Raw genomic sequence first — 48621 nt, forward strand, 5'->3', positions numbered from 1 at the left:
CTACCTCTCATGAGGCGCTAGTAGTACCTCTTTGCTTATAGAAGTACTTTCCCCACAGAGCTCATGGGAGTGCTACACGGGCGCTAGCGAAGCAAGTAGTGGATAATATGTACCTTTGTGGGCTGTGCGCCCTCCTCGGTCGCTACAGAGATCCATCAGTACAATCCAATAGCTAAATAGAATACAACGATCTGCTCATGGCACAGCAAGAAGACCTCTTCAAGAAGGTAATCGCCCACTGTAAGGAATATGGTTTCGTCTTCCCTTCCTCCGAGATTTACGACGGTCTGGGAGCCGTATATGACTACGGCCAGCTGGGGAGCGAACTCAAGAACAACATCAAGCACTACTGGTGGGAGGCCATGACCCTCCTTGCTCCCAATGTCGTAGGGATCGACTCAGCTATCTTCATGCACCCCAAGATCTGGAAAGCCTCGGGCCATGTAGACGCTTTCAACGACCCCCTCATTGACAACAAGGATTCTAAGAAGCGCTATCGTGCCGATGTGCTCATCGAGGATCACCTAGCGAAGATAGAAGAGAAGATCAATAAGGAAGTAGCCAAGGCAGCGAAGAAGTTCGGTGAGAGCTTCGACGAGGGCCAGTTCCGCTTGACCAATGGCCGTGTCCTCGAGTACCAAGCTAAGTGGGATGAGGTGCACGCTCGCTTCTCCGAGGCGATGAACGCTTCGGATCTGGAGGGCTTGCGCCAGATCATCCTCGACTGCGAGATCGTCTGCCCCATCAGTGGCACACGCAACTGGACGGAGGTACGTCAGTTCAACCTGATGTTTGCCACCGAGATGGGTTCTACGGCCGAAGGCTCGATGAAGGTCTACCTGCGCCCCGAGACGGCCCAGGGGATCTTCGTTAACTTCCTCAACGTACAGAAAACGGGTCGTATGAAGGTGCCCTTTGGGATCGCACAGATCGGGAAGGCCTTCCGCAACGAGATCGTCGCCCGTCAGTTCATCTTCCGCATGCGCGAGTTCGAGCAGATGGAGATGCAGTTCTTCGTCCGTCCTGGCGAAGAGCTCAAGTGGTTCGAGTACTGGAAGGAGCTACGCCTGCGCTGGCACAAGGCCCTCGGTCTCGGCGACAAGAAGTATCGCTACCACGACCACGAGAAGCTGGCTCACTACGCCAATGCTGCTACCGACATCGAATTTGAGATGCCCTTTGGCTTCAAGGAGGTGGAAGGCATCCACAGCCGTACGGACTTCGACCTAAAGCGCCACGAGGAGTTCAGTGGCAAGAAGATGCAGTACTTCGATCCCGAACTCGGTGAGAGCTACGTGCCCTACGTCGTAGAGACGTCGATCGGGGTAGACCGTATGTTCCTCAGCCTCGTCTGTGGCTCCTTCGAGGAGGAAGCTCTGGAGGGAGGAGAGAAGCGCACGGTGCTTCGCCTGCCTGCTGCCCTTGCTCCCGTCAAGCTCGCCATCCTGCCTCTGGTGCGCAAGGACGGCCTTGATGACAAGGCTCGTGCTATCTACGACGAACTGAAGTTCGACTTCAACTGCCAGCTCGATGAGAAGGATTCCATCGGCAAGCGCTACCGCCGTCAGGATGCTATCGGTACGCCCTTCTGCGTGACGGTAGACCATCAGACGATGGAGGATGGCACCGTCACCCTGCGTCATCGTGACAGTATGGAGCAGGAGCGTGTAGCTATCGCAGAGCTCTCCCAGCGCCTCTACGAAGCGACCTCTATGAAGAGTCTCCTTCGCAAGATCTAACCCACCCTTACCCCCACCCGCCTCTATGACTAGCAAGACTTTACAGAGCCTCCTCCTAGGGAGCCTCGCCCTCGCGTCCCTCGTTGGTCTCTCCAGCTGCAATAGCACCATCGACGTAGACCAAGAGCGACGCAGTGAGAACGAAAGAGCCTTCCGTAGCTTCGCCGATAGTGCCTACATACGAGCTACTGTGCCCGGCATCGGAGGCAGTGGCTTCGTCTATATGAAGGTAGAGAAGGAAGGCGACAAAAGCATCGGTGTAGACTATACCGACGCCGTACAGCTCTTCCGTGACACCTACCGTACTACCGACTGGCTCAAGGACAAGCTCAAGGCTACCCGTCTGCGTCAGACCCTCGACATGAACGCTATCGAGCAGGAGCCTGTGGCGAACCTACCCGTAGGCCTGCAGATCGCTGTGCAAAACCTTCATCAAGGTGCTGAAGCCACCATCGTCATACCCTGGTATCTCAACAATACGACCAGTACCTCTGAGCGTACCGACAGCTATACTTCTCTCTACTATCGTGTCCGCCTAAAGAAGGTCATTAAGCCCTCTACCAAGTAGGACCTAATCAACACTGAATGCATATACTCCTTAGTAATGACGATGGCTTCCGAGCCGCAGGAATCCAAGAGCTTGCCACGGCGATGCTCTCCCTAGGCAAAGTCACTATCGTCGCTCCAGATGGACCACGGTCGGGTTTCTCTGGCGCTATCACCACGACCCAACCGCTACGCCTCAAGCACCGCCACAGCGACGGAGACCTCGAGATCTACAGCTGTGAAGGTACGCCTGTAGACTGCGTGAAGCTTGCTCTGAATACCCTCTTCCTCGAGAAGCGCCCTGACCTGATCATCTCGGGCATCAACCACGGGAGCAACGAGGGCATCTGTGTCAGCTATTCGGGCACGCTAGGCGCTGCTCGTGAGGGCTGTATCTATGGTATCCCTTCGCTGGCAGTATCGCTCGATGATACGGCGTGGAAGCCTGACTTCACCGCCAGTATCGCCTATACCCTGCGGGTGGTCGAACTGATGCAGCATACCCGCCTGCCCTGGCAGACGATGCTCTCGCTCAATGTACCTAAGACCGAACCACTGGGGCTGAAGGTCTGCCCGATGACTGTAGGTCGCTTCGTCGAAGAGTTCGTACACTCCGAGGATGGCAAGGGGAAGAAGATCCATTGGCTCACCGGTCGTCAGGACCCAGGACAAGACCCCTCGACGGGCGACTGGCACTACCTCAAGGAGGGCTGGGCTACGCTCACGCCCCTCCAGCTCGACTGCACGAACCATCGCTGGATCGAAGAGCTGACTACGCTGGCACAAGCACAGCACTAGACTATGCGCTACTTCTTAGTCGCAGGCGAAGCCTCTGGTGATCTGCACGCCTCAGCACTCATACGAGCGCTGAGGGAGCGCGATCCAGAGGCTTCGTTTGCCTTCATGGGTGGGGACAAGATGCAGGAGGCCTCCGGTGTCGCTCCCCTCGTACACTACCGAGAGGTAGCCTTCATGGGGGTGGTCAGCGTCCTGAAGAACCTCCGCAAGCTCACCCGTATCGGTCGTGAGGTCCAGCAAGCGATCCGTGCCTTCCAGCCCGACGTAGTCATCCCTGTCGACTACGCTGACTTCAACTTCCGCTTCATCCTACCCTTTGTCAAGCGGCAGCTGGGCATCCCCATCGTCTACTATATTCTCCCTAAGGTGTGGGCATGGCGCTCGAGTCGGGTAAAGACCCTTCGGCGCTACGTCGACCTGAGCCTCAGTATCCTCCCCTTCGAAGTAGGGTACTTCGAGGAGCGTGGCCTTAGGACGACCTATATAGGCAACCCTTGTGTCGACGCCCAGATAAGCTATCTAGAGGCTCATCCCGAGCCCGTCGGGCGGGAGCAGATGATCCTACTCGTCCCAGGGAGTCGACGCTCCGAACTCCAGCACAACCTCAGTGAGATGCTCCAGGCGACAGCACCGTACGCCTCCACCGGCTGGCAGGTCGTCATCGCTGGAGCACCTGGGCTCACCGAGGAGGATTACCGCCCCTACCTCCAGGATCACCCCGATACCCCGATCCTCTTCGGAGACACGTACGGACTGATGAGGCGAGCTCATGTAGCCCTCGTCACCTCCGGTACAGCTACCCTAGAGGCAGGACTCTGGGGTCTACCGATGATCGTCTGCTACCGCATAGGCGGGAAGCGTATTGCTCGGTGGGTCTTCGAGCGCTTCTTCCAAGTCGATTACTTCTCGCTGGTCAATCTCATCCTCGGTAAGGCTGCTGTGCCCGAACTACTAGCCGACCGAATGCATTCGGCTCAGATCCTCTCTACCCTCACCCACATCCTCCCCGAAGAGGCACTAGAGCGCAAGGCGATGCTTCATGACCTCGACGAACTCCAGAGCCTCATGGGTCGAGAGAAGAGTGCGCCCCGTGCGGCAGAGGCCATCCTCCACTTCCTCCGAGACTAGAGTGCTACTTGAGCTCGAGCTAAGAGCGTACTTGACCGTATAGATAAGGAGCAGTCTCCCCAGAATCGAGGCACTATCTAGGACCAGATACAGGACGCTGTACTCCTCGGCTTGGAGTACTCCTTAGAAGCAGATCGGGTACCCAAGGCTTCTAGCCTTAGAGCACCACTATCCCCCAACTACCAGCCCACATCGTGCTTGTCATGGTGTGGGCTGAGTCGCTCTCTAGCCTTAATAATAGGGGTGCATAGGTCGCTCTAGAGGGTGCATAGCCGTGGGATAACCTTGGGATAAATCCACTCCCCTATGAGAGGGGTCTTCCCCCCTCCCTAGGGGTACCCTTGGGGATGTAGATAAGTCACCCGCTTATCCCAACGGCATACACAGCTCCTCATCCCCTTTCGCTCCTTCGGTATCCCCCCGAGCTGTGGATGAAGGGCGGTAATTTCCTCCCAGCGCTGATACCAAGGGCAATCTCTCCTGTGTATCCTCTGTGGGTAGCCTACGGATAGCTTTAGGATAAGTACGTGTATTCCCCTCCCCCTCCCAAGCGTCACCCCCAGCGCTTACCCACGATTCCACAGCCTATATTAACAATAGGGTATATAGAGAGTATATATTCTTTCTCTCTTTTATACCCTTATATTAAGCTCGGGGGATAAGTCCCGGGACCGAGGGGAAGAGCCTCCTGGGAGATCTACTGCTGCCCTCACGGCTGATCCGTGAAAACTACTATCTTTGTTCCTAAGAAGAAACTATTTATCTCACAGTAGACACATCATCAACTAATGGAAAAACCCTATGTAATAGGTGTAGACCTCGGAGGCACCAACACCGTCTTCGGTGTAGTAGACGCCCGTGGTAACGTCGTCGTCAATGCTTCGATCAAGACAGGGACGCACATCGATATCGAGCTCTACCTTAACGATCTCGTCACCGGTATCAACATGCTCATCGAGCAGGTAGGTGGCAAGGACAAGATCCGTGGTATCGGTGTCGGAGCTCCTAATGGGAACTACTTCAACGGCTGCATCGAGTTCGCTCCTAACCTCCCTTGGAAGGGAAAGATCCCCTTGGCACAGATGCTCCAGGATCGTCTAGGCATCCCCGTAGCTCTGACCAATGATGCTAACGCTGCTGCCATCGGGGAGATGACCTATGGCGCTGCACGTGGGATGAAGGACTTCATCGTCATCACCCTCGGTACTGGTGTCGGTAGCGGTATCGTAGTCGGTGGACAGCTAGTCTACGGGCACGACGGCTTCGCTGGCGAGCTTGGGCACATGATCGTCCGACGCAACGGCCGTATGTGTGGCTGTGGTCGCCAGGGCTGTCTCGAGACCTATACCTCCGCCACAGGGGTAGCACGCACGGCACGTGAATACCTCACCATCCGCACCGACGAAAGCAAGCTTCGTGAGCTGGATATAGACACGATCACCTCTAAGGATGTCTTCGATGCAGCCAGCGTAGGTGATGCTCTTGCTCTGGAGATATTCGAATCGACGGGGGCTATCCTTGGTGAAGCTTGCGCCGACTTCGTCACCTTCTCTTCTCCTGAAGCGATCATCTTCTTCGGTGGCCTCACTAAGGCTGGGGACCTCCTGATGAATCCTATTCGTCACCACATGGAGAAGAACCTCCTGAAGATCTATCAAGGCAAGACCAAGCTCCTCGTCTCTCAGCTCAAGGAGAGCGATGCAGCAGTCCTAGGGGCTAGCGCCCTTGGCTGGGAAGCAAAGGAGATCTAAGCCTCCTATCCATCCCTACGAGATACCTATGAAGTAGAAGAGCTAGTCCCGACTAGCTCTTTTACTTTTACCCTCTTTCCTCACCCTCATCACCAGCCTAGCGGGAATCATATCCACTCCACAAGCTGGGTGATCTTCCTGCGCTTCAGGAGACGGTCACCACCGGCGTAAGCAATCGATGATCCTTCGTAGAAGCGAAGCACGCACCCACATCCTAGGCTAAGCATCCCCCTTACCTCTATGATCCAGCATCCGCTCTCGAGCTTCACCTTCTGCCCTCGCTGTGGGGCTTCGGGACTAGAGCATATCCATGGGCGTGCTATCCACTGCCCGAAGTGTGACCTCTCCTATTACCACAATGTAGCAGCAGCCGTCGCCTGCTTCATTCTCGACGAGGAAGGGCGACTGCTCACCGTGCGTCGCTCTAGAGAGCCTGCACGAGGCACGCTAGACCTCCCTGGAGGCTTCGTAGACCCCGAGGAAGGGGTAGAGTCCGCCGTAGTGAGAGAACTACGTGAGGAGACGGCTCTAGAGGCTAAGTCGGTGCGTATGCTCTTCTCCCTGCCTAATATCTACCCCTACTCGGGCATTGATGTCTATACGGCAGATATCTTCTATCGTGTAGAGGTGGCGAGCTTCGAGGGAGCTCAGGCCCTAGATGATGCAGGCGAGCTGGTCTTCCTCCGTCCTGAGGAGCTCCGAGCTGAGGACTTCGGTCTTCGCTCCATCCGTACGGCTATCGAGCGGGTGATCGCTGATCCTTCACTGCTAGAGGTTAAGTAGATGTTTCGGGTCGATTGGCACAGGCTCAAGGGCTATGCCCCACTCTGCTTCATCACGCTGGGGATCGTACTCTGGCGGGTGACGGCACCCTTTGCGGTGATCCTCCCCTGGATCATCTCGGCGATGCTCTTCTTCGCTGTGCTCAATATGCCCCTGAGAGCCGTGGCACCCCGACCGAAGCATCTTGTCCTGCTGGCGCTACATCTAGGACTCGGTGGAGGGCTGTACTTCCTCCTCGCGCTCTGGAATCCTCTGATCGCTACAAGCCTCTTTATGTGCTTCCTCGCTCCAGCAGCTACGGCAGCGGGGGCGATGACTAGCCTCATGGAGGGAGATACGGGCTTCGCTACGGGCTATACGATACTGACGCACGGGCTGATCTGTTTCCTCGCTCCCTTCCTCCTTCCCCTGCTGGATGATCACAGCCAGCTCCCCTTCTGGACGCTCTCGGGGCAGATAGCCCTTCTGGTGGCACGTATGGTCATCCTACCCATCACGCTCGCTTGGCTCGTGCGCTATCTGATGAAGCGTCGGGGGCGCACACCTGGGCCACATCGTACCCTGACCTACTGGCTCTGGCTCTCTTCGCTCATCTTCATTCTCGGGAAGGCCGTAGCCTTCGTTTCCGAAGAAGGGGGTGGTAATCCCCTACTCCTTGTAGCCTCGTTCGGTGTGGGCTTCCTTGCTTGCGCCCTACAGTTCACCCTAGGTCCTCCCCTCTCCCGATGGATAGGTGTCGAGGAGGTCGCCTGCAGGCAAGCTATGGGGCAGAAGAACACGGCCCTTACCCTCTGGCTCTGTATCTCCTTCATGCACCCCCTTGTAGCTCCTGGGATCGCTGGCTACATAGCGTGGCAGAACTTCTTCCTTACCTACTACATGAATCGCTACCTAAGGCAGTCGACTCGCTCCTAATTCACCTATTCCTTTACGATCATGAGACGTATCTTTCAGCTGCTCTGTGTGCTCCTACTCGTTCCCCTCGCTTTGTCGGCACAAAGCTCCCTCAGTGGAGACTGGGAGGGGAAGCTATCCCTCCCCATGGGGAAGCTACGACTGATCCTTCACCTTACCGAAGAAGCGGGGCGCTGGTCGGCTTCGCTGGATAGCCCCGACCAAGGTGCTTATGCCCTGCGTGCTGATGAGGTAGAGGTGCGGGGAGATAGCTTAACCCTAAGGCTTAGTTCCCTTCATCTTCGCTATACGGCGCTGAGGGACGGAGAGGATCAGCTGGTGGGCAACTTCGAGCAGGGCGGTATGAGCCTTCCCCTCTCGCTTCGACGGGTGGCGAAGACTGAAGACACTAAGTCCGCTCCCACCACATACACAGAGGAGGAACTGATGATCCCCGTATCGGACTCTTCCGTCATCCTCTCTGGTTCGCTTGCCCTTCCGAAGGAGGGTAAAGCCCCCTACCCTACGCTCATCCTCATCACGGGTAGTGGTCCGCAGGATCGGGATGAGACGGTCTTCGGGCACAAGCCCTTCCTAGACATCACACGGAGGCTCACGGAGGCGGGCTTTGCCGTCTTCCGCTACGACGACCGAGGTGTAGGTAAGAGCACGGGGATCTTCATGGCCTCGCATGTGCAGGACTTCGTACGGGATGCCGAGGCGGTGGTCAAGGCTATGAAGGAGCATAAGGCCGTGAATGCTCAGCGTATCTTCCTCCTAGGCCACAGCGAAGGGAGCTATATTGCCTCGAAGGTAGCTACCCAAGACCACTCGCTTGCTGGTATTGTCTCGCTCGCTGGTCCTGTCTTTGGTATGGATCGGATCCTCGCTGATCAGATGGATGCCCTCAGCCTACTGGGAGGCAAGAGTGACGAGGTACGTGCCACCCTACGTAAGGGTAATCTTGAGGTCTACGCCTTGATGAAGGATAAGCGCCTTTCGCTCGATGAAGTGAAGGCAAAGGCTGCTAAGGTCGTCGAGCGACTCCTCCCTGTCATGACTTCGGATACAACGATGTACGGCACGATACGCACGCAGATCATGGGGCAGTTCACGCCCTATCTGAGGGAACTTCTTCAGTTGGATATCGAGGGGACGTGGCGGGCCGTTAGCTGTCCCGTCATCGGGCTCTTCGGAGAGATGGATAAGCAGGTCTTACCCTCCAATGCTACGGAGCTCCTTCGCCTCCAGCCCAAGGCCAAGGTGAAGGTCTTCCCCAAGCTCAATCACCTCTTCCTCCCCTCGGCTACGGGTTCGCCGATGGAGTACCCTACCCTTCCTAAGGGCTTTGATCCTTCGGCCCTCGACTACCTAGCTACTACCCTCCGATCCCTCCTCTAAGTCGAAGGAAACACCTCCCCCATTCATACACCCCACGAACGACCCATCATGGGTCGTCAAGGTGACCCATTCATGCCTCCCTCCGGTGACCCATGAATGGGTCTCTTTTTACCCCCATGATTTGTCGGTCAGTAAAATGAAGTGTGACCCCTAGAAGCAGTGCCTTAGAAAGAGCAAGCCCCTAATGCTGATCAGCACTAGGGGCTTGCTCTTAATCTTCTTTAGAGGTAACAGAAGGATTGCGGAGGAGTGGTGTTGGGATACTTATCTGCTAGCCTTTTAGGAGTACGATAGGGATGGAATGCTTTTATCTCGATAGCGTGAGCGTGAGACCTCTCTGCGAAGTATGAAAGGAAGAAGTCTTCACTGATACCTGACTTTTCCTTGGTACGCTCCCAGAGAGCCTCAGGCGTATCAGTTAATAGTTCTCCTACCTCTATCTCTCCGACGATACGACAGACGGGGCTTGAGGCATAGACCACGATACGTTTGATGCCTGTGCGCTTGTATAGGACTCTGCGATACTCAAAGCACTTGGCTCCCGAAGCAATCTGCTCGACGAACTCTGGCTTAATCGATAATAAAACCTTTACTGACATTTCCTTTGCTAAGAATATACTTGAATTGTTCGTTTGCTAGAGGAAGGAAGCCCCAGCGTAGCTGTCCATCCATACCAGCTTCCTCTATTAGGCTTTTTCTAGTGACTCTCCCAGGGAGGGCACAATTATAAAGCATATGGATGACATAGAAGTTCTGCCTCCCAAAGAAGTGTGTCAGTTCCTCCTTAGAGAAGACGCTATAGGGATACACATCCTTGAGGAAGTCCTCACATGAGTGCCAATGACTTTTTTCAAGTACACTGGTTACGGTGCAGATGGAAGTCACTACGCTTCTGTAGTGGGCAGGAGCTTGCAGGTCACTCATACGATAGATGGCGAGGAGGTCACCTCTCTTCAAAGTTGTGACCTCTTTATTCCACGAGATATAGACCTTTCGTATGCTGTTCGTGTGTGAGCAGTCTTGAATGAGTTCTTTTGAGTGTGCCTGTTCGTTGTTCAATATCGAATCAGGGAATAGTCTTGTATGATACTCAGGCTTCACCGAAAGTAAGAATGCTCGTCTGTCTAAGCTAAAGCGTGGGTAATCAAGCTTGATATCTCCTCTAGAAGAGTTCATCATCTTGATGAGCACGACTTCATCATTCTTCCGTCCGTACATCTGAAAGCCATAGGCCTCTAGGAGTTGAATAAGCTGTTTGTGCTTGGGGAAGGTAGTTAGATAGATCTTCTCAAAACGATATGAAAGAGCTTGGTCAAATATGATCTTCAGAGCACGCTCACCCAGCTTTGTTTGGTGAGCTTCTATCTTAAGTGTCCCCACTTTGAGTAGACGGCAAGGTGCAATCGGAGGCTCGACATCATCGATGAGCTGATTAATCTCGCTTTTGATGAAGATGAAAGCTTGTAGTCTTTGGTCTCTATATAGGACGAAAGCTTGTCTGCCCTCGTCAGCTTTGCGCCTATACCAAGCATCAAAACCATCATAGTCCTGACGCAAGCTATCGAAGAAATGATCGTCTAGATCAATTTCCTTTAAAAGCTTGTATTGAAATTGTGTCTTCATTTGTACCGTTTACTACTCAACAAAGCTACTAAATTTAGTTCATCAGTCGGATAAATTAGCCTCTTATTCAGGGATGTAGTTGCCTCCCTACTCCAGTCTATGGAGGAGTGTACCTCTGTCGAAGAAGGCGCATAGATAGTAGGGCGACCGTCAGCATCTCTGCGGTCGCCCTTAGAGAGATCTTCGTAGTGATCCTGCTGGGACTTTGGAATGGGGCTTAGGAGATCTGGCTCCAGTTAGGGCGCTCGTAGTAGATCTCTTGGAGGCGATGCCTTAGGAGGGAATTCTTGGGAAGGCTTAGTTCGGGGTCTTCGGTGAGGATGCTCTCGGCGAGCTCTCGGGTGTACTGGACCATCGCTCCATCAAGGGCGGGATTGGCAATGCGTAGACTCAGCTGCTGGCCACTCTGACGGGTACCATCGATCTCCCCAAATCCCCGGAGGCGCATATCCTCCTCGGCGATCTCAAAGCCATCATTGGTCTCGACCATGATAGCGATACGTCGCTTGGCTTCTTCGCCGAGCTCATTGCCCGTGACTAGGATACAATAGCTCTGGCTGGCACCACGACCTACACGGCCACGGAGCTGATGGAGCTGAGAGAGCCCGAAGCGATTAGCCCCTTCGATGACCATGACGGAGGCATTCGGCACATTGACACCTACCTCGATCACTGTCGTAGCTAGCAGAAGCTGGGCTTCACCCGAACTGAAACTTCGCATCGCCTCATCCTTCTCCTCGGGCTTCATCTTGCCATGCACATGGACGATCTTCAGCTCTGGGAAGTGCTCCGTGTACCTGCGTACTCCTTCTTCTAGAGCTCGCATAGAAGCCTCTTCGCTCTCTTCGATCATTGGGAAGACGACATAGGCTTGCCTCCCTTCGGCGATCTGTGCTCTGAGGAACTGATAGACCTCATACATGTGGCTCTCGCTCTGGTGGTAGGTCTCGATGGGCTTGCGTCCTGGTGGCAGTTCGTCGATCACCGAGATATCCAGATCGCCATAGAGGGTCATCGCCAGCGTGCGGGGAATAGGCGTAGCGCTCATGATGAGGATATGCGGATGGTAGCTCTCACCCTTCTGCCACAGCCCCGAGCGCTGGACAACCCCGAAGCGATGCTGCTCATCGATTACGGCTAGCCCTAGGTGGTGGAACTGTACGACGGGTTCCAGCAGAGCATGCGTCCCGACGATGAGGCGAAGGCTCCCTGTAGCTAGTCCTTCAAGGAGCACACGTCGCTCTCGCTTCTTCGTACTGCCGATGAGGAGACCTACTTCGATACCTAGCGGCTCTAGATATTCCCTCAGCGAGGCATAGTGCTGGCGTGCGAGTATCTCGGTAGGAGCCATCATGCAGGCTTGGTAGCCATTATCTAGGGCAAGAAGCATGGAGAAGAGTGCTACGAGGGTCTTACCACTACCTACATCCCCCTGAATAAGACGATTCATCTGCTTACCTCCGACGAGATCACTCTGGATCTCTCGGATGACTCGCTTCTGTGCGCCCGTCAGGTCAAAGGGAAGGCTTGCATAGAGCCCCTTCACTCCTTCGCCCACCCGAGGGAAGGGAAGTCCTGGAACTAAGGTCTTACGCTCTCGCTTCATACTCAGTAGGCGGAGCTGGATGAAGAAGAGTTCGTCGAACTTCAGTCGCCTACGTGCTGCCTCCAGCCCTTCCTTACTCTCAGGGAAATGGATCTGATCGATGGCTTCGGCATAGGACATCAGGCGAGCTCGCTGGATCACCTCCTCGGGGAGCGTCTCCTTGATATGGGGCAGGCAGGCTTCCTTGAGGATGTAGAGGAGCTGGCGCATCTGACGGCTGGCGATGCCAGCACGACGGAGCTTCTCTGTGAGGGGATAGACAGGCATGAGCCCTCCACTGACTTGCTCCGCCTTCGACTCATCATCGATCTCGGGATGGGTGATGCTGTAGGCGCCGTTGAAGTAGACGGGCTTGCCGAAGATGATATACATATGCCCTTCGGCATAGAGATGCCTGATGGCCGAGAGGGAGCGGAACCATACCAGCTCGATCGTCCCTGTACCGTCGGAGAAGTAACCCACGAGGCGCTTCTTTCGCCCTTCACCTACTTCCTTGAAGTCACGGATATAGCCTTGTAGCTGGACATAGGGCATCTCGCCCCGTAGCTCACGTATGGTATAGACACGGGAGCGATCTACGTACTTCGTCGGGAAGTAGTGCAGCAGGTCAAGGTAGGTATATAGGTCGAGCTCTTCGGCGAGCACCTTAGCTCGTCGAGGTCCGACACTGGGTAGGAAGGTAAGCGGGGTATGGAAGAAGTCCTGAGGCATCGATAGAGTAGGGAGCTTCCTAGTGAAGAAGGCTACTTCTCACGAAGGAGAAGTTCGGCTAGGAGCAGATCACGGGGAGTCGTGAGCTTGATGTTCGTCTCCTCACCAGCCACTAGGGTGATGATGCCTAGCGAGGCAGCTTCGTAGACCGAAGCGTCATCGGTGAAGAGGGGAGAGTAAGCCTGCTCATAGGCCTGCTGTAGTCGCCCGAGGTCGAAGGTCTGTGGGGTCTGTACTGCCACGTAGCGGGAGCGATCGACAGCCTCGCTCTTCCCCTCATCTTGGCGAAGTCTTAGGCTATCTGTCACGGGGCAGGCGGGTAGGGCAGCACCACTGCGCTCAGCCTCTTCGAAGGAGCGGCGGATGAGGGCTCTACTAGCTAGGGGACGCACCCCATCATGTACGGCTACTAGCCCCGCTTGTGGCAGGTGACTAAGACCCGAGCGTACGGAGTGGAAGCGGGTTTCTCCCCCGAGGGCTACGGTGTGGGGTAGGGTGAAGTGATACCGCTGGCAGAGCTCCTCCCAGAAGGGGATATGATCCTCGGGCAGTACCAAGATGATCCGACTAACCTCCCCCTCGAAGAGCTCTAGGGTACGCATGAGGACGGGCTTCCCACAGAGGGGAAGGAATTGCTTCGGCAGTTCCCCACCCATGCGCAGGCCTCGACCTCCAGCGACGATGATGGCGTAGCGCTCTTTATTCATTCGTTCCTTCCTCAGGCTCTTCGCTGAGCTGTGCCATGAGCTTGGAGAGTTGCTTATCGGCTTTGGTGAGCTTCTCTCGGCAGAACTTCGTGAGCTGTACCGCCTCCTCTACGAGGCCGGTAAGTTCATCGACATCGGGGCTCTCCTGCTCAATGCGTCGGACGATCGCATCAAGGCGCTGAGAAGCCTCTTGGTATGTATAGTTTGGGTTTTCCTTCATCTCGTCTATATATTCGATTGGATCTCTTGCTCACAAAGTTAGCTAAAAGCCCCCAGCCCTCTGGAGTAAAGCCCCCTCGCTCCCCTTTGCAGAGATGGTGCTTAGGTAGGAGGAAGAGTAAAGAGGTTACTTCGCTATCTGTGGAGCATCCCCTCTCTTTTGTGTACTTTTGTGCCACTCTGATGAGCCCTTTAGAAGCATGAACGAGAAGAAGATCCGACCCCAAGATATTCAGATAGCCGACTACGACTATCCCCTGCCAGATGAGCGCATAGCTAAGTACCCCCTTGCCGATAGAAGTAGCTCTAAGCTCCTTCGCTATAGCTCGGGCCAGATCGAAGAGTTTACCTTCCGTGATCTACCTAGTCTCTTGCCCGAGGGGACGGTGCTGGTACGCAACAATTCAAAGGTCATCCGTGCACGTCTTCTCTTCCAGAAGGAGTCAGGGGCTCGCATCGAGATCTTCTGCCTTGACCCAGCAAGTCCTACTTCCTATGAGCTTGCCCTCACGGAGCGTCATACCTGCTCATGGCATTGCCTTGTGGGGAATGCTAAGCGCTTCAAGGTCGGCTCCCAAGTGACCCGCCTTATCCAGAGCGATGAGCTAGGCGAAGTGCTCCTGACTGCTGAGCGTACGGGCGGAGCAGAAGTACGCTTCTCCTGGGATAATGATCGCTATACCTTCGGCGAACTGCTGGAGCTCATGGGCATCCTTCCCATCCCTCCCTACCTTGGTCGTGAGACGGAGGCGAAGGACCTAGAGACCTATCAGACGGTCTATGCCCAGCATGCTGGTTCGGTGGCTGCTCCTACGGCAGGCTTGCACTTCACACCTGAAGTCTTCGAAGAGCTTCGCCAAAGGGGAGTACGCGTCCTTGATGTGACGCTACACGTAGGGGCGGGTACCTTCCGTCCTGTGAAGGCCGAACAGATCGGGGAGCATGAGATGCATGCGGAGCTTATTAGCCTCAGTCGTCAGACCATCGAGGAGCTCCGAAGGAGCCTCGGGCATATCATAGCCGTAGGCACTACCTCGGTGCGTACGCTGGAGAGCCTCTATCATCTAGGAGTCTACCTCTATCATCATCCCGAGACCCCGATGGCGGAGCTTCATGTGGAGCAGTGGCAACCCTACGAGGGTGAGCCTAAGGAAGAGCTGACAGCAGATGCAGCGCTTGGTGCACTCCTTAGCTACCTAGAGACTCATGGCGAGGAGACGCTGGTCTTCCCCACGAGCATCATCATCGCACCCAGCTATACCTATCGGATCATCCGAGGGATGGTGACGAACTTCCACCAGCCTCACAGCACGCTCCTTCTGCTCATCGCAGCACTGATCGGTGAGGACTGGCATCGTGTCTATAATTATGCCCTCACGCATGACTTCCGCTTCCTGAGCTACGGGGATAGCTCACTCCTGCTTCCCTAGGGAGAAGGGAGTCGCTGAGGAAGCTATATAATAGGAGAAGCCCTCTGGAGCTGTATGCTTCAGAGGGCTTCTCTCTATCCTAGATACTAGGGGAGGAGGTAGGTGTGCTACTTCTTCTTAGCCCAGTAGATCGGGGTGAAGACCTTATCCTCGCCACCGAGGGCCTTGACAGCACTCTCATGTCCCTGTCTATTGCCGTTGATGATATTGCTAGGCAGAGGGAGGCGCTGTGGGAAGAAGTCGATGGAGACCGTCTCGAAGTTGCTCGAGGTGAGCTGAGGCATGTTGTCCAGTGCCTTCTCTACCGCAGGGGTTTCGAAGAAGGGGAGACCGAGGCGACGGAAGTCATTCCATGTCTCCAGCGGTAGCCAGGGTGTATTGGCGATGAACTTCTGGGTGATGATCTTCGTCAGATGGTCATTCATCGCCTTAGTATAGAGACGGCTCTTCATCTCGGGGTAGTGGTAGGTATAGGTACCTGCCGTCTTCGTGTAGCCGTCGATGTACTTCATAGCTACCGTAGCGCTAGGCTCTGCCGTGTGATCCCAAGCGACGGAGGTACCGACACGGTTGTAGTCCGTAGATGCTAGGTACTCACTGACGAAGCCGGCACCGTGGTAGGCGAAGCTTGCCTTCACGCCTGCTTCGTAGGCATTCTTAGCGCTCATGGATACATTCCAGCCACGTACAGAGGCTTCAGCCAGCAGGAAGTAAGTCTCCCACTCAGCGAAGAAGATACGCTTGCTGGTGCTATTGCGGTACTTATTAGCTAGGCGGGGCATCGTACCTATCTGCTGCAGGTCATTGATGGCACTGAGCGTACCCCAAGAACCGCTGACCCAGGTATTCCAAGTGAAGCGTGTATCTATCTTCTCGAGTTCCTTGTCACTCTCACCGACCTTCTTGAGGCTATAGTCCGTCTTCTTAGCTGCATCAGGAGCCCAGGAGGGGTAGAAGCAGAACTCAGGGTTGAGCGTATCGCCTGTGATGATGAAGGTCTTGTAGGCACGAGGGTCGATCGTCGCAGGTAGCCCATCGAAGTAGAAGCCTCGGGAGGGGTCTGTCGTCGTCAGAGGGAAGTGATGCTGGTAGCGAATACCGAGGTAGTTGGCTTCCTTGAAGTACTTCTTGTACCGCTCTTCGGGGAGTTGCTTTGCTGAAGAGACACCGCCGAGACCGAGTACAAGGTTGTTGTACGTCGGAGAGATGAGCTGGTGGTTCCACTGACGGCTCATGACACCTGTGAGGTCATCCCAGCCGTCCTTCTCCTGGATCTCTAGGCGATCACTTGCCTGGAGGATACCGCCAGCGGCAGCTGCTTCCTCGAAGTTCGTCTTAGCTGTCTCTGGGTCTACCTCAGAGAGGCGCATAGCTAGACGCATACGAAGGGAGTTAGCAAAGGCACGCCACTTACCCGCATTGTACTTGTAGGCATAGTCTAGCGAAGTGACACGAGCATCATCTGAAGGCTTGGGGGAGGGAGAAGTCTTGAGCGTCTCGGAGGCTTCCTTGAGCTCCTTGAGCATATAGCTATAGGCTTCCTTAGCTCCTACATAGGTAGGGTTAGTACCCATATAGCCATCGATGGCCACGACACCAAACATGTCGCAGATCTCGGACAGCTGGTAGGCACGCCAGATACGAGCTACAGAGAGGATCGTGGGCTCAAAGGGACGAGCAGAGCCGTCCTTGATGCGCTCTTCTGCTAGGGCAATAGCTTCGTAGAGAGGCTTGAGCCCTTCGGTGGACATACGGCTGTAGTAGTCGCTACTCCAGCCATCATTGAAGCCCCCGAGGGAGATACCCCCAGCACGATGCTGGTGGCCAGCGGTCTTCCAGTAGAGTATGAAGGCACGCTCAGCGACGTGAGGATTGAGCTGAGTAGCTAGGATCCCACGGTTGATGAGGTATTCGGGTAGTACTTGCTCTCTATCAGCTGCCACAGGGTTGTTGTTGACCTCATCGAAGTCTCGGCAGGAGGTAGACAGGCAGAGTATAGCGCAGGAGGCTAAACCCGCCAGGAGCATATTCTTCTTATTCATGATCTATATGCGGATAAGGGCGGCTAGAAGCCAAGCGTGATGTTGAAGAGGAAGGAGCGAGTAGTGGGGGAGGAGGCGAACTCATAGCCCGTCGCATTTGATCCGGTAGCGAAGACAGACTCGGGGTCTACACCGTTCATGTAGCTCTTGATCATCCAGACATTGTTGCAGGAGAAGCCTAGCTTAGCTCTGGTGATAGGAGTCTTCCTCAAGAGGCTCTGAGGGAGGGTATAGCTCAGGGCAATGTTGCGCAGACGGACGTTCGTAGCGTCGAAGACATTGGCTTCATTGATCCCGAGGTTACCGCTACGCCCGGAGATAGCACCCCAGTAGTCTTGGGGAGTGACTTCCGTCGTATTCTTCTCGTAGACCTTCTTTCCACCTACATTCTTCTCGACGGCCCCATCGACGGCGAACTTCTTTCGCCCGTTTACTGCCGTGTTAGCAGACGAACCATTGGCCTGCAGGGCGTGGTTGGTCCCTGAGAACATCTTCCCGCCTATGCGAGCATCGATGAGGAAGCTCAGATCAAAGCCTGCGAAGGAGAACGTGTTGGTAAGCCCTGCTAGTAGGTCGGGCTGCTGATCACCCAGCTTCTTCTTCTCGCCTGCTATAGGTAGACCGTCGGCATCGGTGAGGATCTTGCCGTAGAGTGGGCTAGAGGGATCCTCGACACGCTTGAAGGTCGTACCCCAGATCTCCCCGTACTTACCTCCCTCACGTGCTAGGATCTGGAGGTTGTCATAGGTGCCGAGGTCGTACTCTGTGACGGGCGAATCCTGACCATTACCCTGGTAGAGCTTGATGATGCGGTTCTCGTTGTGGGAGAGGTTGAGCTGAGCGTTCCACTTGAAGGCTTCACTGCGTAGGATGTCGGCAGTGATCATGAGTTCGAAGCCCTCGTTCTGGATGTCCCCCGCGTTGATGATCTTCGCTTCATAGCCACTGGCAGGGTCCATAGGCAGTCGGATGAGCTGGTTCGTCGCATTACTGCGATACCAAGCGAGGTCGAAGCCTAGGCGGTTGTCGAAGAGTCGGAGCTCTAGGCCTACTTCACGAGACTTGATGAGCTCGCTACGGACCTTGTCGCTATAGAGGGTGTTGTCGACATTGGCCATCGTCCCACCGTTGGGATCCTTCTCGATCTTGTAGGTGCTGTAGAGCTGATAGGGCTCGAGGTCATTACCTACCTGGGCGATCGAAGCTCTGACCTTAGCGAAGGAGATCCACTGGGGTAGCTCGATGTCCTGCTTGCGTAGGAGGTCGGTGATGACGAGGGAAGAGCTCAGCGAAGGATAGAGGAAGGAGCGGTTAGCCTTAGCTAGTGATGAAGACCAGTCATTGCGCAGTGTCCCATCGACGAAGAAGTAGCCATCCCAGTTCAGCTGCATCGTCCCGTAGAGGGAGTTGATCTTCTTGTGGCTGAAGGTCTCTACGTTGTCAGGCTTGTCGACACCATTGGAGAGGGAGAAGAGGTTTGGGATGATCAGCTGACCGACGCTAGCTCTGAGACCATTGAGCTTGCGCTCCATCAGGTTCCCTCCGATAGAGGCAGAAGCCCCAAGCTTCCCGAAGAGATGATCCTTGTGTGCCGAGAGGAGGAAGCTGTAGTTATTCTCGTAGAACTTGATCTGCTCCGTCTCGTACTTACCTCCACCGCCTACGATCGGCGAGCCGGAGTGAGTCTTGCGCTCGATACGGGTGGAGTACTGGTCAGAGCCAAAGCGGAGCTCGGCATTGAGCCAGTCGGTGATCTTGTACTTCAGAGCAGCACTGAGTAGGAATCGGTCACGGGTATCGCTGTTGAGGTTATACTTGCTCGCCCAGTAGGGGTTCACTTGGCTACCGACGCCATACCAGCGCATAGCCCCCTGAGGGGTGCGAGCGTCTGAGAAGTCTCGGATATCCATACTACGGGGCAGGGAATACATGGTATAGAAGGCATTCGATGCATTGCGCCCATTGAGAGGACGGTTCTGCACGAAGGAGCGGATGTACTGCACCTTGGTATCGGTACTCCAGCGATCACTGGGGCCGAACTTGGTCGTAGCACGTAGCGTCATATTCGTACGCCCTAGCGAAGAGCCAGGGATATGACTCTGATTGTCGGTACGGGTCACGGATGAATAGATCGAGGTACGATCGTACATCTGAGAGAAGGCGAGGTTCTCGGTGAGGTCTACCCCTGAGCGGAAGTAGCTAGCGACATTATCATAGGCCTGCATGCGTGCCTTCGTGCCGTCCCACTTCGTGTACTCTTGTCCCTCGATACGGGGACCCCAGCTGGTGGAGACATTGTCCTTGTACGCTCCTTCGGTACCTTGCCCGAATTCGTTCTGGAGCTTAGGACTCATGAAGAGACGTTCGACGCCTACTGAGGAGGAGATGGTGACACCGAGTCCCTTGTTCTTGCGCCCGCTCTTCGTGATGATCTGGATGACGCCATTACCAGCACGGGAGCCGTAGAGAGCGGCTGCCGAAGCCCCTTTGAGGACGGTCATGCTCTCGATATCGTCGGCATTGATGTCCGAGAGTCCGTTACCCATGTCGGACGAGGGATTCCAGAAGTCGTTGTTGGTACTACCGGTGGTATTGTCTAGGGGGACACCGTCGACGACGATCAGGGGCTGGTTGCTCCCCGAGAGCGAACTGCTACCACGTAGGACGATCTTGGACGAGGAGCCTGGCCCACTCGATCCCTTGATGATCTGGATACCGGAGACCTTACCGGAGAGCGCGTTGGTGATGTTTGATTCACGTACGGCCATGAGCTGGTCACCCTTGACTTCCTGCATGGCGTAGCCGAGGGCTTTGCGCTCCCGGCGTATCCCTAGGGCCGTGACGACGACACCACTGAGCTGGGTAGCGGTGTCCTCTAGTACGACCTCCAGAGCAGCACCTGTCCAGCGGAGCGTTTGGCTTTTGTAGCCGAGGCAGGAGATGGTGATCTCTGCTCCTGGCTTGACGCCTTTGAGGGAGAAGTGCCCCTTGGGATCGGTGAGGACGCCCTTACCGCTCCCCTTGACGAGGATAGAGGCTCCGATGATCGGTTCGCCCTTGGAGTCCTTGACAGTCCCTGTGAGGGCGCCAGCCTGCTGGGCTTGTGCCTCGACTCGTGGAGCCTGTGCTTCCGAAGCGCTGGCCTCACTGGAGGCGAATCCAGGTAGCAAGCTCCCCAGGAGGAGCAGACTACTGACAGTCTTCATTCGTTTCATAGGTTTGTATTTAGTTAGTGATAAAAGGGTGTATAAAGGTAGGTATTTCTTTCACTCGATAGAGGCACTAAGTGCCTTACTTCTAAAAATTTATATAAAATAACATTTGCTTTTCAGTGCTGGTGCGAAGGTGGCTGTACTTTGCCCTCTTTTCGGCCTCTTCTAGTGAGGGGATCGGGGGAGAAGGTGGGGCGGGAGAGCGCCCATGTTGGTGCTTCTATATCAAGGGCATTAGATCAGCTGGGCTACTACCTATATATAGGACAAGCTCCGAGCAGGTATCGCTAGATACACTGCTCGGAGCTTATTCTTTGGAGGTGCTATGGAGCACCTGACTCATAATCAGGGAGGCCTACTTCCTCGGTGCTAGGGACAGGGCCGAGGGGTGAACTTTAGCCCCTTCTCACGGAAGAGACGCAGATCCTCCTCCGGCAGGCCTAGATCTTCGATCGGCACACACTCGTAGCGGTCATTGAGGTAGAAGCGTACGCCCCCTCGGAACTTAGAGCTCACGAGTGAGAGGCGATCGTCTCGGTACGGGGTACGTATGCCTGCTAGCTCTAGGAGGGTATGGAAGACGGCGTTGGAGGAGATGGCTTCTCGCTCGTTGGCTCGTGCTGAGGCAAAGAGATGGGGATGAGCCTCTCTCCAGCTGGGGGAGCTCCACAGGAGAAGGGGGACGTGGAGCTGGTAGTAGGAGACATCTGGTGACGAGTGTAGGAAGCGCTCCCGATCATCGTCGAAGACATCCTCGCCGTGGTCGGAGATATAGAGCATCGACGCTGCTCGGTCGCCCGAGGCAAGCATGTCGATCACGGAGGTGATGAACTTGTCCGTCTGTCGGATGGCATTGTCATACGCATTGCGGAGCATGAGGCTGTCGGCCTTCGAGCCCGAGTAGCGATGGTCGATAGGGAAGAAGCCTTCCTCCTGAGGATAGCGGTCACGATAGCTGAAGTGGCTCCCGTAGGTATGCAGTACCACGAAGAGCTTGGCGTGGTCACTCTCCATCAGGCGGCTCAGGTAGGGGAGCATATCGGAGTCGTAGAGGCGGCGCTTGGTCTTGCGGAGCTCCTTGCGTATCGGGTGGTGCTCGTCGCCCTGCATAGCGAAGAAGTCGACGTAGCTATGGTTGCCCGGCTGATTGGTGATGTATGCCGTGTAGAAGCCAGCCTCACGGAAGGCCGAGAGGATACCCTTCACCCTAGGAAGTTCGTCTGGGCTTGAGGCGTCGACATGAGAGAGGATGATGGGGATGCTCTTGTAGGTGGTATTCGACTGGGTGAGCACGTCGGAGAAGGCGATGAGCCCACTTCTGTCCATGCTGTCGAGCCGAGGGGTCGTAGAGCGGGGATAGCCGTAGAGACTCCAGCTGTAGGCACGGGAAGTCTCCCCGAGGATGAGCACGTAGATCTCTCGCTCTTCACGGGGTCGCTCCGACTGGGCATGGAAGGTAAAGTCCTCGCTTGTCCTATCGTAGTGGAGTACCTGATGAAGCTTCTTCGTCGCTAGGTACATATTGTAGAAGACGCTCATCGGATAGACCTCCGCCCGTAGATGCAGGTAGGGGAAGCGTCTCTTAGCACCTATATAGGTAGGTAGGGCTATGAGGAGGCACAGCAGGGCCACGAGGCCTGTACGTCGGCGGAAGCGAGGCGTGAGTCCTCTCTTGTCACGAGCCGAGAGCCACGCCAGGACGAAGGTCAGTAGGTAGAAGCCTCCGACACCGATGACGGGCCAGAGGATGTTGGAGAGAAGTTCTCCTGCTTCATCGGGCTCCGAGGTGAAGAGATTGAGGATCATATCTACGGCGACCACTGAGCCACTGAAGATCGTCAGCAGTACCAGCTGGAAGGCGTGCAAGAGGACGAGTACCCCCAGCCCCCAGTAGATGCGTCCTGGTCGCTTCACGACTAAGAGGAGAAGCATATAGAGGGGGAGCATCAGGAGTATGTTGAGCACACGGCCGATCATCGGCTGTTGCATCACGATCGAGAGGACGATGTTCGGCAGGAGGAGGGCCAGGACTAAGATCCAGTAGTAGAAGCCTTGGCCTAAGGAGCGGGCTGCACTCCTAAGTCGATCCCATAGCTGCATAATATATCTAGGTCGAAGTAGTGGTGTCTAGGGGCAAGTAGCGAGCCTTACTCATGGTGATAAGGCTCGCCACGAAGGATCGTCTGCGCTCGGTAGAGCTGCTCCACGGCGAAGAGGCGTACCATCTGGTGGGAGAAGGTCATCTGACTCAGGGAGACTCGGTCATTGGCTCGGGCGTAGACTTCGTCTGAGAAGCCGTAGGGACCGCCGATGACGAAGATCATCCTACGCTCCCCCGAGACCATCACCCGCTCTATATAGGAGGCGAAGGCCTTGCTCGAAAGCTCCCGTCCCCGCTCGTCGAAGAGGACCAGGCGGTCTGTCGGCGCCACCAGACGAAGAATCTCCACTCCCTCGGCTTGCTTCTGGAGCTCGGGGGAGAGTTTGCTAGATCGTCGGATGTCGGGGATGATCTGAAGGGTGAAGGGGAGGTAGTGGCCGAGGCGGTCGGCATAGAGCTTCGTGAGCTCTTCGATATGCCGGCTGTCGGTCTTGCCTACGGCTAGGAGCATCAGGTGCATCGGCGAGCGTATAGGGATAGAGGGCCTAGTGAGGGTGGGATAGGGGAGTGAGGCTATACTCCAAAGAAGACCCACTAGACTACGCCCCGAGGGGAGCGTATGTAGTCTAATGGGTCAGGAGGGCTCATAGGTAGCCGGAGCTACGCTAGAGCTAGAAGGGGAGGTCGTCGGCTGCCGTGGGGGCTACCGTAGGTGCTGCGGGAGCAGCAGCGACGGGCTGTGGAGCTACAGGAGCACCGAAGCCTGGAGCAGGCGCTGGTGCAGCTACGGGAGCACCAGGGAGCTGGACACCGTTGAGGACATTCCACGCACGGACATCTGTGTACCAGCGTCCGTTGAACTCACGACTCTCGATGTCGATCGAGACGGTCACGTCTTGCCCCACTTGCATGGGGAACTTGTCGACATTGTCACCGAAGAGGTTGAAGCAGACCTTGCGGGGGTACTGCGTGCCGAGGGTTTCGAGGATATATTCCTGCTTTTTCCAGGGGTTGCCGGCCTTGGAGACTCCCTCCTGAAGGGGGAGCACCTGCACGATCTTTCCGATTAGTTCCATCTGTATAGGATCTTATTATTTATGAGGCTGATTTAGCGGGGGCGGAAGCCGATGATGTGTCGGATCTCCTCTATGGTCTTGGCGGCGGACTCCCTAGCCTTCTCGGCGCCGATACGGGCTACACGGGAGAGGAGCTCCTTGTCCTCACGGATGTCGAGGATACGCTCACGGATAGGGGAGCAGAAGGCGTTGATGTCCGCAGCGAGCTGCTTCTTCATATCGCCGTAGCGGATAGCGCAGTCATTGTAGAGCCCGTCGAAGTGCTGGTAGACCTCTGGTGCTGAGACGATCTCCATGAGCGTGAAGAGATTCTGGATCGGCTCGGGCTTCTCGCTATTGGGCTCCGTAGGTCCTGCATCGGTGACGGCACGCATGACCTTCTTGCTGATGGTCTTCTCGTCGTCGATGAGATAGATCGCATTGCCTTCGCTCTTACCCATCTTCCCAGAGCCGTCGAGCCCGGGCACCTTCAGGGCACGTGCCCCTAGGGAGAAGGACTGAGGTTCAGTGAAAAAGTCTACCCCGTAGATGGTGTTGAAGCGACGGGCGAACTTACGTGCCATCTCCATATTCTGCTCTTGGTCCTTGCCCACGGGTACCTTGTCGCCCTTGTGCATGAGGATATCGGCAGCCATCAGGGACGGATAGGTCAGCAGGCCGGCGTTGACATTGTCGGGTTGCTGGCGGGCCTTGTCCTTGAAGGAGGTCGTACGCTCTAGTTCGCCGAGGTAGGCATTCATGTTGAGGTAGAGGTAGAGCTCAAGCACCTCACGTACATCACTCTGTACGTAGATGGTGGCCTTCTCAGGGTCGATACCGCAGGCCAGATACTCCGCTAGGATGGTATTGGTACTGCGGATGATGTCGTCGGGATGAGGGTGCGTAGTGAGCGAATGCCAGTCAGCGATGAAGAAGAAGCACTTGTACTCCTCTTGCATCTGAATGAAGGCACGTACGGCGCCAAAGTAATTCCCTAGGTGAAGGTTGCCTGTGGGGCGGATACCGCTAACTACTGTTTGCATCTCGATCGAATATATAAAGGATTATACCACTATCTATTGACTTGCGAAGATAGGGAATAATTCAGATATGAGCCCCCCAGAAGGGCCGGGTGGATCGGCGCACAAGGCGGGCTTCGCTGACCGCTCTAGTGCTCTCAGGCTGGGCCGTACCCCGCCTGGGAGCACGGACGGGGCTCCCTCATGCTCTCAGGGGCTGTAGTGTCGTCTCGCTCCGCTTACGAGCGGTGCCCCTCTCGATGTGGCTCATCTAGGTGGGCTCGGGAAGCCTGCTCTAGAAGCAGTGGAGGAGGGAGAAAAGCAGGGAGATCAGCCCTGCAGACGTCAGGAGGGTAGCTGGGATGATGATCCAGGCGCTCTGGCTGTACTGGCGGGCTGCTAGCAGGGCTAAGAAGAAGACGATCACAAGGGGAAGGACCACAGAGAGCACGATCATCCCGGGTCGATCGCCCAGGAGGAGGTGGTTCATCATTTGCATAGAGAGCGAAATGAAGAACGCTAGTAGTGAAAGGGTGAAGATCACTATTACTGTCAAGATGGTAGGCCTTGGGTACACGATCAGGTGGTGTTGTGGCGGGCGTGTGCTTACAGTAAGCGAGCGTCTGTCGGTGAGCTAAGGGGCGGGACTCCTGCGGGCAGGCTACGGGCGGGGGAGGAATCCTATCGCTACAACAAATGTACAAGTATTTTCTTGATAAGCCTCTACTTCTCTGTGTTAAGTTTGCTTAAATAGAATGATTTAGCTGAAGAAGCTTCTCCTCCACCCCCTCACTCCGTCTTCTCGCCTCCTAGTACCAGTAGCGCCTCTCGCCTGGTACCAGTAGTGCTTCGAGGGAGGTACCAGTAGTGCCTCCGAAGCTTTGTCGTGGAGGGGAGGAAGAGGGATGTACCCTTCCTCCACAGGCAGGGGGAGAGCCACTCGCTGGTATTCCCTTATCTTTGCAGGATGGGAGTACGCCTCCCACGGCTAACGAATCAGCTCCTATACGACCCTCATGACAGACAGCAGACTGACCCTCTCCGATGCTCAGCGCCTCGTCGACGAATGGATACATACCTACGGCGTGCGCTACTTCTCCCCCCTGACAAATATGGCTGTCCTCACCGAAGAAGTGGGCGAGGTAGCCCGCCTCATGGCACGCCAGTACGGGGATCAGAGCTTCAAGAAGAGCGACGAGGGTCGAGAGCTCGCTGACGAGCTGGCGGATGTACTCTGGGTGCTCCTCTGTATCGCTAATCAGACGGGTGTCGACCTCGAGGCTGCCCTCACGAAGAACCTAGAGAAGAAGACCCAGCGGGATCAGGAGCGTCATCGCTCCAACCCTAAGCTAGCCGTCCCCGAAGAAGAAATAGAATCTAAGAAATAGTTTACCCCATGGTAGAGACAAACACAACCAAGTACACCGAGGCCTTTGATGCCTTCGCCCCAGCCCTTTCCCTCGAGGAAATCGATCGTCGTATCTCGGAGATCCTCCAGGAGGGATACGAGCGCAATAATACCCGTGAAGTGAAGAAGTTCCTCCACTCCACTATTGATCTCACGACGCTGGCAGGAGCAGACACCGAAGAGAAGGTAGCTCAGCTCGTGGGCTCCGTCAACGACTTTGAGGGTACGGAGGATGTCCCTTCGGTAGCTGCCATCTGCGTCTACCCCAACTTCGTCAAGACCGTGCGTGAGGTACTCACCGCCTCGGGCGTACAGGTCGCCTGCGTCAGTGGTGCCTTCCCCGCCTCACAGAGCTTCACGGAGGTCAAGATCGCCGAGACAGCGCTGGCCATCGCCGCTGGTGCCGACGAGATCGACATCGTGCTCAATCTAGGGGCTTTCCTCTCGGGCGACTACCTCGAAGCCTCTACCGAGATCGAGGAGCAGAAAGCGACGGCTCGAGGTGCGCACCTCAAGGTCATCCTCGAGACCGGTGCGCTCAAGGAGCCCGAACTGATACGCCGAGCCAGCATCCTTGCCCTCTTCTCCGGGGCTGACTTCCTCAAGACTTCCACGGGGAAGGAATACCCAGGTGCAGACCTGCGTGCCGCCTATATCCTCTGCTCCGTCCTCCGGGAATATAAGGACAAGTATGGCGAGCAGCGTGGGGTGAAGTTCAGTGGGGGCATCCGTTCGGCCGAAGAGGCTGTGAAGTACTACACGCTAGTAGAAGCGATCCTCGGCAAGGTGTGGCTTGACAATCGCTTCTTCCGCATCGGTGCCAGCAGTCTGGTAGGCAGTCTCCAGCAGGAGATCCTCGGCTAATCCCCTCCCCGCACCACTAGTTCTAGCCCTTGGCCTTCGGTAGCGCCAGCTAGAGCGTGCGCCGAGCTTCTACCGCTCAGCACCGATACACACAGCTACCAAGCAGAGCGAGCGCTCGGGATACGTCATCCCGAGCGCTCGCTCTATAGTATACCTGCTCCCAGAGGGGAAGCGCTGTAGCTCCGCCGTCACGGTAGAACTAGAAGGCCAAGAGGCGATAGCGCTTACGCACCTCGCTCATCGGCATACGCTCCTGATAGTGCCACCACTCTTTGTCGTAGGGACGCAGACCTTCTGCCCCCAGCAGACGACGCATGAGCGCCCTATTGCGTGGCACTGCCTCGGAGAAGATCCCCGCATGTACCCGAGCCTCTTCGTTCCCTAGGTGAGCTTCCTCGCCGAAGTGGTCGAAGGGGCTTCCCATATCTAGGGGCTTGCCCTTGTCGTCGATGATCGTCAGGTCGACGGCTACGCCATAGTTGTGCCGTCCTCCTCGCTCGGGTGCTGCTACGTAGATCTTCTTGGGAGTCCCAGCGACAGCCTGATACATCCGTCGCTGTACGCTCTGGGGTCGGGCTGCGTCGTAGATGAGGAAGCGGTAGCCAGGGAGCTCTTCTTCGAGGGCTCGCTGAGCACGGGCCAGTGCACGGGCTAGATTTGGATGAAGGTAGGCCTTCTTCAGCGAGCCGTACATATTCTCCCCGATGAAGTTGTCTCGGGTGGCGTACTTCAGTTCGACACGGATATGCGGGGCTAGCTGGGTGACTTCGACCATACCATGAGCACGCATGAGGGAGTCGAAGCCCTGAGCTGAGAGGCTTGTGCTCCAGAGGAGGAGCAAGGGGAAGAGGAGGCGTAGAAGCATTTAGTGAGGAGCGCTCTGCTTAGTCAAGAGTGGGCGCAAGATACGTAAATAATAGGAGCGGGGCAGTGCGGGTAGGTCTCGGGGAAAAGTACACTCCTCTTCGAGGACGTCGTAGTAGATAGCCTTCCCTTGGGGTAAGGGTATCCCTTGAGAAGTACCCAGCTTTCCTCTAGGCTCTTCTTTATGGTGGAGCTACCCCACAAATGAGGCGAGGCTACGCCACGAGCTAAGGGAGCTTGTGGCGTAGCCTCGCTAGTCTCAGGATGCTGTGACCCTAGAGGCGCTAGGGGCGACGGCCATTGAGGAAGATGGCATTGACATCCGCTGCGTAGTGGAGGTCAAGCTCACGGAGCTTCTTCGCTGGGGCATTGCCCTCCTTGAAGAGCGGGAAGACTAGGACCTTCGTCAGATCATGCAGGAGAGGACCTGAGCGCCCCTGGTCAAGGTAGGATATGAAGAGTTCGTCGAGGTCGGGGTTAAGCCCGATCTGCATCTTGTAGCCCTGCCTATTATCCGCCTCTGTACGCCCTGCGATGGTGTAGTAGCGAGTAGCTTGGAGTCCCTCGACGCTAGCCCCCTGACTCGGGAGGGTGAGCTTCGCTGTGTAGACGCTACGCTCCTTGGCGTCGGAGCCCCCTTGACTAGAGGTACTCCCCGAGTAATATAGGCGTGTAGAGCGGGCATCATAGCAGATACTGCGACCGACTTGCTCGGTGAGGGTGAAGCGAGCCACCACCTTCCCCTCCTTCATGGAGAAGAGGTAGTAGCGGGCGGAGCTGTCTCGTAGGATGAGCCACTCTCCGTCTGCTCGGTAGACGTCCTTGATGGTAGCGCCAGGGAGGGTGATGGGTATCTGGCGGGCTACAGTACTCCCTTTGTCGAAGGCGAAGGCAGTCGTGCCGTAGCGAACGAAGAAATACCCATGATCCTCCCACGCTGCCCCGCCCGAAGCGTAGCCCGAGATCCCTGATAATGACTTCATCTCACCCGTCTCGACGTCGAGGCGGTAGTAGTGGCGCTTGTCGAAGGAGAGATAGGTAGACCCGTCGGTGAGGGTAAAGGAGTGGCGTACCCATTCATCCCCGTCGCCTGGCTGGTGGATGAGGAGGTTCTTGACGATCTTCAGCGTCTTTGCCTCGAAGAGGAGAAGACGGGAAGCATGCTTGGAGCCCGTGAAGTCATACTTAGCTAGATACGCTAGGTAGTCCCCGGCAGGGCTGAGGGTACCTTCGCAGATCTCCCCCTTGCCCTCGAAGTCTTTAGTGCCTTCAGCTCCCTTCTCGGAGAAGATGGTGGTGAGACCCCCGCCCTTCCTGTCGAGGAGGTAGAGCGACGGAGACACGCCGACTTCGGAAGGCTGGCTCGTCAGGACGGAGGCCAATCCTTGGTTGAAGAGGAGGGTATAGCCTTGGTAACCCTCGTAGGCGGGGGGCTGTGGTGTGGGAGGTGGTGTAGGCGTGGGGGTAGGAGTAGGCTTCGGTTGGGGCTGGGGTAGGGGTGCCGACTTGTCGCTACAGGCTGTAAGCAGGCCGAGCGCAAGCACCACTCCATAGAGGCGGTAGTTCATAGTCTGAGGTATATACAGAGGAACGAGAAGTAAGAAGGCGAGGTAGCCACGGGGGTGGACTACCTCGCCTTCGTGAGGGAGAGCTTACTTCAGCTCCTTGACGGTGAAGTTCATCCACTTACCGTCGGTGAGGGTATAGGTCTTCAGGTTTTCAGGCGTCGTGTAGAGGACGGGCTCCTTGAGCTGACCGAAGGCTACAAAGCCTTCCTGAGGAAAGTCTTCATAGGCCTTGGTGTCGACCTTAGGTTGTGCTCCGAGGACGAAGACGACGCCGGAGTTCTTGTAGTTGCCGTGGAAGGCACCTCGACTAATCGTCTTAACAGCAGGGAGGCTGACGTACTGGATCTTCAGGCCATTCCCGCTGAAGCTGGCTCCACCAGAGAAGCAGACAGGACCGACTTCCTCCAGCTTAGGGAAGTTCACCGCCGTCAGTGAAGCATTGTCGGTGAAGGAGCCTTCTCCGATGCTCTTCAGCTTAGGCAGGTGAGCGAAGTTGAGGCTTGCTGTAGCGTTGAAGGCATAGAGCCCGATCGATTCGACCCCTTCAGCGTAGATGGCCTTGAAGTTCTGGAACTTCTCATTGAATACCTGACCATCGATCTGCTTGATATTGGAGGGAAGGACGAGGACCCCGTTCTTACCCAGCCCAGAGAGGAAGCTCTGACCAGCCTGCGTGATACCACGGAGGACACCATTTTGCACTCTGAAATACTTCTTGTCTAGCTCTGCAGGGATGGTGATCCCATCAAGCTTAGCGAAGTGGTGGCGAGCGATGTACTCGAGATACTGTAGGAAGTTAGGCTTGTTGGCTTCATTGAAGGTAAGAACCTTGTCTTCAGGAGTGCCCCAGAACGCATCTGCTGCTGTCCCGAACTCCTTGTCGGTCTCGTCGAGGGCAAGGGGAGGACGCTGTGCCCCGCCGAAGTCGACCTTTACAAGTCCGATACAGCCCTTGAAGGCAGCAGCACCGATCTTCTTGATACCAGGAGCATGGATCTCCTTGAGACGGATGTTCCCTTCAAATACATGGTCAGCGATCTCCTTGACAGAAGCCTCGAGCTTCACTACGCCATCTTCTGGGGTCTTGTCAATAGGATAGTTGAGGAGGACACCATTCTCGATCTCGATCTGAGTGCCTGGGAGAGGAGTGCCGTTGATGGTCATGAACTGATACTTCTTAGCGAAGTCTATGAAGTCAGCGACCTTCTCTGCAGGTACGACGAGATCCTTCTCTTCGGAAGTACCTTCGAAGGCTCCTTCGCCGACGGTAGGCACGGTAGCGCCGAGCTGGAGGCTCTTGAGCGAAGAGCCCTTGAAGGCAGCTGCACCGATCTTGGTGAGCTTGGGAGCTTGAAGGGTTCTGAGGGTCTTGTAGCCTTCGAAGACCTTATCTGCGATCTCGGTGACCTCAGGTAGAGAGACCAGCTCTGTAGGCATGATCTCCTTCTCAGGATAAGCGGAGAGTACCCCGTTGTTGATCTTGATCCCGCTCTTAGGGAGCACGGGTGTCACATCATCCGAGGTACAAGAGGTAAGGCCTAGTGTCAGTGTTAAGGCTAGGGCTAGAAACTTCTTAATCATAGTGATGAATTGGTTGGGAAAGTAAAGGGGTAGCCTCTCCCTCAGAGCTGAGGGAGAGGCTGAGCGAGCCCGATTGATTACTTAGGCTCGTTGGAGAAGCCATAGCCCTCCTGCTGAGGCACGAGGTGCTTCAGCGTCTTGGGGTAGGCGAGGTATTCGGCAGGGATGGAGCCCGTGAGCTTGTTCCCTGAGAGAACGAAGATCGTGTAGCCGTAGCTAGGGATACCCTGGATGGCGGCATACTTCTCAGCCTCAGGCAGCGTACGCTTGATGCGTGCGGGGATGCTACCGGTGAGCTGGTTGTTGCGGAGGTCTACCCAGAGGAGGTTGTTTTGCTGTGCACCACCGAAGTCAGCGGGGATCTGGCCAGAGAGCTGGTTATCGTTGAGGTAGATCTGATAGAGGCCTTCGAGGGAAGCGAGCTCAGCGGGGATGCTACCGGAGAGCTGGTTGTGCTCGAGGTTGAGGTTCTTCAGCTTCTTCAGACGACCAAGCGAGGCAGGGATCTGCCCTTCGATCTTGTTGTAGCTGACGAGGAGCTCTCGTAGGTTGGAGAGATTACCCAGTTCAGCAGGCAGAGGCTTAGAGAGCTCGTTGAGCCCTGCGGAGAGGTACTCCAGACGCTGCAGTCTGCCTAGCTCTGCGGGAAGGCCACCAGTGAAGTGACAGCCGTAGATGGAGAGGTAGCGCAGGGCAGAGAGGTTGCCTAGCTCAGCGGGGAGATCCCCCGTGAAGCCCTGGAAGGAGAGGTCGATGTAGCGAGCCTTAGTCAGCTGTCCGATCTCACGAGGAAGCTTTCCAGAGAGCGTGTACTTATTATCGCGATGCTCACGAGCCGTCTTTGGATCGCCATTCCACCACTGACTGAGGTCGTAGCGGCTGTTGCTTAGGTCAAGGGTGTCGATCTCCTTGAGCTGACCGATGGCAGAGGGCAGTTCGCCGGTGAGGTTCGTGAAGCGAAGACGCAGGGAGTTCAGTCGGGTAAGCTGGAAGAGTTCCTCAGGGATGCTTCCCGAGATCTCACGGTTGTACTGGAGCTGGAGCGTACGTAGCGCCGTGAGCTGACCGATAGAGGCAGGGATGGTGCCCTTGAGGTTGTTCGCCCCTAGGTAGAGCGCCGTGACACGAGGTTCACCAGCGACCTTAGTTACCTGGACGCCGTACCACTTGCTGACAGGCTGTTCGCTTGCCCAGTAGTTGGAGTTAGACCAGTTCATCCCACCGAGGGAGTTGAAGAGATCGACCAGCGCCAGACTGTCTGTCTGGAGCGAGCCGGAGAGGGGAGCCGTGAGCTCTGTCTCAGCAGAGAGGTCTCCTGTACGTGGGGCATCCTGTGCACCCTTGCTACAGCTAGATACCCCTGAGCCAACGGCGAGAAGCGTCAGTGCGGATAGAAGAGATTTCTTCATCGAGAGGTGATGTAATTTAGTGAATGATTATTACTCAAGGTACGCTTTGACCTTAGCCCCCGAAGGGGTAAGACCAAAGCGTCCGGTGAATACGATGTTCGAGTTAAGCGAGGGCTGTATCTGGGCTCAAAGCTGTGAGCTCAGCCTTCGCTATGGGATGAAGTAGAAGCCAGCGGGGAAGGCATTCACATGCTCACGCTTCAGGAGGACTTTCCCGTCGTGATCGAGGACCAGCGTGACGTTCTTCTTGTAGGTGCCCCAGTCATCGAAGGAAGCATAGTAGATATGTCCCGTCTTAGGATCAATGCCGAGGCTATTGTAGTACATCTTAGCCTGCTTGTCTATCGTCTGGACATCGACGACCTTCTTAGTCTCACCCGTAGAGAAGTCATGGCGGTAGATGATAGAGGTCTGCCCTGTGAAATAGATCTTGTTCCCTTGTGCAAAGAAGGCTGAGCTACTCGTGACATTCCAACCGAGAGAACCCACAGAGGTAATGGACTGCTCAAGTTCGTGCTTGTCGAGGATCTTGATCTCTGAGGCAGATACACCCACCTTCGCAATCGTGCTCGGCTTGAAGTAGGAGAGCCATAGATGCCCATTTGGAGCTAGGTCTATCCCAGAGATAGTCCCTTCGGGGAGAGTTAGTGTCTTCTTTACCTCTTCATCTTGGATCACTAGGAGCTTGTTCGTAGACGTCGTAGCGATGACGAGCTCACCGATGGTGACCATACGAAGCTTGTTGGCCTTCTCAGTGCCTGGGATGAGCTTGAAGCTACCTTCCTCTGTACCTCGGTAGATACCCTTATTCCCTCGGAGGTAGATACGACTATGGACGACAGCGATATGCGTAGGCTGGTCCTTGGCGAGAGTAGCGTCGTTGATGACCTTGTGCTTCTCTAGCGTCTTAGCGTCAGCGATGGTCAGTAGGCCTTCGCCACCATTCCTAGGTCCATTCTGTGAGAGGATGTAGACCTTACCATTGGCGAAGGTCATGTCCTGACAGACATTACCGAGCTTCGTGCCATTGACACGGATGTAAGCGCTGTCGAGGACGAACTGCTTCGAGGCGTCGATATAGGTAAGTGTACCCGTCTCGTTGCCGAAGTTCCCCTCATTGAGGAGGAAGGCTCCCGAGGTGAAGCGACCCGTGACGGAGAAGTCCTTGCTTACCTTCTCCCCACTCGTCTTGTCTACGAGGCTTACCTGATAGCGACCTACACGAGGCTGGGTGAAGGCGTAGTCCTTGCCTTCGCCGACTTCCTTGCCATTGATCACCCAGCTGAGCTTAGCATCGGCCTTCGCTCCCTGAGCAGAGAGGCGTACGGTGTCAAACTGTAGGAGGTCGGTCGTCTTAGCTTCGATCGTAAACCCAGGCTGAGGGGTGGGGGTAGGGGTAGGCTTGGGCGAAGGATCATCCTTCTTACATGCAGTAGCTAGGCTGAGGATACCAGCAAGCCCTGCGAGGAGGAGTTTCTTATTCATATAGTGATGAGTTTAGGTTTGTCTTGTCTATCTGGTGGGGATGTCCTCCTTGAGGAGGTGCAGGTCATTGACCCCTGCGACTTCGGTCGAGCATTCGCCGAGCCAACCATTGACTTGGTTGATCCCCGTGTGGATGCGGATGAAATCAATGCCAGGGAGATGCACCTTACGACCATACTTGTCGATAGCCCAGTCGATATCGATAGCTGAGTCAGCTAGGTCATTCTTCTCGTTGTCTACGTAGCCGTAGCGGAACTTGAAGAGGACATAGTAGCGCCCTACACCACTCTGGTCTCGAGCGTTCTGTGGAAGGCGTGTACCACGGAGGGTGAGCTTATCACCCTTGATCCACTTGGGGTAATAGGACTGGCTGTGGAAGGTATTCTTAGGGAGCCAACCTGAGCCCCCCTTATTATCCGTCCAGTGTACATACTGCACGATCCCTACGAAGGGGACACCGGTGTCGGGAGACATCTCTTCCTTGGTGGGACGCTCGTAGGTCATCTCGTAGTCTCGGTAGAAGTTCATGTCCGAGCCTGGGACAGACTTCACGAGGTTGTACCAAGGCTCCTTGGTGTGATCCACGTGGGCGCTACCCTCGATCTCATACCATTCGTCTTCGTCGGGCTTACCGTTGCGGTTCACGTCGTAGGCGACCATGATCACACCTGGTTCGCAGCTGCCACCAGCATAGGGTTGCTCATTCTGGTCACCATAGAAGGCATTGCCTAGGACACGGAAGTCACGCTTGCCAGGGACGTTGAGGATGGTATGGTCGAAGCCTACAGTGATGTAGCCACCCCAGCCACCGAGGGTGACGAGGCTACGCTGGTTGTCGGCGAGATATTCGAGTGCCTTCTCGTTCATCTTCTCCTGAGTATCCCCGTCTTCGTACTCGGGGAGCTTGTTGGTGAACTGCCCAACGGCTGGTAGGTACTCGAGGACTCGAGTGACATAAGGTGTAGCGTTGGGATTGACCTCTGGCTTAGGGAACACAGGGACGGGAGGGACGACAGGAGGCTTGGGGGCTTCGTCCTTCTTACAGGAGACGAAGGTGACAGAGCCAAGTGCTAGGAGCGCCATCAGGAGCGAGCTCCAGGGTTGGAAGGGTTTCATAGCTGTAGGTGTTTACTTGGGTTGAAGTTGCTTGCGTGTGAAGGCGAAGTGTGCAGGGATGTCACCCGTCTTGACGGACCACTTGCGTGTACCGGTCTTGAGGTCGTAGCAGTGGAGTTTGCCCGGGGTGACATAGTTCTTAGCGTCGGTGACGTAGAACTCTCCTCGCTCCCTATTAGTAGCGATGCCGTAGGGGATCTTGATATCCTTAGCCGTGCCATCCTTGATGAAGTCTCGGTCGATGACCTCCTGAGTCTTGGTGTCGATGACGGTATAGCTGATGGTATTCTCCCCAGTGAGGTAGCTCCACTCGGTGCTGTAGACGAAGAGGGAGTCGCCGGAGAGGGTCATGTTGGAGCACGAGACGTCGAGGGTCTTGGTCACCTTCTCGGTCTTGGGGTCGAAGACGAACATCTTCGAAGGGACATGATAGTAGTCCCCACGAGAAGATACCCAGATCTTCCCATAGTTGTCTAGCTCGAGGCGGTGGAGGTTGATGGCGACATCGACCTTCTTCTCTTCGGTGAAGGTCTTCAGATCGATGATGGAGATGGTCTTGTCGTAGTTGGGGACACGGTAGCCACCTGAGTTGGCGACATAGAGCTTGTCGCCGTAGATGACGATCTCATCGGGCTGGTAGCCTACGGGGCACTCCGCTACGACTTTGAGGGTGGCGGTATCGACCTTGGCGACGTAGCCCAGACGTGCATTGGGATCGATCTTCACGGGGCCAGCGTAGGAGCTGACATAGGCAAAGCCATCCTTGAAGACGATGTAGCGGCAGTTGGGGATAGAGATCTTCCCGATGTGCTTGGCTGTATTGACGTCCATGACCTCGATGAGGTGGGAGACGTTGATGACGGCATAGAGGCGGTTGCCATAGATCTGTAGGTCGTTGCCTACGTCACCGAGCTCCTTGACGACTCCGGGGTTACGTTCGGCGTAGATATTACGGGTGTACTTACCTGTCTCGTAGTCGTAGTAGTCGAGGGTGGACTTATTAGAGCCCATGTTCGCCTCATTGAGTAGGAAGAATCCTTTGATAGGGCCAGCAGGCTCTGGCTTCCCCCCTTGCTCTTCGGTGGAGGGGATGATCTCGTCCTCCTTGCGACAGGAGGAGAGGAAGAGGGCAAAGATACCTACCCAGAGGAGTAGGTGGGTGATGGATGAAGTCTTCATAGCTAGGGCGGTGGTCATAGTGTGTAGTCGATCTTGAGCTTGGTGTTGATACCAGGCATCGGATAGGAGCGTACGACTTCGTACTGCTGATTGAGGAGGTTATTGACCTCGGCGGTGAGTCGTAGGCTGTGCTTCTTCAGAGTGAAGAGGCGGGAGAGGGAGAGATCGCTGGTGTACCAAGGGCGGGTATAGTTCTCTCGGATGTTAGCGCTGGCATCGTAGCGCTCTCCCGTATAGATGAAGCTGTAGTTGAGGTCCCATCCTCCCCAAGCAAGAGATACGATGGCCGAACCGCTATGCCAAGGAATGTAGGGGATCTGCCCTCCGTAATAGGTGTCGGAGGGATCGGTAAGGTCTTGGGCTCGCTGGTAGGTGTAGGTCAGGCGTGTCGAAGCACGAAGCTTCCCTAGGCGCCACCCTCCCTCCAGAGCAAGGTCTATACCTCGGATACGGACGTGACCGAGGTTGACCATCGTCCACTGGAACTGGTTGGAGGTCGGCATGGCGATGATCTTGTCATCGACATAGTTGAGGTAGCCGTCTACCTGCACCTCGAGGCTACGGAGCACACCTCGACTGAAGGGCTTGGTGTAGACCAACCCGAGGTCGTACTGGGTCGTGTACTCGGGGCGGAGGTATTTATTCCCGATGAAGGTATAGTAGAGATCGTTGAAGGTGGGCATGCGGAATATCCGCTTGTAGAAGCCTCTCACGCTCAGTTCGTGCTGTGACCACGGCTTGTAGCTGAGAATGAAGGTAGGGGTCCACTCGCTCTTCTCGGGCGCTTGTCCGTCCTTAGCCTTCGTCCAGTCGTGCACGTAGGTGTGTAGGAGGCTAGCCTGAGCCTTGAGCCCTCGGTAGGTGAAGTCTGAGGCCAGGGCGGTGAGTGCCGTCAGGCGGGTAGGGTAGGCGAAGGCGTAGAGGTCGGCCGAGAGGGTATTGTACTGTAGGTCCGAAGACAGCGCTAGTCGCCAGCTGTCGGTCAGGGCAAGTTGGTGCGCCGACGAGAGGTAAGCCTCCTGCTGATAGTAGTGATTGTTGACGTACATCGTCGTCACATCCAGCCGAGGGTCAGAGAGGTAGTGGAGGTAGTCGTAGGCAAACTTCCCATTGAGGAGGAGCGTATAGCGCCCGAAGCTCTTACGTAGGGATCCCTGAGCCATCAGGTCGGTATCCCACTGGCGATCCTCGTGCTTGAACTTCCCTGGCTCTTCACGGACGAAGGCTCCGGGGTAGCCACGCTCCGAGCGGTAGAGGTAGGCTTTGGCTCGCCATTCCCCTTCGTCGATACGGCCGAAGAGCCCCGCCTCGAAGCGAAGGGAGCGCACGTCGCCGTTGTGTCGGATACTGGTCGTGTCGTAGCCGTTCTTCTTCTTGTAGGAGAAGCTGTAGCGCCCCGAGGTGTAGAGGTATTCGCTACTGATGGAGAGGTCGAGGGAGGGGCTTAGTCGACGCTCCCAGAGGAGGGAGGGATTGATCGTAGAGAAGGAGCCCACCTTGAGGGAGGCCTTCAGATGATCCCGCTTGGTAGCTGATACGTCGGGGCGTCGGGTAGTCATGTAGAGCGCCGCTGCGGAGGCAAAGCTCTTGGCGGGCTGGAGGATGGTGCTGCGCTGACCATTGTATATAGAGACCGACTCCATGTTGTCCAGGGAGAAGCGCCCGAGGTCGATCTGCCCGTTCTGCGTATTGCCTAGCTGGAGGCCGTCGTAGAAGACCCCGACATGCTGGGAGCCCATACTGCGGATATTCACCGTCTTGAGCCCACCGATACCGCCGTAGTCCTTGATCTGGACGCCTGCGAAGTAGCGAAGGGCGTCGGCGACACTCACGGCGCTGAGGCGCTGAAGTTCACGGCCCGAGAGGGTTTGGGCAGGGATGACATCCTTAGAGACAAAGCGCTCCCGGACCACCACCCCTTCGATGAAGTGGAGGCTGTCGGCTTGGCGCTGAGCCCATCCCATGCTGCAGGAGAGGAGGGCAAGAGCGACCATAGCCCATCGGCTGAGGCTACGCGTCAAAGTGGTCATCGATACAATATACTCTAGGTTGGCTAATCGGTAAGGCTTTGGATTCTGTGTCTTCCCGCTATTAGCACTCGTGCAAAGGTACGGATTTTGCCCCAATCGCTAGGGTCGGGACTCGGGGAGAACGAGGCGAAAAAATGGGGGCTCTCCAGCCCGCTTGGCAAAAGGCTTCTGAAGGGGTGCCCCAAAACCTACTGTAGGTCGTCGATGCGACCTACCGTGGGTCGCTCACGACCTACTGTAGGTTTTTTTGACGACCTACCGTAGGTCCCTCCGACACCCCCTCTCGGAGCGCAATGTGTATAATTGTAGACTTATGCTTAATTTTGATACAGAGGGACGAGAGAAGCCTCTCGTTCGCTCACTCGACAGCATATACATTCACCACCTTACTGTACTGCACGATCATGATCCTCGAGACGAGTTGGGAAGTCTGCAACAAGATGGGAGGGATCTATACCGTCCTCTCCTCACGGGCAGATGTGATGACCCAGCGCCACCCCGATAAGGTATGCTTCATAGGGCCTCTGCTCACGGGCGAAGGCAAGTCTCTTCCCTTAGACTTCATCCCCGGGGCTATCCCCGAGCTCGAGGGCTGGACGAGGGAGGTCCTCCCCACGCTCGGGCTACGTGTCAAGACAGGACACTGGGCGGTCTCAGGCGAGCCCCCCGTGCTCCTGGTGGACTTCTCCCCGCTCTGGGAGGAGAAGGGCGACCTGTACTTCGAGCTCTGGAGAGCCTATGGTCTGGAGAGTGACAAGGGCTACGGTGACTACGACGAGTGTAGTCTCTTCGCTGTGGCTGCTGCCCGACTGATGGAGAGCATCGCCTCCTGGACGGCGGAGCCCACCACGGCGATCTTCAACGAATGGCAGACGGCCATGGGACTCCTCTACCTCAGGCAGCATGCTCCCGAGGTACGTACCCTCTTCATCACCCACGCCACGACGATCGGGCGCTCCATCGCAGGCAATGACAAGGAGCTCTACACCTACATGGACCAGTACGATGGGGATCAGATGGCTCGTGAGCTAGGTGTCGAGGCCAAGCATGCTGTGGAGAAGCTCGCTGCACACGAAGCGTCGGTCTTCGCTACCGTCAGCAAGCTCACTGCTCGGGAGGCTAAGCAACTCCTCGGGCGTGAACCAGTAGTCCTGCCCAATGGCTTCCACATCGGAGGCTCTCCCTTCACCGCCCCGATGCAGTCGAAGCGCCGTAAGATGCGTCGCCTTCTCGCTCAGGTGGCTTCCCGCCTCTACGCTCGGCCCATTGACCCTGAGAAGGCCTTCTTCGTCTCTCTGGGGGGGCGCTATGAGTATCGCAATAAGGGCATAGACCTCTTCATCGAGTCCCTCTACCACTTCCAGACAAGCTACACGGCAGAGCGGGAAGTCGTCGCCTTCCTCCTCGTCCCCGCTTGGGAGGCTGGTCCTCGATCCGAACTGCAGTACCTCCTCAGCCATCCCGCCGAAGAGCAGGAGCGCCCCCTACAGTACCCCTGCCTCTCTCACTGGCTCTACAACACGGAGAACGACCGTGCTGTTGCCCACATCCGTCACCGTGGGCTCGACCGTGCCGAAGGGCATGTCAAGGTCATCTTCGTACCCTGCTACCTCAACGGCATCGACGGGATCTTCGACCAGACCTATTATGACCTCCTGCAGGGGATGGACCTCACCATCTACCCCAGCTACTACGAGCCTTGGGGCTACACGCCACTGGAGAGTATCCGCTATGGTGTGCCGACGATCACGACGACCCTCGCAGGCTTCGGACTCTGGGCCGAAGAGGAGGAAGCGACCTCACCCTTCGCAGAAGCGCCCTGCCCTCCTGTACACGTCGTAGAGCGAACTGATACCAACATCCTCGAGACCATCCAGACGATCTCCTCCCTCATCCGTGAGCAGCTTCACCTGAGCCCCGAGGAGGCTAAGGCTCAGCGTCGCCTAGCCTACGAGCTGGCTCGCCGTGCTGACTGGAAGCTCTTCTACCGGCACTACGAGGAGGCCTACAAGTTCACCGAGGAGCTGCCTTCCCTCTTCTCTTAGAGCGGGGAGGCACCCTAGCCTTCCCTTCGGAATAAAAGCAAATCGCCCCTGCAGTCCAGAGTAGACTGCAGGGGCGATCTCTTTATCAAAAGGGCGGGCTAGACCTGATCTTCCTCTTCGAGGAACTGGTCGATCCACAGCGCCGAACCATCCCAAACGGCGAAGGAATTGTACTGAAGCCAATCCCCCAGGATGACGATCCGCTTCTCTCCTCTTAGAGCGAGGTCCACCAGCAGATGTCGGTGTCCGAAGAGGTAGTAGTCCACCTCGGGATGCTCCTCGATATGAGCCTTCGTCCAGCGGACGAGCCACTCCTTCTCGATCTCGAAGTATTCATTGTGATAGGCGTGGGGGATCTGTCCTAGGGTAGCCTTACGTACCCCTCTCTTGCGACTTCTCAACGAGCAGCTCAGAGCGAAGCCCACCGTCCAGCGGGGATGGACCGCAGCGTAGAGACACCGAGCGACGGGATGACGGAAGAGACGGTAGAGGAACCTATTCGTCCACGAAAGTCCACAGTACTCCTTGTCGCCATGCGCTAGGCGGAAGGTCTTCCCATCCAGCGTGACAAGGGCCTCTTCGTGATGCACCTGAGCTCCCAGCTCCTTCTCTAAGTAGTCGGCGAACCAGACATCATGATTGCCCGCAAAGAAGTGGATCTCTATCCCCGCATCGGCCATAAGGGCGACCTGACCGAGGAAGCGTACATGACCCCTAGGGACGACCGTGCGGTACTCAAACCAGTAGTCGAACATATCCCCGAGGAAGTACACCGCACGAGCATCCCCCTCGATGCTCTGAAGCCAGCGCACCAGACGGCACTCTACCGCCCGAGGGTCAGCATGATAGCCCGACCCCAGATGTGCATCGCTCGTGAAGTAGACCTTAGTCCGTCCGTCCATAGTCTTACAGGAAGCCGAGCTCCAGCATGGCTTCTTCGCTCATCATGTCCTTATTCCACTCGGGCTCGAAGGTCAGCTGGATCTCTACCCCACTGACCCCAGGGACGTCCTCGACCTTCATACGCACATCCTCGAGGATGAAGTCTGCGGCGGGGCAGTTAGGGGCGGTGAGTGTCATCGTGATCGTGACGAACATCTCATCCGTCAGTTCCACGCAGTAGATGAGCCCGAGATCGTAGACGTTGACGGGGATCTCAGGGTCGTAGACGGTGCGTAGTGCCGCTACTATATCCTCCTCGATACGGAGGTATTCGTTTTCTAGTTCTTCTGCCATAAGATGGGTGATAGCGAGACGGGTGAAGTCCCTCTCTATAGAGAGAAATAGGGAGAGCCCCCTGTAGGTTCGCTAGAGGTGAAGCGTGCGGTCACATTGGGCCGCTACGTCGGGATGGTGCGTGATGAATATGACGAGCCTATCGGATGCGTGGGCTCGTAGGTATCCGAGGAATTGGGCTTCGGTATCTTGGTCTAGGGCAGAGGTCGCTTCGTCCAGCAGGAGGATCTTCCCTGGACGCAGTAGGGCACGAGCGATGGCGATACGCTGTGCTTGCCCTTCGGAGAGCCCTAGACCTCGCTCCCCGATGACCGTATCTAGTCCCTTGGGTAGATCAAAGACAAAGTCTGCTACCGCTAGGTGTAGTACTCGCTTGAGGTCGGCATCAGTGGCCTCCTCGTCCCCGATGAGGAGATTGTCTCGTATAGTCCCGCTGAAGAGCGATCCGCCCTGAGGAACGTAGACGAAGTTCCCTCGAGTGATCTCGTTCACAGGGTAGATGCCCGTCGCCGAAGTGAGGCTGATCGTCCCTTCTGTCGGGGGTACGAGCCCCAGGAGTAGACGTAGTAGTGTCGTCTTACCTGCACCGGTGCGCCCCATCAGAGCGATCATCTCTCCTGAAGAGGCTTCTAGGGAGAAGTGCTGGTAGACCCAATCTTCGTCCTCGGCGTAGCGGAAGCTCATATCCTTGACCTCGAGATGCACAGGACCGGTCAGCTGTACACTGCGCCCCGTCTGCTCGGTCTTGAACTCAAGGAGATTCACCAGACGGTCCAGAGAGGACTTCGATGATATAAGGGTGGGAAGGATACCGATGAGGGTAGTCAGAGGAGACTGTATGCGTGCTACGAGCTGGAGGAACGATGTCATCAGCCCGAAGGTGATCGTACCACCATACAGGCCTCGAGCACTCCAGAGGAAGGCGACGATATATCCGCTGGAGAAGGCCCCCTGCATGAGGAGGTTAGCGAAGACCGATACGAGGGTCTGGCGCTTCACAGCACGGAGGTACTTCCCCTGACGCATCAGTAGGTGGTCGATCGAGGTAGCTTGGCGCTCGAAGGTACGGATGACCGTCTGGTTGAGTAGTGTCTCTTGGATCTGTGCTGTGATCTCACTCTCCGCCTGCTTCATCTCATCGGTATAGTGACGCATGCGCTTGTAGTAGACCTTGCTGAAGATCGCTAGTAGTGGCATCCCCACCCCCAGGATGAGGGCAAGAGTAGGATTGAAGTAGTAGAGGAGACAGAGTGCCCCTAAGAGCTGTGCTGCTGCTAGGATCGCTGTCGGGAGTGAAGAGATGAAGAAGGTGACTAGCCCATCTGTATCCTTGAGCATACGCACCACCATATCCCCGCTGTGCATCTGCCCGAGGTTAGACCAGCGTGTATAGAGGAGATGGGCGAAGACCTTTGATTGTACAGCATTGTTCATCTTGGCGCCGGTGTAGTTCGTCAGACGCACCGAGATGATCCGGAAGAGTACTTGTAGACCGAGGGTGATGACCAGGGCGGCCGAGAAGGTGTGTATGGAACCTGCTCTCTGATGTGCAGCGATGTCGATGACACACTTAGAGAGCCAGATGAAGACAAGGTTAGTAGCGACGGTACCAAGACCGAAGAGGATGATCAGGATGATCCCCCACTTGTGTCCTCTTAGGATGAAGCGTACTAGGTCGATCATCTCCTACGACGTACTAGGAGTAGAAGATGCCCGAGTACCGATCCCCAGATGATGCGGGAAGCATGGACAGGGGTGATGGAGTAGAGTCGGCGAGATCGGCGTGCTTTGAAGACGAGCTTACGCCAGTTCGTGACCCATACGTTCTGCGACTTGCCTGGGCGCTGTGCGAAGCCGAAGTTGCCACTATAGAGGACGTCTAGCATCACCTGGTCTGTATTGGGGTCTTCCTGCTCCAGCAGAGGGAAGGGGAAGATGCTTGGGGAGACACGGAGGTGACGGATCGCAGCTTGGGCGAAGAGCTGCATCGGATAGAGGATATCCAGCTCACGGGCATAGGAGAGGATCTTGTCCTGATCGAGCTGTCCCTTCAGCTGGGTCATCAGGAGGAGCCAGTCGCTGTACTGACGAAAGCCTACGCCCCAGTGTAGCCAATGGAAGAAGAGGTGGATGAAGACATAGACGACATTGAGCTCGTGGGGGAGCGTGTCTACGGTGTAGTCTCCGAGGGGTAGGGGGATGAGGCTCCCTGACTCTGTAGCCTCACGGACGAGCTTGTCGAAGGCTCTATTGTGTCGCTTATGGTCGAAGAAGACGGCTCGGGCATGATTCTCGATGACCGTACGGCCGTAGGAGAAGGCCGTATGCCCATAGCGTACCTCTGAGTCGTCGTGTAGATGGAAGCCCTGCTCAGTCAGCAGATGATTGGCCTTCTCGTAGTGGTCACCAGAGGTGAAGAGCACATCTAGGTCTCCCCCCGAGCGCAGGGATGGATCGGGGTAATACTGACTGAGGCTTAGCCCCTTGAGTAGGATGAAGGGTAGGCCTGCATCTTCGTAGAGCTTGGAGAGCTTGCCTAGGGCGCCGGTGAGGTAGATATTAGCTCGTCGTGTCAGCTCGATCTCGGAGAAGATCGTCAGACACAGGTTGCGATTGGGCAGCGAGCCCTTAGGGAGCGTAAGGATTCGGTCCCCGACGAAGGCGGGTACAGCATGGGAGGTGGCTAGGCGATGTATCCTACGCCACGACCGCTCCTCTAGGCCTGCGAAGAGTTCAGGTCTAGGAAGCTCGCTGTGTAGAGCACAGCTCAGGAGCTCCAGGAAGAGCTCCTCATCATGGGTGAGTGTCGCTGTGGTGCTCAATCGATGATCTCTGCCTCCTTGAGCATCTGTATCAGGAGCTCAACGTCGGCACGAGCCTGCTCCCCACTTACTTCATAGCGGTCGGTCAGGAGCTCTACCCAGTCCTCTAGGGTGAAGTCCTTCCCTCGTACACTCTCGATGAGATAAGCTGCACTATCGTTGAGGCTCACGGCCTGTGTATAGTCTAAGCTATCACCAGAGCCCACGATCATGATATACTCATCGGCAATCTTACGTAGAGAGATTTGGTCTTTGATTCTCATCCTATGGTTGTGATTTGTTGTTTGTCGTTGCTGAGCTTTCCTCCGCTGTGTCTCTGGGCGTTAGTCCCAGTCCTCCTCCCAGTCGAAGAGGTCTAGATCCTCGGGTAGATCGTCTGCGAACTGATCCAGGTCTCGGCGGTCCTTCTTGGTGGGTCGCCCTAAGCCTTTCGCTCGGTCGACGAAGCCAGAGATACGCTGGAGCTCTAGGATCTCGTACTGAGAGGCCGGTGTGACATTCTCCATATACTGGGGCACGAGCTTAGCGCCTACCCGATGTCCCAAGAGATCAAGTACACGGAAGGAATACTCTATCGGAGGCTTACGGACGGAGATGACTTCCCCACGCTGTACGAGTCGAGATGGCTTGACACTCGTCCCTGCGATACTGACACGCCCTTTCTTGCAAGCGTCTGTTGCGATCGAGCGGGTCTTGAATATGCGGACGGCCCAGAGCCATTTGTCTACACGAACTTCTTCCATACACTCCTTCTAGAGTTTTAGCAAAGATATGTAATCTCTGTCGAAATCTATTGTCTCCACCCCGAAGATCGTGATAGAGGGTATCTATCTCACGTCTCTTTGCAGAGCTGTAGGTTAAGAAACTGCTAGAAAACGACCTAATGTTAGCCGAAAAAGTGAATAAATCGATGGTGCTCTTCCTACCGATTAGTATCCCAAGCTGAGGTCTACAGAAGACTCTTACTCCTGAGGGTAGTCGCCTGCCTAAGGAGTCTTAAGCAGGTGCTGGATCTCACTGAGCTTATTGAGTGCCTCTAGTGGGGTGAGGCTGTCGATCTGCACCGAGAGGAGGCGCTCACGGATATCGGAGAGTACAGGGTCATCGAGCTGGAAGAAGCTCATCTGTACGCCCGTAGAGATCTGCTCGGTAGGTAGCGTGTCAGGGCTGGGGGCACGGCTGACCTGCACCTCCGCGCCTAGCCCTGTGACCTCGTGGATATGAGCCGACTCGAGCTGAGCAAGGATCTCGGAGGCTCGGGTGGTGATGCTCTGTGGCATCCCCCCGAGGCGTGCTACCTGAATCCCGAAGCTATGTTCGCTCCCCCCACGGACGAGCTTGCGTAGGAAGAGCATTTTCCCTTCGATCTCTCGGGCGGAGACGTTGTAGTTCTTCACTCGGGGAAGGCGTGCTTCGAGGTCATTGAGCTCGTGGTAGTGCGTGGCGAAGAGCGTCTTAGGTCTTCCGTGGGGATTGTCGTGGAGGTACTCGATGATCGCCCAGGCGATGGAGATCCCGTCATAGGTGCTCGTCCCACGGCCCAGCTCGTCGAAGAGGACGAGGGAGCGTGGTGTGAGGGCATTGAGGATACTGGAGGCCTCCTGCATCTCGACCATGAAGGTCGACTCGCCCCGTGAGATATTGTCCGAAGCTCCCACACGGGTGAAGATCCCGTCGGTGAGCCCTAGGTGAGCGGCTTCTGCCGGTACGAAGGAGCCAATCTGTGCTAGGAGGACGATCAGTGCCGTCTGGCGTAGGAGGGCGGACTTACCACTCATATTAGGCCCGGTGATGACCATGATCTGCGTCTCGTCTTCGTCGAGGTGTACATCATTTGGCACATAGGTCTGTCCGAAGGGGAGCTGTTGCTCGATCACGGGGTGTCGCCCTGATCGTATGTCGATGATGAGTCCGTCGTCGACCACAGGGCAAGCATAGCGGTCTCGTACGGCGACCTCTGAGAGGGCGGTGAGGCAGTCTACCTCGGCGATGAGGCGAGCGTTCTGCTGGAGGGCACGGATGAAGCGGGATAGTCGCACGAGGAGCTCAGCGTAGAGTCGGCTCTCGAGGCTAGCGATGCGCTCCTCGGCACCTAGGATCTTCTCCTCGTATTCCTTCAGTTCGGGGAAGATGTAGCGCTCTGCATTGACCAGGGTCTGCTTACGGGTCCAGTCCTCGGGCACCTTGTCCTTGTGCGTGGAGCGAACCTCTACATAGTAGCCGAAGACATTATTGAAGGCGACCTTGAGCGAAGAGATGCCGGTACGCTCGCTCTCCCGTCGCTGGAGCTGAAGGAGGTAGTCCTTGCCGTGGGTGGAGAGCTGGCGCAGTTCGTCAAGCTCGGGGCTGATGCCTGGGGCAATGGTAGCACCACGGCCAAGGGCTGAAGGGGGCTCTTCGGTCAGAGTATGCTCGATGTCACTAATGAGCTCTTCGGTAGGGGCTAGTCGGGTGGCTATCTGGGCTAGGTCGGCGGAGTCGGAGCTGGAGGCAAGGGCTCCCAGCTGATTGATCTGTCGGAGGGAGACGGCTAGCTGGCGCACTTCACGAGGAGAGATGCGTCCGACGGCCGCCTTCGATGCTAGGCGCTCGAGGTCTCCGATGCCTAGGAGGAGTTCGGTGAAGGTGCGACGGAGCTCGTGCCCTCGCACGAGGTCGCCGACGATACGCTGACGTCGGTGGATCTCGCCGAGGTCGATCAGCGGGAAGGACAGCCAGTGTCTCAGGAGTCGTCCACCCATGGCGGTCTCCGTGCAGTCGATGATGTCGAGGAGGCTTTTCCCTTCCTCCCGATTCATCGGAGCTAGGATCTCAAGGCTTCGGAGGGTGAAGCTGTCCAGACGCATGTAGCTCAGCCGGTCGATACTGCGGAGCGTGGTGATGTGCCCCAGTTCGGTGTGGCTTGTCAGCTCTAGATAGTTAAGGATAGCCCCTGCGACGGCGATGGAAGCAGGGCGTTGCTCGAGGCCTAGCCCTTTGAGGTTCTGCAGGCCGAAGTGGGTGGTGAGCTTACGGCGGTTATTCTCCACGGCGAAGCTCCAGTCCTCGACCTCGAAGACGAAGCCTCGGTAGGAGAAGAGACGGTCGAGTAGGCTCCGAGTGCTTCGCTCGACGAGGACCTCCTTCGGCTGGTAGGAGCTCAGGAGCTTCTCTAGATGCTCGGGGCTTCCCTCAGAGACGACGAATTCGCCCGTGGAGATGTCAAGGAAGGCGATGCTCCCTGGCCCCTCTTCCCCCGAAGGGAGGTAGAGGGCGGCTAGGTAGTTATTCTCCTTGCTCCTGAGCACATTGTCTCCGAGCACGACACCAGGGGTGACGAGCTCGGTGATGCCCCGCTTGACGAGCTTCTTCGTGAGCTTGGGGTCTTCGAGCTGATCGCAGATAGCTACACGACGCCCGGCACGTACGAGCTTGGGCAGATAGCTATCCAGCGCATGGTGGGGGAAGCCTGCCAGCTCGACGTGCATCGCCGAACCATTGGCTCGACGGGTAAGGGTGATCCCCAGGATCTCGGCCGCAGCGATGGCATCATCACTAAAGGTCTCGTAGAAGTCACCGACCCGGAAGAGTAGGATCGCATCGGGGTGCTTACCCTTGAGCTCCAGGTACTGCTTCATCAGAGGGGTCTCAGCGATTTTCTTTGCCATAGTATCTAGGGGATGGAGGAGTGAGGAGGAGATTACTTCCCTTCGGGGGAGAGGACGTCCTTGAGGAGCTCGGCGAAGAACTCCCCACGGGTGAGGCGACCGTGGTCGACGACGACACACTCGACTTCGCCACGGGCAGCTAGCGTGCCGTCCAGGTGAAGGATGTCCTGATGGAAGATTAGCTTAGGTGCTCGCATCGAGCAGCGAAGAGCCGAGCGGAAGCTGTCGCCACTGCGTAGGCTCTTCTTGTAGGAGATGGTGACCTTGGTGACGAAGGCATCGAGGCCGTCCTCGTGCATCTGGCCGAAGTTGGCGCCGAGGCTCTCGAGGAATTCGTGTCGTGTGTGCTCCATGTAGTGCTGGTAGTTGGCGTTGTTCACTACGCCCTGAAGGTCGCATTCGTAGTCACGGACCTTCATGTCCAAGTTGAAGATGTAATTCAAAGCGGTCTTTTGTTTGTAGCCCAATTATCTAGGGCGAGGGTGAATGAACCGTAGCTGGCGAAGGGAGGTAGGGCCTTCTGCTACGACGATGCAAAGTTACACGAAATGCCTGAGCTATACCCTCCGAGACGACCTACGGTAGGTCGTCGAAAAAACCTA

The 48621-nt window shown here is 56.2% G+C and carries 40 protein-coding genes; 12 read left to right on the forward strand and 28 right to left on the reverse strand.

What is annotated here, in order from left to right; all coding sequences use genetic code 11:
• The first annotated feature begins 197 nt into the window (after window positions 1-197).
• From HMPREF1556_RS06520 to HMPREF1556_RS06555, 8 genes are all read left to right on the forward strand, one after another.
• Window positions 198-1739, forward strand: a complete 1542-nt coding sequence (locus tag HMPREF1556_RS06520) for a glycine--tRNA ligase (protein WP_021667593.1) — start codon at window positions 198-200, stop codon at window positions 1737-1739.
• Between the two features lie 25 nt (window positions 1740-1764).
• Window positions 1765-2307 carry a hypothetical protein gene (locus HMPREF1556_RS06525; protein ID WP_021667594.1) on the forward strand — a complete coding sequence of 181 codons (543 nt, stop codon included), beginning with the start codon at window positions 1765-1767 and terminating at the stop codon, window positions 2305-2307.
• 17 nt (window positions 2308-2324) lie between these two features.
• Window positions 2325-3083 (forward strand): 5'/3'-nucleotidase SurE, encoded by a 759-nt coding sequence (gene surE, locus HMPREF1556_RS06530; RefSeq protein WP_021667595.1) that lies wholly within the window; start codon window positions 2325-2327, stop codon window positions 3081-3083.
• 3 nt (window positions 3084-3086) lie between these two features.
• Window positions 3087-4211 carry a lipid-A-disaccharide synthase gene (gene lpxB / locus HMPREF1556_RS06535; protein ID WP_021667596.1) on the forward strand — a complete coding sequence of 375 codons (1125 nt, stop codon included), beginning with the start codon at window positions 3087-3089 and terminating at the stop codon, window positions 4209-4211.
• 788 nt (window positions 4212-4999) lie between these two features.
• Window positions 5000-5962, forward strand: coding sequence for an ROK family protein (locus HMPREF1556_RS06540; RefSeq protein WP_021667599.1), 963 nt, complete (start codon window positions 5000-5002; stop codon window positions 5960-5962).
• A gap of 240 nt (window positions 5963-6202) precedes the next feature.
• The gene (locus tag HMPREF1556_RS06545) at window positions 6203-6745 is read left to right on the forward strand and encodes an NUDIX domain-containing protein (RefSeq protein WP_021667601.1); all 543 of its coding nucleotides are present in this window, start codon (window positions 6203-6205) and stop codon (window positions 6743-6745) included.
• Window positions 6746-7660, forward strand: a complete 915-nt coding sequence (locus tag HMPREF1556_RS06550) for a sodium bile acid symporter family protein (RefSeq protein WP_021667602.1) — start codon at window positions 6746-6748, stop codon at window positions 7658-7660.
• 21 nt (window positions 7661-7681) lie between these two features.
• Entirely contained in the window at window positions 7682-9040 is a 1359-nt protein-coding gene (locus tag HMPREF1556_RS06555; protein ID WP_021667603.1) for an alpha/beta fold hydrolase, read from the forward strand.
• A 221-nt stretch (window positions 9041-9261) separates the two neighbouring features.
• Here HMPREF1556_RS06555 and HMPREF1556_RS06560 read toward each other — a convergent pair whose 3' ends face one another.
• From HMPREF1556_RS06560 to xseB, 5 genes are all read right to left on the reverse strand, one after another.
• Complete coding sequence (locus tag HMPREF1556_RS06560) at window positions 9262-9639, reverse strand: ASCH domain-containing protein (RefSeq protein WP_021667604.1); 378 nt, start codon at window positions 9637-9639, stop codon at window positions 9262-9264.
• Complete coding sequence (locus HMPREF1556_RS06565) at window positions 9611-10663, reverse strand: hypothetical protein (RefSeq protein WP_021667605.1); 1053 nt, start codon at window positions 10661-10663, stop codon at window positions 9611-9613. Before HMPREF1556_RS06565 ends, HMPREF1556_RS06560 begins: the two co-directional genes overlap by 29 nt.
• 217 nt (window positions 10664-10880) lie before the next feature.
• Complete coding sequence (recG, locus tag HMPREF1556_RS06570) at window positions 10881-12980, reverse strand: ATP-dependent DNA helicase RecG (protein WP_021667606.1); 2100 nt, start codon at window positions 12978-12980, stop codon at window positions 10881-10883.
• Window positions 12981-13012: 32 nt separating this feature from the next.
• Window positions 13013-13687, reverse strand: a complete 675-nt coding sequence (locus HMPREF1556_RS06575; RefSeq protein ID WP_021667607.1) for a 2-C-methyl-D-erythritol 4-phosphate cytidylyltransferase — start codon at window positions 13685-13687, stop codon at window positions 13013-13015.
• Window positions 13680-13907, reverse strand: a complete 228-nt coding sequence (gene xseB / locus HMPREF1556_RS06580) for an exodeoxyribonuclease VII small subunit (protein WP_021667608.1) — start codon at window positions 13905-13907, stop codon at window positions 13680-13682. Before xseB ends, HMPREF1556_RS06575 begins: the two co-directional genes overlap by 8 nt.
• A 199-nt stretch (window positions 13908-14106) precedes the next feature.
• Between xseB and HMPREF1556_RS06585 the strand changes: the two genes are divergently transcribed.
• A complete protein-coding gene (locus HMPREF1556_RS06585) occupies window positions 14107-15336 on the forward strand; it encodes an S-adenosylmethionine:tRNA ribosyltransferase-isomerase (RefSeq protein WP_021667609.1) in 1230 nt (409 codons plus the stop codon).
• Window positions 15337-15443: 107 nt separating this feature from the next.
• On the opposite strand, the gene HMPREF1556_RS06590 is transcribed toward HMPREF1556_RS06585, so the two are convergent.
• From HMPREF1556_RS06590 to HMPREF1556_RS06620, 7 genes are all read right to left on the reverse strand, one after another.
• The gene (locus tag HMPREF1556_RS06590) at window positions 15444-17378 is read right to left on the reverse strand and encodes a SusD/RagB family nutrient-binding outer membrane lipoprotein (RefSeq protein ID WP_021667610.1); all 1935 of its coding nucleotides are present in this window, start codon (window positions 17376-17378) and stop codon (window positions 15444-15446) included.
• 23 nt (window positions 17379-17401) lie between these two features.
• Complete coding sequence (locus HMPREF1556_RS06595; RefSeq protein ID WP_021667611.1) at window positions 17402-20593, reverse strand: SusC/RagA family TonB-linked outer membrane protein; 3192 nt, start codon at window positions 20591-20593, stop codon at window positions 17402-17404.
• A gap of 366 nt (window positions 20594-20959) precedes the next feature.
• Window positions 20960-22690, reverse strand: coding sequence for a phosphoethanolamine transferase (locus HMPREF1556_RS06600; protein ID WP_021667613.1), 1731 nt, complete (start codon window positions 22688-22690; stop codon window positions 20960-20962).
• 47 nt (window positions 22691-22737) lie between these two features.
• Complete coding sequence (gene rlmH / locus HMPREF1556_RS06605; protein WP_021667614.1) at window positions 22738-23211, reverse strand: 23S rRNA (pseudouridine(1915)-N(3))-methyltransferase RlmH; 474 nt, start codon at window positions 23209-23211, stop codon at window positions 22738-22740.
• Between the two features lie 151 nt (window positions 23212-23362).
• Window positions 23363-23767: a DUF3127 domain-containing protein gene (locus HMPREF1556_RS06610; RefSeq protein ID WP_021667615.1), complete on the reverse strand. Its 405-nt coding sequence runs from the start codon at window positions 23765-23767 to the stop codon at window positions 23363-23365.
• A 32-nt stretch (window positions 23768-23799) separates the two neighbouring features.
• The gene (gene trpS / locus HMPREF1556_RS06615; RefSeq protein ID WP_021667616.1) at window positions 23800-24789 is read right to left on the reverse strand and encodes a tryptophan--tRNA ligase; all 990 of its coding nucleotides are present in this window, start codon (window positions 24787-24789) and stop codon (window positions 23800-23802) included.
• Between the two features lie 271 nt (window positions 24790-25060).
• Window positions 25061-25255 (reverse strand): hypothetical protein, encoded by a 195-nt coding sequence (locus HMPREF1556_RS06620; protein WP_232299047.1) that lies wholly within the window; start codon window positions 25253-25255, stop codon window positions 25061-25063.
• A gap of 541 nt (window positions 25256-25796) precedes the next feature.
• Between HMPREF1556_RS06620 and HMPREF1556_RS06625 the strand changes: the two genes are divergently transcribed.
• Window positions 25797-26153 (forward strand): nucleotide pyrophosphohydrolase, encoded by a 357-nt coding sequence (locus tag HMPREF1556_RS06625; RefSeq protein WP_044125425.1) that lies wholly within the window; start codon window positions 25797-25799, stop codon window positions 26151-26153.
• A gap of 8 nt (window positions 26154-26161) precedes the next feature.
• Window positions 26162-27037 carry a deoxyribose-phosphate aldolase gene (gene deoC, locus HMPREF1556_RS06630; RefSeq protein WP_021667621.1) on the forward strand — a complete coding sequence of 292 codons (876 nt, stop codon included), beginning with the start codon at window positions 26162-26164 and terminating at the stop codon, window positions 27035-27037.
• Between the two features lie 199 nt (window positions 27038-27236).
• Here deoC and HMPREF1556_RS06635 read toward each other — a convergent pair whose 3' ends face one another.
• The 8 genes from HMPREF1556_RS06635 to HMPREF1556_RS06670 all read right to left on the reverse strand — a co-directional run bounded on the left by HMPREF1556_RS06635 (window position 27237) and on the right by HMPREF1556_RS06670 (window position 38203).
• Window positions 27237-27902, reverse strand: a complete 666-nt coding sequence (locus HMPREF1556_RS06635; protein WP_021667623.1) for a M15 family metallopeptidase — start codon at window positions 27900-27902, stop codon at window positions 27237-27239.
• Between the two features lie 283 nt (window positions 27903-28185).
• Window positions 28186-29469 carry a hypothetical protein gene (locus HMPREF1556_RS06640; protein WP_021667625.1) on the reverse strand — a complete coding sequence of 428 codons (1284 nt, stop codon included), beginning with the start codon at window positions 29467-29469 and terminating at the stop codon, window positions 28186-28188.
• A gap of 84 nt (window positions 29470-29553) precedes the next feature.
• The gene (locus tag HMPREF1556_RS06645) at window positions 29554-31050 is read right to left on the reverse strand and encodes a leucine-rich repeat protein (protein WP_021667626.1); all 1497 of its coding nucleotides are present in this window, start codon (window positions 31048-31050) and stop codon (window positions 29554-29556) included.
• Window positions 31051-31127: 77 nt separating this feature from the next.
• Window positions 31128-32459 carry a leucine Rich repeat-containing domain protein gene (locus HMPREF1556_RS06650; protein WP_021667627.1) on the reverse strand — a complete coding sequence of 444 codons (1332 nt, stop codon included), beginning with the start codon at window positions 32457-32459 and terminating at the stop codon, window positions 31128-31130.
• A 150-nt stretch (window positions 32460-32609) separates the two neighbouring features.
• Window positions 32610-33944, reverse strand: coding sequence for a DUF5074 domain-containing protein (locus tag HMPREF1556_RS06655; RefSeq protein ID WP_021667629.1), 1335 nt, complete (start codon window positions 33942-33944; stop codon window positions 32610-32612).
• A 27-nt stretch (window positions 33945-33971) separates the two neighbouring features.
• Window positions 33972-35060, reverse strand: a complete 1089-nt coding sequence (locus tag HMPREF1556_RS06660) for a hypothetical protein (RefSeq protein WP_021667630.1) — start codon at window positions 35058-35060, stop codon at window positions 33972-33974.
• A gap of 12 nt (window positions 35061-35072) precedes the next feature.
• Window positions 35073-36239, reverse strand: coding sequence for a YncE family protein (locus HMPREF1556_RS06665; protein ID WP_044125429.1), 1167 nt, complete (start codon window positions 36237-36239; stop codon window positions 35073-35075).
• Window positions 36240-36253: 14 nt separating this feature from the next.
• Window positions 36254-38203 (reverse strand): TonB-dependent receptor, encoded by a 1950-nt coding sequence (locus HMPREF1556_RS06670; RefSeq protein WP_369795595.1) that lies wholly within the window; start codon window positions 38201-38203, stop codon window positions 36254-36256.
• A gap of 470 nt (window positions 38204-38673) precedes the next feature.
• Here HMPREF1556_RS06670 and HMPREF1556_RS06675 point away from each other — a divergent pair, with 470 nt between their 5' ends.
• On the forward strand, window positions 38674-40314 hold the full coding sequence (locus HMPREF1556_RS06675) for a glycogen/starch synthase (RefSeq protein WP_044125374.1): 1641 nt from the start codon (window positions 38674-38676) through the stop codon (window positions 40312-40314).
• Window positions 40315-40412: 98 nt separating this feature from the next.
• Here the strand turns inward: HMPREF1556_RS06675 and HMPREF1556_RS06680 are convergent, their stop codons facing one another.
• The 8 genes from HMPREF1556_RS06680 to HMPREF1556_RS06715 all read right to left on the reverse strand — a co-directional run bounded on the left by HMPREF1556_RS06680 (window position 40413) and on the right by HMPREF1556_RS06715 (window position 48438).
• Window positions 40413-41216 (reverse strand): UDP-2,3-diacylglucosamine diphosphatase, encoded by an 804-nt coding sequence (locus HMPREF1556_RS06680; RefSeq protein WP_021667635.1) that lies wholly within the window; start codon window positions 41214-41216, stop codon window positions 40413-40415.
• 4 nt (window positions 41217-41220) lie between these two features.
• On the reverse strand, window positions 41221-41550 hold the full coding sequence (locus tag HMPREF1556_RS06685) for a metal-sulfur cluster assembly factor (RefSeq protein WP_021667636.1): 330 nt from the start codon (window positions 41548-41550) through the stop codon (window positions 41221-41223).
• Window positions 41551-41622: 72 nt separating this feature from the next.
• Entirely contained in the window at window positions 41623-43233 is a 1611-nt protein-coding gene (locus HMPREF1556_RS06690) for an ABC transporter ATP-binding protein (RefSeq protein WP_021667637.1), read from the reverse strand.
• On the reverse strand, window positions 43230-44372 hold the full coding sequence (locus HMPREF1556_RS06695; RefSeq protein WP_021667638.1) for a nucleotidyltransferase family protein: 1143 nt from the start codon (window positions 44370-44372) through the stop codon (window positions 43230-43232). Before HMPREF1556_RS06695 ends, HMPREF1556_RS06690 begins: the two co-directional genes overlap by 4 nt.
• Window positions 44369-44635 (reverse strand): PqqD family protein, encoded by a 267-nt coding sequence (locus HMPREF1556_RS06700; protein ID WP_021667639.1) that lies wholly within the window; start codon window positions 44633-44635, stop codon window positions 44369-44371. The genes HMPREF1556_RS06695 and HMPREF1556_RS06700 overlap by 4 nt, the downstream gene beginning before the upstream one ends.
• 60 nt (window positions 44636-44695) lie before the next feature.
• Window positions 44696-45115: an RNA-binding S4 domain-containing protein gene (locus HMPREF1556_RS06705; protein ID WP_021667640.1), complete on the reverse strand. Its 420-nt coding sequence runs from the start codon at window positions 45113-45115 to the stop codon at window positions 44696-44698.
• Window positions 45116-45358: 243 nt separating this feature from the next.
• Entirely contained in the window at window positions 45359-48019 is a 2661-nt protein-coding gene (gene mutS / locus HMPREF1556_RS06710) for a DNA mismatch repair protein MutS (RefSeq protein ID WP_021667641.1), read from the reverse strand.
• Window positions 48020-48051: 32 nt separating this feature from the next.
• Window positions 48052-48438, reverse strand: coding sequence for a thioesterase family protein (locus tag HMPREF1556_RS06715; RefSeq protein ID WP_044125431.1), 387 nt, complete (start codon window positions 48436-48438; stop codon window positions 48052-48054).
• Window positions 48439-48621 lie beyond the last annotated feature (183 nt).

Source organism: Porphyromonas sp. oral taxon 278 str. W7784, assembly GCF_000467855.2.
Classification (GTDB): Bacteria; Bacteroidota; Bacteroidia; order Bacteroidales; family Porphyromonadaceae; genus Porphyromonas.

What these genes read in the sequence shown, in the direction of transcription:
- HMPREF1556_RS06520 (WP_021667593.1), top strand. Translation starts at nt 198, where the DNA reads ATGGCACAGCAAGAAGACCTCTTCAAGAAGGTAATCGCCCACTGTAAG.
- HMPREF1556_RS06525 (WP_021667594.1), top strand. Translation starts at nt 1,765, where the DNA reads ATGACTAGCAAGACTTTACAGAGCCTCCTCCTAGGGAGCCTCGCCCTC.
- surE (WP_021667595.1), top strand. Translation starts at nt 2,325, where the DNA reads ATGCATATACTCCTTAGTAATGACGATGGCTTCCGAGCCGCAGGAATC.
- lpxB (WP_021667596.1), top strand. Translation starts at nt 3,087, where the DNA reads ATGCGCTACTTCTTAGTCGCAGGCGAAGCCTCTGGTGATCTGCACGCC.
- HMPREF1556_RS06540 (WP_021667599.1), top strand. Translation starts at nt 5,000, where the DNA reads ATGGAAAAACCCTATGTAATAGGTGTAGACCTCGGAGGCACCAACACC.
- HMPREF1556_RS06545 (WP_021667601.1), top strand. Translation starts at nt 6,203, where the DNA reads ATGATCCAGCATCCGCTCTCGAGCTTCACCTTCTGCCCTCGCTGTGGG.
- HMPREF1556_RS06550 (WP_021667602.1), top strand. Translation starts at nt 6,746, where the DNA reads ATGTTTCGGGTCGATTGGCACAGGCTCAAGGGCTATGCCCCACTCTGC.
- HMPREF1556_RS06555 (WP_021667603.1), top strand. Translation starts at nt 7,682, where the DNA reads ATGAGACGTATCTTTCAGCTGCTCTGTGTGCTCCTACTCGTTCCCCTC.
- HMPREF1556_RS06560 (WP_021667604.1), bottom strand. Translation starts at nt 9,639, where the DNA reads ATGTCAGTAAAGGTTTTATTATCGATTAAGCCAGAGTTCGTCGAGCAG.
- HMPREF1556_RS06565 (WP_021667605.1), bottom strand. Translation starts at nt 10,663, where the DNA reads ATGAAGACACAATTTCAATACAAGCTTTTAAAGGAAATTGATCTAGAC.
- recG (WP_021667606.1), bottom strand. Translation starts at nt 12,980, where the DNA reads ATGCCTCAGGACTTCTTCCATACCCCGCTTACCTTCCTACCCAGTGTC.
- HMPREF1556_RS06575 (WP_021667607.1), bottom strand. Translation starts at nt 13,687, where the DNA reads ATGAATAAAGAGCGCTACGCCATCATCGTCGCTGGAGGTCGAGGCCTG.
- xseB (WP_021667608.1), bottom strand. Translation starts at nt 13,907, where the DNA reads ATGAAGGAAAACCCAAACTATACATACCAAGAGGCTTCTCAGCGCCTT.
- HMPREF1556_RS06585 (WP_021667609.1), top strand. Translation starts at nt 14,107, where the DNA reads ATGAACGAGAAGAAGATCCGACCCCAAGATATTCAGATAGCCGACTAC.
- HMPREF1556_RS06590 (WP_021667610.1), bottom strand. Translation starts at nt 17,378, where the DNA reads ATGAATAAGAAGAATATGCTCCTGGCGGGTTTAGCCTCCTGCGCTATA.
- HMPREF1556_RS06595 (WP_021667611.1), bottom strand. Translation starts at nt 20,593, where the DNA reads ATGAAACGAATGAAGACTGTCAGTAGTCTGCTCCTCCTGGGGAGCTTG.
- HMPREF1556_RS06600 (WP_021667613.1), bottom strand. Translation starts at nt 22,690, where the DNA reads ATGCAGCTATGGGATCGACTTAGGAGTGCAGCCCGCTCCTTAGGCCAA.
- rlmH (WP_021667614.1), bottom strand. Translation starts at nt 23,211, where the DNA reads ATGCACCTGATGCTCCTAGCCGTAGGCAAGACCGACAGCCGGCATATC.
- HMPREF1556_RS06610 (WP_021667615.1), bottom strand. Translation starts at nt 23,767, where the DNA reads ATGGAACTAATCGGAAAGATCGTGCAGGTGCTCCCCCTTCAGGAGGGA.
- trpS (WP_021667616.1), bottom strand. Translation starts at nt 24,789, where the DNA reads ATGCAAACAGTAGTTAGCGGTATCCGCCCCACAGGCAACCTTCACCTA.
- HMPREF1556_RS06620 (WP_232299047.1), bottom strand. Translation starts at nt 25,255, where the DNA reads ATGAACCACCTCCTCCTGGGCGATCGACCCGGGATGATCGTGCTCTCT.
- deoC (WP_021667621.1), top strand. Translation starts at nt 26,162, where the DNA reads ATGGTAGAGACAAACACAACCAAGTACACCGAGGCCTTTGATGCCTTC.
- HMPREF1556_RS06635 (WP_021667623.1), bottom strand. Translation starts at nt 27,902, where the DNA reads ATGCTTCTACGCCTCCTCTTCCCCTTGCTCCTCCTCTGGAGCACAAGC.
- HMPREF1556_RS06640 (WP_021667625.1), bottom strand. Translation starts at nt 29,469, where the DNA reads ATGAACTACCGCCTCTATGGAGTGGTGCTTGCGCTCGGCCTGCTTACA.
- HMPREF1556_RS06645 (WP_021667626.1), bottom strand. Translation starts at nt 31,050, where the DNA reads ATGATTAAGAAGTTTCTAGCCCTAGCCTTAACACTGACACTAGGCCTT.
- HMPREF1556_RS06650 (WP_021667627.1), bottom strand. Translation starts at nt 32,459, where the DNA reads ATGAAGAAATCTCTTCTATCCGCACTGACGCTTCTCGCCGTTGGCTCA.
- HMPREF1556_RS06655 (WP_021667629.1), bottom strand. Translation starts at nt 33,944, where the DNA reads ATGAATAAGAAACTCCTCCTCGCAGGGCTTGCTGGTATCCTCAGCCTA.
- HMPREF1556_RS06660 (WP_021667630.1), bottom strand. Translation starts at nt 35,060, where the DNA reads ATGAAACCCTTCCAACCCTGGAGCTCGCTCCTGATGGCGCTCCTAGCA.
- HMPREF1556_RS06665 (WP_044125429.1), bottom strand. Translation starts at nt 36,239, where the DNA reads ATGAAGACTTCATCCATCACCCACCTACTCCTCTGGGTAGGTATCTTT.
- HMPREF1556_RS06670 (WP_369795595.1), bottom strand. Translation starts at nt 38,203, where the DNA reads ATGGGATGGGCTCAGCGCCAAGCCGACAGCCTCCACTTCATCGAAGGG.
- HMPREF1556_RS06675 (WP_044125374.1), top strand. Translation starts at nt 38,674, where the DNA reads ATGATCCTCGAGACGAGTTGGGAAGTCTGCAACAAGATGGGAGGGATC.
- HMPREF1556_RS06680 (WP_021667635.1), bottom strand. Translation starts at nt 41,216, where the DNA reads ATGGACGGACGGACTAAGGTCTACTTCACGAGCGATGCACATCTGGGG.
- HMPREF1556_RS06685 (WP_021667636.1), bottom strand. Translation starts at nt 41,550, where the DNA reads ATGGCAGAAGAACTAGAAAACGAATACCTCCGTATCGAGGAGGATATA.
- HMPREF1556_RS06690 (WP_021667637.1), bottom strand. Translation starts at nt 43,233, where the DNA reads ATGATCGACCTAGTACGCTTCATCCTAAGAGGACACAAGTGGGGGATC.
- HMPREF1556_RS06700 (WP_021667639.1), bottom strand. Translation starts at nt 44,635, where the DNA reads ATGAGAATCAAAGACCAAATCTCTCTACGTAAGATTGCCGATGAGTAT.
- HMPREF1556_RS06705 (WP_021667640.1), bottom strand. Translation starts at nt 45,115, where the DNA reads ATGGAAGAAGTTCGTGTAGACAAATGGCTCTGGGCCGTCCGCATATTC.
- mutS (WP_021667641.1), bottom strand. Translation starts at nt 48,019, where the DNA reads ATGGCAAAGAAAATCGCTGAGACCCCTCTGATGAAGCAGTACCTGGAG.
- HMPREF1556_RS06715 (WP_044125431.1), bottom strand. Translation starts at nt 48,438, where the DNA reads ATGAAGGTCCGTGACTACGAATGCGACCTTCAGGGCGTAGTGAACAAC.